The 55,283-nt window shown below is 32.7% G+C and carries 58 protein-coding genes (1 of these 58 only partly in view); 41 read left to right on the top strand and 17 right to left on the bottom strand.

Annotation, left to right across the window (positions count from 1 at the left end; genetic code table 11):
* The 4 genes from IEV77_RS11015 to IEV77_RS11030 all read left to right on the top strand — a co-directional run.
* A protein-coding gene (locus IEV77_RS11015; protein WP_188464680.1) for a M23 family metallopeptidase crosses the window boundary here: on the top strand, nt 1–750 show its 3' portion. The gene continues 939 nt to the left of window position 1, outside the view; only the last 750 of its 1,689 coding nucleotides appear in the window; the start codon falls outside the window, past its left edge; the stop codon is at nt 748–750.
* 54 nt (nt 751–804) lie between these two features.
* Entirely contained in the window at nt 805–3,222 is a 2,418-nt protein-coding gene (locus IEV77_RS11020; RefSeq protein WP_188464682.1) for a TonB-dependent receptor, read from the top strand.
* A 174-nt stretch (nt 3,223–3,396) separates the two neighbouring features.
* Complete coding sequence (locus IEV77_RS11025; protein WP_188464684.1) at nt 3,397–3,771, top strand: hypothetical protein; 375 nt, start codon at nt 3,397–3,399, stop codon at nt 3,769–3,771.
* Between the two features lie 118 nt (nt 3,772–3,889).
* The gene (locus IEV77_RS11030) at nt 3,890–4,393 is read left to right on the top strand and encodes a hypothetical protein (protein ID WP_188464686.1); all 504 of its coding nucleotides are present in this window, start codon (nt 3,890–3,892) and stop codon (nt 4,391–4,393) included.
* Between the two features lie 148 nt (nt 4,394–4,541).
* On the opposite strand, the gene IEV77_RS11035 is transcribed toward IEV77_RS11030, so the two are convergent.
* On the bottom strand, nt 4,542–5,690 hold the full coding sequence (locus IEV77_RS11035; protein ID WP_188464688.1) for a cysteine desulfurase family protein: 1,149 nt from the start codon (nt 5,688–5,690) through the stop codon (nt 4,542–4,544).
* Nucleotides 5,691–5,910: 220 nt separating this feature from the next.
* On the opposite strand from IEV77_RS11035, the gene IEV77_RS11040 reads away from it, so the two are divergent.
* Nucleotides 5,911–6,855 (top strand): hypothetical protein, encoded by a 945-nt coding sequence (locus IEV77_RS11040; RefSeq protein WP_188464690.1) that lies wholly within the window; start codon nt 5,911–5,913, stop codon nt 6,853–6,855.
* Here IEV77_RS11040 and IEV77_RS11045 read toward each other — a convergent pair.
* Nucleotides 6,852–7,412 (bottom strand): DUF8465 domain-containing protein, encoded by a 561-nt coding sequence (locus tag IEV77_RS11045; protein WP_188464692.1) that lies wholly within the window; start codon nt 7,410–7,412, stop codon nt 6,852–6,854. The genes IEV77_RS11040 and IEV77_RS11045 overlap by 4 nt on opposite strands.
* Complete coding sequence (locus IEV77_RS11050; RefSeq protein WP_188464694.1) at nt 7,402–7,614, bottom strand: hypothetical protein; 213 nt, start codon at nt 7,612–7,614, stop codon at nt 7,402–7,404. Before IEV77_RS11050 ends, IEV77_RS11045 begins: the two co-directional genes overlap by 11 nt.
* 358 nt (nt 7,615–7,972) lie before the next feature.
* Between IEV77_RS11050 and IEV77_RS11055 the strand changes: the two genes are divergently transcribed.
* The 3 genes from IEV77_RS11055 (at nt 7,973) to IEV77_RS11065 (ending at nt 10,552) form a co-directional block, all read left to right on the top strand.
* On the top strand, nt 7,973–9,859 hold the full coding sequence (locus tag IEV77_RS11055) for a DUF8693 domain-containing protein (protein WP_188464696.1): 1,887 nt from the start codon (nt 7,973–7,975) through the stop codon (nt 9,857–9,859).
* A 70-nt stretch (nt 9,860–9,929) separates the two neighbouring features.
* Complete coding sequence (locus tag IEV77_RS11060; RefSeq protein WP_188464897.1) at nt 9,930–10,193, top strand: DUF2752 domain-containing protein; 264 nt, start codon at nt 9,930–9,932, stop codon at nt 10,191–10,193.
* A gap of 17 nt (nt 10,194–10,210) precedes the next feature.
* Nucleotides 10,211–10,552, top strand: a complete 342-nt coding sequence (locus IEV77_RS11065; protein ID WP_188464698.1) for a CCC motif membrane protein — start codon at nt 10,211–10,213, stop codon at nt 10,550–10,552.
* A gap of 206 nt (nt 10,553–10,758) precedes the next feature.
* Here IEV77_RS11065 and rocD read toward each other — a convergent pair whose 3' ends face one another.
* A complete protein-coding gene (gene rocD, locus IEV77_RS11070) occupies nt 10,759–12,003 on the bottom strand; it encodes an ornithine--oxo-acid transaminase (RefSeq protein WP_188464699.1) in 1,245 nt (414 codons plus the stop codon).
* Nucleotides 12,004–12,431: 428 nt separating this feature from the next.
* Between rocD and rlmD the strand changes: the two genes are divergently transcribed.
* The 3 genes from rlmD to IEV77_RS11085 are packed head-to-tail and all read left to right on the top strand — an operon-like array spanning nt 12,432 to nt 15,083.
* On the top strand, nt 12,432–13,844 hold the full coding sequence (gene rlmD, locus IEV77_RS11075) for a 23S rRNA (uracil(1939)-C(5))-methyltransferase RlmD (RefSeq protein WP_188464701.1): 1,413 nt from the start codon (nt 12,432–12,434) through the stop codon (nt 13,842–13,844).
* A gap of 5 nt (nt 13,845–13,849) precedes the next feature.
* On the top strand, nt 13,850–14,383 hold the full coding sequence (locus IEV77_RS11080) for a DUF6452 family protein (RefSeq protein ID WP_188464703.1): 534 nt from the start codon (nt 13,850–13,852) through the stop codon (nt 14,381–14,383).
* Nucleotides 14,349–15,083, top strand: coding sequence for a DUF6048 family protein (locus IEV77_RS11085; RefSeq protein WP_188464705.1), 735 nt, complete (start codon nt 14,349–14,351; stop codon nt 15,081–15,083). The genes IEV77_RS11080 and IEV77_RS11085 overlap by 35 nt, the downstream gene beginning before the upstream one ends.
* A gap of 178 nt (nt 15,084–15,261) precedes the next feature.
* On the opposite strand, the gene IEV77_RS11090 is transcribed toward IEV77_RS11085, so the two are convergent.
* On the bottom strand, nt 15,262–16,422 hold the full coding sequence (locus tag IEV77_RS11090; protein WP_188464707.1) for a THUMP domain-containing class I SAM-dependent RNA methyltransferase: 1,161 nt from the start codon (nt 16,420–16,422) through the stop codon (nt 15,262–15,264).
* 213 nt (nt 16,423–16,635) lie between these two features.
* Here IEV77_RS11090 and IEV77_RS11095 point away from each other — a divergent pair, with 213 nt between their 5' ends.
* The 4 genes from IEV77_RS11095 to IEV77_RS11110 all read left to right on the top strand — a co-directional run bounded on the left by IEV77_RS11095 (nt 16,636) and on the right by IEV77_RS11110 (nt 19,217).
* On the top strand, nt 16,636–17,367 hold the full coding sequence (locus IEV77_RS11095) for a class I SAM-dependent methyltransferase (RefSeq protein ID WP_188464709.1): 732 nt from the start codon (nt 16,636–16,638) through the stop codon (nt 17,365–17,367).
* 57 nt (nt 17,368–17,424) lie between these two features.
* Nucleotides 17,425–18,099, top strand: coding sequence for a ZIP family metal transporter (locus IEV77_RS11100; RefSeq protein ID WP_188464711.1), 675 nt, complete (start codon nt 17,425–17,427; stop codon nt 18,097–18,099).
* 79 nt (nt 18,100–18,178) lie between these two features.
* Entirely contained in the window at nt 18,179–18,607 is a 429-nt protein-coding gene (locus IEV77_RS11105; RefSeq protein WP_188464713.1) for a DUF4268 domain-containing protein, read from the top strand.
* Nucleotides 18,608–18,686: 79 nt separating this feature from the next.
* On the top strand, nt 18,687–19,217 hold the full coding sequence (locus IEV77_RS11110) for a DUF4833 domain-containing protein (RefSeq protein WP_188464715.1): 531 nt from the start codon (nt 18,687–18,689) through the stop codon (nt 19,215–19,217).
* 59 nt (nt 19,218–19,276) lie between these two features.
* On the opposite strand, the gene trhA is transcribed toward IEV77_RS11110, so the two are convergent.
* Entirely contained in the window at nt 19,277–19,921 is a 645-nt protein-coding gene (trhA, locus tag IEV77_RS11115; RefSeq protein WP_188464717.1) for a PAQR family membrane homeostasis protein TrhA, read from the bottom strand.
* Nucleotides 19,909–20,571: a DUF4294 domain-containing protein gene (locus IEV77_RS11120; RefSeq protein WP_188464719.1), complete on the bottom strand. Its 663-nt coding sequence runs from the start codon at nt 20,569–20,571 to the stop codon at nt 19,909–19,911. The genes trhA and IEV77_RS11120 overlap by 13 nt, the downstream gene beginning before the upstream one ends.
* A gap of 146 nt (nt 20,572–20,717) precedes the next feature.
* Here IEV77_RS11120 and IEV77_RS11125 point away from each other — a divergent pair, with 146 nt between their 5' ends.
* The 9 genes from IEV77_RS11125 (at nt 20,718) to IEV77_RS11165 (ending at nt 30,421) form a co-directional block, all read left to right on the top strand.
* Nucleotides 20,718–21,806, top strand: coding sequence for a M42 family metallopeptidase (locus IEV77_RS11125; protein WP_188464721.1), 1,089 nt, complete (start codon nt 20,718–20,720; stop codon nt 21,804–21,806).
* A gap of 64 nt (nt 21,807–21,870) precedes the next feature.
* Nucleotides 21,871–22,416, top strand: coding sequence for an NUDIX hydrolase (locus IEV77_RS11130; protein ID WP_188464723.1), 546 nt, complete (start codon nt 21,871–21,873; stop codon nt 22,414–22,416).
* Nucleotides 22,417–22,434: 18 nt separating this feature from the next.
* Nucleotides 22,435–23,109 (top strand): PrsW family intramembrane metalloprotease, encoded by a 675-nt coding sequence (locus IEV77_RS11135; RefSeq protein ID WP_188464725.1) that lies wholly within the window; start codon nt 22,435–22,437, stop codon nt 23,107–23,109.
* A 100-nt stretch (nt 23,110–23,209) separates the two neighbouring features.
* Entirely contained in the window at nt 23,210–23,695 is a 486-nt protein-coding gene (locus IEV77_RS11140; protein WP_188464727.1) for an acyl-CoA carboxylase biotin carboxyl carrier protein subunit, read from the top strand.
* Between the two features lie 138 nt (nt 23,696–23,833).
* A complete protein-coding gene (accC, locus tag IEV77_RS11145) occupies nt 23,834–25,276 on the top strand; it encodes an acetyl-CoA carboxylase biotin carboxylase subunit (protein ID WP_188464729.1) in 1,443 nt (480 codons plus the stop codon).
* An 84-nt stretch (nt 25,277–25,360) separates the two neighbouring features.
* On the top strand, nt 25,361–26,902 hold the full coding sequence (locus IEV77_RS11150) for an acyl-CoA carboxylase subunit beta (RefSeq protein WP_188464731.1): 1,542 nt from the start codon (nt 25,361–25,363) through the stop codon (nt 26,900–26,902).
* A 132-nt stretch (nt 26,903–27,034) separates the two neighbouring features.
* Nucleotides 27,035–28,258 carry a multidrug effflux MFS transporter gene (locus tag IEV77_RS11155; protein ID WP_188464733.1) on the top strand — a complete coding sequence of 408 codons (1,224 nt, stop codon included), beginning with the start codon at nt 27,035–27,037 and terminating at the stop codon, nt 28,256–28,258.
* A gap of 251 nt (nt 28,259–28,509) precedes the next feature.
* A complete protein-coding gene (locus tag IEV77_RS11160) occupies nt 28,510–30,240 on the top strand; it encodes an APC family permease (protein ID WP_188464735.1) in 1,731 nt (576 codons plus the stop codon).
* Between the two features lie 40 nt (nt 30,241–30,280).
* Nucleotides 30,281–30,421: a hypothetical protein gene (locus IEV77_RS11165; protein ID WP_188464737.1), complete on the top strand. Its 141-nt coding sequence runs from the start codon at nt 30,281–30,283 to the stop codon at nt 30,419–30,421.
* A 129-nt stretch (nt 30,422–30,550) separates the two neighbouring features.
* Here IEV77_RS11165 and IEV77_RS11170 read toward each other — a convergent pair whose 3' ends face one another.
* From IEV77_RS11170 to IEV77_RS11200, 7 genes are all read right to left on the bottom strand, one after another.
* Complete coding sequence (locus tag IEV77_RS11170) at nt 30,551–31,180, bottom strand: MarC family protein (protein ID WP_188464898.1); 630 nt, start codon at nt 31,178–31,180, stop codon at nt 30,551–30,553.
* Nucleotides 31,181–31,336: 156 nt separating this feature from the next.
* Nucleotides 31,337–31,714: a hypothetical protein gene (locus tag IEV77_RS11175; RefSeq protein ID WP_188464739.1), complete on the bottom strand. Its 378-nt coding sequence runs from the start codon at nt 31,712–31,714 to the stop codon at nt 31,337–31,339.
* A gap of 5 nt (nt 31,715–31,719) precedes the next feature.
* The gene (locus IEV77_RS11180; protein ID WP_188464741.1) at nt 31,720–32,130 is read right to left on the bottom strand and encodes a GreA/GreB family elongation factor; all 411 of its coding nucleotides are present in this window, start codon (nt 32,128–32,130) and stop codon (nt 31,720–31,722) included.
* An 18-nt stretch (nt 32,131–32,148) separates the two neighbouring features.
* Nucleotides 32,149–33,444, bottom strand: a complete 1,296-nt coding sequence (locus IEV77_RS11185) for a Glu/Leu/Phe/Val family dehydrogenase (RefSeq protein ID WP_188464743.1) — start codon at nt 33,442–33,444, stop codon at nt 32,149–32,151.
* Nucleotides 33,445–33,831: 387 nt separating this feature from the next.
* Entirely contained in the window at nt 33,832–35,160 is a 1,329-nt protein-coding gene (locus IEV77_RS11190) for a sigma-54-dependent transcriptional regulator (protein ID WP_188464745.1), read from the bottom strand.
* Nucleotides 35,161–35,163: 3 nt separating this feature from the next.
* A complete protein-coding gene (locus IEV77_RS11195; protein WP_188464747.1) occupies nt 35,164–36,264 on the bottom strand; it encodes a sensor histidine kinase in 1,101 nt (366 codons plus the stop codon).
* A 65-nt stretch (nt 36,265–36,329) separates the two neighbouring features.
* Entirely contained in the window at nt 36,330–36,944 is a 615-nt protein-coding gene (locus IEV77_RS11200) for a DEAD/DEAH box helicase (RefSeq protein ID WP_188464749.1), read from the bottom strand.
* A 178-nt stretch (nt 36,945–37,122) separates the two neighbouring features.
* Here IEV77_RS11200 and IEV77_RS11205 point away from each other — a divergent pair, with 178 nt between their 5' ends.
* Complete coding sequence (locus IEV77_RS11205) at nt 37,123–39,021, top strand: DUF294 nucleotidyltransferase-like domain-containing protein (RefSeq protein WP_188464751.1); 1,899 nt, start codon at nt 37,123–37,125, stop codon at nt 39,019–39,021.
* 2 nt (nt 39,022–39,023) lie between these two features.
* The gene (locus IEV77_RS11210; RefSeq protein WP_188464753.1) at nt 39,024–39,689 is read left to right on the top strand and encodes a 3'-5' exonuclease; all 666 of its coding nucleotides are present in this window, start codon (nt 39,024–39,026) and stop codon (nt 39,687–39,689) included.
* A gap of 20 nt (nt 39,690–39,709) precedes the next feature.
* Here the strand turns inward: IEV77_RS11210 and IEV77_RS11215 are convergent, their stop codons facing one another.
* Nucleotides 39,710–41,482, bottom strand: coding sequence for an ABC transporter ATP-binding protein (locus tag IEV77_RS11215; RefSeq protein WP_188464756.1), 1,773 nt, complete (start codon nt 41,480–41,482; stop codon nt 39,710–39,712).
* 382 nt (nt 41,483–41,864) lie between these two features.
* On the opposite strand from IEV77_RS11215, the gene IEV77_RS11220 reads away from it, so the two are divergent.
* From IEV77_RS11220 to IEV77_RS11275, 12 genes are all read left to right on the top strand, one after another.
* Nucleotides 41,865–42,182: a phosphoribosylpyrophosphate synthetase gene (locus tag IEV77_RS11220; protein WP_188464758.1), complete on the top strand. Its 318-nt coding sequence runs from the start codon at nt 41,865–41,867 to the stop codon at nt 42,180–42,182.
* 127 nt (nt 42,183–42,309) lie between these two features.
* Entirely contained in the window at nt 42,310–43,419 is a 1,110-nt protein-coding gene (locus tag IEV77_RS11225; RefSeq protein ID WP_188464760.1) for a linear amide C-N hydrolase, read from the top strand.
* A gap of 3 nt (nt 43,420–43,422) precedes the next feature.
* Nucleotides 43,423–43,776, top strand: a complete 354-nt coding sequence (locus tag IEV77_RS11230; protein WP_188464762.1) for a DUF1622 domain-containing protein — start codon at nt 43,423–43,425, stop codon at nt 43,774–43,776.
* Between the two features lie 16 nt (nt 43,777–43,792).
* On the top strand, nt 43,793–44,440 hold the full coding sequence (locus IEV77_RS11235; RefSeq protein ID WP_188464765.1) for an alpha/beta hydrolase: 648 nt from the start codon (nt 43,793–43,795) through the stop codon (nt 44,438–44,440).
* Nucleotides 44,441–44,532: 92 nt separating this feature from the next.
* A complete protein-coding gene (locus tag IEV77_RS11240) occupies nt 44,533–45,252 on the top strand; it encodes a DUF2071 domain-containing protein (protein WP_188464767.1) in 720 nt (239 codons plus the stop codon).
* A gap of 107 nt (nt 45,253–45,359) precedes the next feature.
* The gene (locus tag IEV77_RS11245) at nt 45,360–45,725 is read left to right on the top strand and encodes a DUF2200 domain-containing protein (RefSeq protein WP_188464769.1); all 366 of its coding nucleotides are present in this window, start codon (nt 45,360–45,362) and stop codon (nt 45,723–45,725) included.
* A 169-nt stretch (nt 45,726–45,894) separates the two neighbouring features.
* The gene (locus IEV77_RS11250) at nt 45,895–46,614 is read left to right on the top strand and encodes a 3-ketoacyl-ACP reductase (protein WP_188464771.1); all 720 of its coding nucleotides are present in this window, start codon (nt 45,895–45,897) and stop codon (nt 46,612–46,614) included.
* Nucleotides 46,615–46,752: 138 nt separating this feature from the next.
* A complete protein-coding gene (locus IEV77_RS11255) occupies nt 46,753–47,670 on the top strand; it encodes an ABC transporter permease (protein WP_188464773.1) in 918 nt (305 codons plus the stop codon).
* Nucleotides 47,667–48,347 carry an ABC transporter ATP-binding protein gene (locus IEV77_RS11260; protein WP_188464775.1) on the top strand — a complete coding sequence of 227 codons (681 nt, stop codon included), beginning with the start codon at nt 47,667–47,669 and terminating at the stop codon, nt 48,345–48,347. The genes IEV77_RS11255 and IEV77_RS11260 overlap by 4 nt, the downstream gene beginning before the upstream one ends.
* A 194-nt stretch (nt 48,348–48,541) precedes the next feature.
* Entirely contained in the window at nt 48,542–48,925 is a 384-nt protein-coding gene (locus IEV77_RS11265; protein ID WP_188464777.1) for an FEKKY domain-containing protein, read from the top strand.
* Nucleotides 48,926–49,045: 120 nt separating this feature from the next.
* On the top strand, nt 49,046–49,303 hold the full coding sequence (locus IEV77_RS11270) for a hypothetical protein (protein WP_188464779.1): 258 nt from the start codon (nt 49,046–49,048) through the stop codon (nt 49,301–49,303).
* 174 nt (nt 49,304–49,477) lie between these two features.
* Complete coding sequence (locus IEV77_RS11275) at nt 49,478–49,900, top strand: BLUF domain-containing protein (RefSeq protein WP_188464781.1); 423 nt, start codon at nt 49,478–49,480, stop codon at nt 49,898–49,900.
* A 159-nt stretch (nt 49,901–50,059) separates the two neighbouring features.
* On the opposite strand, the gene IEV77_RS11280 is transcribed toward IEV77_RS11275, so the two are convergent.
* Nucleotides 50,060–51,292 carry a DcaP family trimeric outer membrane transporter gene (locus tag IEV77_RS11280; protein WP_188464783.1) on the bottom strand — a complete coding sequence of 411 codons (1,233 nt, stop codon included), beginning with the start codon at nt 51,290–51,292 and terminating at the stop codon, nt 50,060–50,062.
* A 412-nt stretch (nt 51,293–51,704) separates the two neighbouring features.
* On the opposite strand from IEV77_RS11280, the gene IEV77_RS11285 reads away from it, so the two are divergent.
* Complete coding sequence (locus tag IEV77_RS11285) at nt 51,705–52,628, top strand: alpha/beta fold hydrolase (RefSeq protein WP_229736654.1); 924 nt, start codon at nt 51,705–51,707, stop codon at nt 52,626–52,628.
* Between the two features lie 430 nt (nt 52,629–53,058).
* On the top strand, nt 53,059–53,349 hold the full coding sequence (locus tag IEV77_RS11290) for a helix-turn-helix domain-containing protein (RefSeq protein WP_188464787.1): 291 nt from the start codon (nt 53,059–53,061) through the stop codon (nt 53,347–53,349).
* A gap of 78 nt (nt 53,350–53,427) precedes the next feature.
* Here IEV77_RS11290 and IEV77_RS11295 read toward each other — a convergent pair whose 3' ends face one another.
* Nucleotides 53,428–54,072: a DUF6266 family protein gene (locus IEV77_RS11295; protein ID WP_188464789.1), complete on the bottom strand. Its 645-nt coding sequence runs from the start codon at nt 54,070–54,072 to the stop codon at nt 53,428–53,430.
* A gap of 545 nt (nt 54,073–54,617) precedes the next feature.
* On the opposite strand from IEV77_RS11295, the gene IEV77_RS11300 reads away from it, so the two are divergent.
* On the top strand, nt 54,618–55,163 hold the full coding sequence (locus IEV77_RS11300) for a hypothetical protein (RefSeq protein WP_188464791.1): 546 nt from the start codon (nt 54,618–54,620) through the stop codon (nt 55,161–55,163).
* Nucleotides 55,164–55,283 lie beyond the last annotated feature (120 nt).

The raw sequence follows: 55,283 nt of genomic DNA on the forward strand, positions 1-55,283 counted from the left end.
ATAAAGGTGGAAGACAGCACGGCTTCAGTTTTTAAAGTCGCTGTAAAAGATTTTAAAAACAACACGGCTTGGTTAACCATAAATATTGAAGGTAAAAAAGAGCAAGACATTAAAATTAAAGACTCTTTTGTTTCTTCTTATTATATATATGCAGATAAAACAAACGAACTACTGTACAAAAATATCTCGGTAGAATTCTTTCCAGACACATTTTATGATGATTTTTACATGGATTTTTCTGTTTCTAACGACACTATAAAACTTCATGAAGATACCGTTCCAGTTAAAAAGAACTTTAAAATAACATACGATATCAGTAATTATTCTGAATCTGATGCAAGTAAACTCTATATTGCAAGACTTGTGGGTTATAAAAAATATCCTTGGTATTCCAGAACCACCAGAGAGAATAATTTAATTTACAGCATCACTGACGATTTAGGAACTTATGCACTGGTAGCCGATAAAGTAGCCCCAACCATTAGACCCATTAATTTTAAGGAAGGTCAATGGCTAAGTAAATATCGTTATTTAAAAATAAAAATTGACGATGAAGGTTCTGGTATTTCAAATTATCGAGCAACTATTAATGGAAAATGGATTTTAATGGACTACGATTATAAAACTAAAACGCTTGAGTACGATTTTAACGACGAACTAATAACAGAAACAAAAAATAATTTAAAAGTAATTGTTACTGATAATGTTGGAAATAATTCTACTTTTGAAACTACTTTTTATAGAAAATAAATAATTGACCTTTTGAAAATAAAAATTTATCTTTTTAGTTTTTTTCTTTTTTCGATGTCCTTCTTGGGTTTTTCGCAATCAGGAACACTTAAAGGTGTTATTTTAGACGACACCAAAACTCCAATTCCAAATGTTAATATTAAAGCTGGAGAAAATGGTACAGCCACAAACGAAAATGGTTTTTTCATTATAAAGATTCCTGCAGATCAAGAAGTAGTCGTAAGTTTTACACATCTTGCTTACAAAAGTATTACTGCAACCTTTAATTTAAAAAATGGTGAGGAATACGAGTTTCATCCTATTATGAATGAGTCTGTAGAACAAATTTCGACAGTTGTTATTAATAGCAAGGAAAGAGATGATGTTGAAGGTATTATTTCTTTAAACCCTGAAACAATCAGACTGATACCAGGTGCAAACAATGGAATAGAAAACCTTTTAAAAACCCTTCCTGGGGTGAGTGGAAATAACGAATTGAGCACACAATACTCAGTTAGAGGAGGTAATTACGATGAAAACCTAGTATATGTCAATGGCATAGAAATTTATAGACCTTTTTTAATTCGTTCTGGACAACAGGAAGGATTAAGTTTTGTAAATCCAGATTTAGTTCAAAATGTTGATTTTTCAGCTGGTGGATTTCAAGCGAAATATGGCGATAAGTTAGCTTCCGTTTTAGATATAACTTACAGAAAACCTTACCAGTTTGGAGCAAGCTTGGAATTAAGTCTTCTTGGTGGAAGTCTTGCTGTGGAAGCTATAAGTAAAGATTCTAAACTTTCAGGAATTTTAGGTATTCGTTACAGAGACAACAGTTTGTTTGTAAATGCTAAGGAAACTGAAAGTAATTACGAACCGTCCTATGCTGATGTTCAAACACAAATTAATTATAGTTTTTCCGATAAATTAATAGTCAGCTTTTTAGGAAACGCGTCCATTAATAAATACAATTACGAACCGCAAACCAGACAAACTAATTTTGGAACTTTAGAAAATCCTTTAGCCTTATTAGTTTTTTATGAAGGTCAAGAAAAAGACAAATACGAAACCCTATTTGGTGCCATAAAAGCAAGTTATTTATTAAATGATGACTTAACACTTAACTTTGTTGTTTCTACATATCACACAACTGAAGAGGAGTATTTCGATATTTTAGCACAATACAGATTAGGTGAGGTCAATTCTAATATTGGAAGTGAAGAATTGGGCGAAGTAGAATTCAGCGAAGGCATTGGAGGTCAATTAAATCATGGTAGAAACGATTTAGACGCCCTAATTACAAACGTTGAACAAAGTGGAAAATATACGGTTGAAAACAACGATTTTGAGTGGTCTATAAAATATACAAACGAGAACATTAGAGATCGATTGATCGAATGGGAAATGATAGATTCGGCAGGATTTACAGTAAATCCACCTTATAGTGATAACTTTAACAACCAGCCTTACTCACCATACGAAGGGCCTTTAGTGGCCTTCGAAAATGTGAGTGCTAAAAACGAAACTACTATTCAACGCTATCAGGCTTATTTACAGTGGAGTAAAAGAACTACCATTGGCGATAATGAGGTTTGGTTTAATGTGGGAGCTAGATCTCACACCTGGACGGTAAGTGGAGAAGGTATCGAAACAACAACACAAACTGTTGTTAGCCCGAGAGCACAATTTGCTATCAAACCAAACTGGAAAAAAGACATGTTGTTTAGAATTGGTGGAGGTATGTATTATCAACCACCATTTTATAGAGAATTACGAGATTCTTCAGGAACAATAAATCCAGATGTTAAAGCACAAAAATCTTTTCAGGTGGTTATTGGAAACGATTACAGTTTTAAAATGTGGGATAGGCCTTTTAAATTAACCACAGAGGCTTATTACAAAAATATGACAGACGTCAATCCATATACCTTAGAGAATGTACGTATTCGATATGCTGCAGACAATAATGCAACAGCTTATGCCTATGGTTTGGATCTAAGATTAAATGGTGAATTTGTTCCTGGAACAGAATCTTGGTTTAGTTTTGGTTATCTAAAAACAGAAGAAAACATTGACAATAAGGGTTATATTGCTAGACCAACAGACCAACGTTTAAAATTTGCCGCTCTTTTTCAGGATTATGTTCCTAGTTTACCAAAAATGAAAATGTATTTAAACTTGGTTTATAATACAGGGCTTCCAGGTGGTTCTCCTAGTTATGCAGATCCTTATGTTTACCAAAACCGTTTGCCAGATTACAAGCGTGCAGATGTAGGTTTACAATATGTTATTGTAGATTATAATGAAACCCACAACGGTTGGAGAAAACCTTTTAAATATTTAACTGTTGGCTTTGAAATTTTTAACGTTTTTGATACTCAAAACTCCATAACAAATACATGGGTTAGAGATGTATATAGTAAACGACAGTACGCTATTCCTAACTATTTGTCACCAAGAGTCTTTAATATTAAAACCTCTATGAAGTTTTAATATTTTAACAGTCTTTTTTTAAATTATGTTAAATAACATTTATACATTTGTACCCTAGTTGTATCAATATTCAATCTTTAAAAAGAAATAATTTACAGAATAAACAGATAATTGCTGTTATACTTTTTAATAATCAAAGTAGAAGTATAAAAACTAATAACAATAGAAACAAAGGTGAAACAAGGTTTTAGAAATATAATAGCTTTATGCTTACTAGTTGCTTATTCTTTAAGCATTAGTCTTTCTATTCAAAATCTCATAGTAGATACTGTTTTTGATAACGGTTCTCATCATGATGTTTCTATTAATCTATCCGATTCAAAGACGCCAGAATTATCGCTATTTCCAGATTTAGAACCTCTTGGAAATGTTTTAAATGAAACTGTTTTAACTTTTCAAAATGGCGAAGTAAAGGTTGCTTTCCAGTTTTTAAAACAAGCAGACCAACTTTTAGTCGTAAAAGACAATCAATATCTTTACAAAAGTAAAAACATCCATCCTGGATTAGATATTGAAACCTTACTCTATCCATTCCACACCTTTTCATAATATTTTATTTTTTATTTATAGGACTCATTTTCTAGATACATCTAGAGAACTTAATAGTACTTATTCATTTATGATTGGCTTGTTGCCATTCATATTAACTTATAAAAAATAAAAAATCATGGAAATACATAGCACATACATTGGAATTATCATTGCACTAATTATATTATTACCTCTTATTTTGATACAATCAACTCAAAAAAGACAAAAGAGAAGAGTAAAAAAAGATTTTATAGATGAAGCTTTAAAAAATAATTTAAAAGTTACAGAACCAGATTTTTGGGGAACTTACTATACCATTGCCATGGACGAAGCTGCAAACAAATTAATTTATTCTAAAATTATTGATGCAGAACATAACGTAACGGTTATAGATCTTAATCAAATTGATTCTTGCGAAATAGTAAAAACGCAAAGAAACTTCAAAAATAAAACAACTAATAAAATTGAAACGGACAGAATAGACTTGGTTGTAGGTTACAAAACTTCAGGAAAATCCAAAGATATCTTAGAGTTTTATAATGTCGATGTTAATTTTGAAATGAGTAATGAAATGGCATTATTAGAAAAATGGCAAACTAAAATTAAAAGTCGCATATTCAAAAAAGCATTAGCTGCATAAGTGTTAGTTGGCTAATAATAAAAAACCTTCAGATAAGTTATTTCTGAAGGTTTTTTTAATTTAAAATATGACAATTTCTTTACTCTATTTTCTCTACTCTTTTCTCTATGTTCTCTACTCTTTTCTCTATGTTCTATGTTCTAATTTTTTACTTTTCAACAAACTCTTTCAAGACAGAAATGGCGTAATCTATTTCCTCTTTGGTGTTGTATTTACAAAATGAGAACCGAACAGAAGGTTTTTGTTTATCTTCTTCACATAAAATTTGTTCTAAAACATGAGACCCTTTCCCACTACCACTTTGGCAAGCACTTCCTTTAGAACAAGCAATGCCTTTTAAGTCTAGTTGAAATTGAAGCGTCAAAGCCTTTTCAGCAGACATTGGCAAACAGATATTTAATAAAGTATAGGTGCTTTTTGAGTTGTCTGAGCAATTTCCATTAAATTTTATTTCTGGAATGGCTTTTTTAATTTCAGTTTTAAAGTAATCCTTTATTTCTTCAACATAGCTACGTTCTTCCTCTAGATTTTGATAAGCTAAAACAAAAGCTGTTTCCAAACCTTTAATATTATGAACAGATTCGGTTCCTGCTCTAAAACCTCGTTCTTGAGAACCTCCAGATATAAATGGTTTTAAAGAGTTGTTTTTTCTAATAAAAGCAAATCCAATACCTTTAGGTCCATGAAATTTATGTGCTGCCGCCGTCATAAAATCAATGGGGGTTTCTTGAACATCCCATTTAAAATGACCGATAGATTGAACAGTATCACTATGGAATAACGCATTATTAGTTTTACAAAGTAAGGACACCTTAGCAATATCTAGGATATTCCCAACTTCGTTATTAACATGCATCAAACTCACCAGTTTTCTTTCGTTATTTGCCTTTAACAAGCGCTCTAAATCTTGATAATCTGGCGTACCACATTCTTGTAGCTTCACATATTCTATAACAACATCATATTCATTACGCAATTCTTCAACAGTATGTAAAACGGCATGGTGCTCTATTGGAGACGTTATAATAGTCGTTACATTAGCATCTCTAACTGCACAACGTAAAATCATATTATCGGCTTCAGTACCTCCAGAAGTAAAAATAATTTCCTGTGGTGATGCATTAAGCTCTTTTGCTATGGCCTTTCTTGTTGTTTCAATTATCGATTTTGAAGCTCTTCCAAAAGCATGTGTCGAAGATGGATTTCCATATTGATTTTCTAAAACATCTTGCATGACGCTTATTACTTCACTTCGTACTCTTGTAGTTGCGGCACTATCAAAATAAACAGATTTCATATGTTTGTGTTTATTGTTATTATTTGATTTTCAGTATCATTTAAAGAATCATTTCTTTTGGAAATTAAACCGTTCATTAAAAAATGTTTCATGAACGCTTTATTACATGAATAAAAAATCAGGATTAATAGAGCAAAAATAGGGCATTTATAATTATTTGCAAGAAGGCACGTTGTATATTTACCAAATCTTTTATTTTTGTTCAAAATCTATGAATGTCATGCGAAAATTAGTAACCTTATTATCAATTTTATTTTTTGTTTCTTCTTGCGACGATGGAGATGTTTTTATAGTTCAACTAGATTTTGACGATACTTTTGAAGCTTGTGGTGAACTGGTTTTTTATAATATTAAAGAATCCCCGTTCGAATCTATCTCATTGCAAATTAGTTCACCAGTTACTACGTTAGATGATATTTTTGAAGTAGTATATATTAATACAGATTCTTTATTGGTAAAACTTGCAAACGATACGCATGAAGGAACCATTAATGGGACAACCAATTTACTGAATTATAGAAGTTATAATTCTAGTAGTACAGATTTGTTTTGTAATGATGTACCACCTTCTAGTTTAGACATTACTGAAGATTTATCTAGTTGTTGCGGAACCTATACAATTTCTACAGACTATTATGAAGATGATAATGATGGAATTCCGGCTGAAATGGAAGATATAAATGGTAATGGAAATTTGTATGACGATGATACAGATGGTGATGGTATTCCAAACTTTTTAGATGCAGATGATGATGGAGACAATGTGCTTACGTCAACAGAACTTGCTGAGGATGACAATGCAGATGGAGATGATGATCCACTAACAAATCCGCAAGATACAGACGGTGATGGTATTCCTAATTATTTAGATCCAGACGATGATGGCGATGGGGTTCTTACAATCGATGAAGAAAATAACAGCCAGGATCTGAATCCTTCTAACGATTATACAAATCCTAATATTATAGCCGATTATTTAAATCCCTTGGTTGATACAATCGTAACTGCTACGGCTTATAGACCAAGTAGTATTCAACAATTTTACGAAGTATCTCTTATAGTGAACGACATATCGTTTCCAACACTAAATCAAGAAGACTTCGATTTTGGATATTTAGTAAATTCAAGAACTACGAGCACAAGAATTGTAACTCCAGAGTTTTAGTCTGCAGAAACATTTTGAAAAATATAGACTTCCGTAGCTCCTAACCCATATTTTTGGTAATTGGCTTCATAAAATTTAAGATTGCCATATCTACCAAACAGATATTCCAGTTCTATTTTTAAAACGCCTTCTCCTACTCCATGGATAAAAACTACTTTTTGAATCCGGTTTCTAATGGCGAATTCCAATTTTTTTCTGGCTGTATCTAACTGTAAAGTCAGCATGTCGTGATTACTCATTCGGCTAGATTTATCTGTTAATTGATGAATGTGTAAATCTACTTCCATGGTAGGTTCGAAACGCTCCTTAGGCTTTTTTGTAATGGTTTTTCTTTTAACCGTTTCTTTCTCGTTAATCACATCGCTTAAAGACACATCTAAAAATGAATTTCTCTTTAATTGAGATTCGTTTTTAATAAGAACCAGTTCTTTTTTGCTAAAATCCATTTCAAAACCATTCTCATCCTCCATGGTAATGGTATCTCCAAGAATTTTTACCACTAATCCGGTTAGATCTTCATCCAGAACAGACACTTTATCTCCTATCTTAAACATCATGCTCATTTTCCTTAATTTCATTATCTTTTTCTGGATATTTCTTACTTGGAATCGTGCTTGAGATTCTATATAATCCAACCATTAAAATAATGATCCCCAGAATCAAGATAACCACATTTTGTTTTTCTTCTGCTTGCGCATAAATGGCAACTATAGAGCCAATGATTATTAGTAAATAATTTAAGTATTTTGAAAGATTCATATTTATTATATTGACCTATAGATGATTAACAAATTTTATGTAATTTTGATTTAAATTTACAGAAATTTAATTAGATTAATATTTCCTTCTCTAATTAAAATAAAAAAAAGAAAACTTAAACCAAAAGTATTTACAAAAAACCTACAAGTAAATCTAAGAAGTTTTGTTTTTTTAGATTGTTTTTCATCACACACCGTTTGCATTGACATTCTAGGTATCACAATAAATCTTTTAGTTATAAAATTCCAATTGATAATTCATTAAACAAAAAAACTACATCATTTAAATATCAATCAAAGAAAAAATAATTGATTACCTTTATTATACTACTTTTTTAAAAAGCTAATACATTACAATCATGAAATATTTATATACATTAATCTTATTGGCAACTTGTACAATCAATTTTGCCCAATCTGATTTGTTTGTTAGTAATGGCAGTTATGTTTACGTAGATGGCTCCGCTTTTACAAGTGGCCCAACAGTGGCTCCTTTATTTGTCACGAATGACGTAAATTTAGATTCAGACGGTTTTATTTATTTACGTAATGATGCGCAATTAATACAAAGTAATGGAACAATAGCAAGCACCAATACTGGGGTTGGACAACTTAGTGTGTACCAAACAGGAACTTCAAACACCTATATGTATAACTACTGGGGTTCACCAGTTGGTATTAATAGTGGTGTTGCAGGAAATACGGTATTTACACCAAATGTAAATTTATATGATCCTATTGGTAATGCCAATGCACATTTAAATAAAATAACAAGTCTACTAGCAAATTATACTAATGGTTATGATGGTACTGCTACAATACCAAACACAACCCAGCAAACCATATCAGAGTATTGGTTATATCAGTATATTGGTGTAACCGCTGCACCAGACGAATATTATGACTGGATAGGCATAGGTGGTGGTAGCTTACCTACTGGTGGTGTTCAATCAGGTCAATTAGCTAGTGGCTATGGATTTACAATGAAAGGAAACCCTAGTAGTTTACAAAAATATGATTTTAGAGGAAGACCAAATAATGGTACAATTAGCAACATTACTATTAATGCTGGTTTAGAAACTTTAGTAGGTAACCCGTATCCTTCTGCCATAGATGCAAGAGAATTTCTTCATGGAGCAACTGCAAATAATCAAGCAGTATTAGACCCAACAGGCACACTTTCTTTTTGGGAACAAGATCCATTACAATCAACCTCTCATGTATTAAGAAACTACGTTGGTGGTTATGCCACATACACTATTAGTTCTGGTGGAACAGTTGGAACATATACACCTACAACCTTTCATACCTATAACAATAATGGAAATATAGTCACTTCACCTTCTATAACATCTGATAAAAATGTATATAGATACATACCAATAGGTCAAGGTTTCATGGTAAGAGGTGGGACCGGAGGAGTTGTTGAGTTTACAAATGATATGCGCATTTTCCAAAAACAAGTGGATCCAGAAAGTCAATTCTTTAAAACTACAAACAACGAGTCAAGAACTGGTGAAGGCCCTTTTTATAATGAAGATAGTTTATGTATTATGCCAGAAGGCTATAAACGTTTTAGACTTAATTTAGATTTTAATGAAACCTATACAAGGCAGTTAACACAAACATTTCATAGCTCTGCAACCATTGGTCTAGATTATGGTTTAGAAACAAGAAGCCCAGAAGCTTTAAATTCTGATGCCTATTGGCCAGTAAACGACGTGAAATTAAATGCGCAAGCATTGGCTTTTAATGAAGGATTAAACATTCCTTTAGTTATTAATATAAGCCAGAATCAACCGTTCCGGTTTAGAATTTTCGATGTCCAAAACTTTGACGAAAGCCAACCCATTTTCATACATGACATAGAAAATAACATCTATGTGAATTTAAAAGAAAACAATTACGAGATAAATTTACCACAAGGCACCTATACCGATCGTTTTGAAATAACCTTCACTGCAGAAACTTTAAATATGGAACAGGTAATTACTGCTGACGATTTAAACATTTATCAAAACAACCAATTGTCACAATTAAGCATTTCTAACCCAAAACTTTTAGAGGTAAAGCAAGTAAAACTTTATGATATTTCCGGGAAACAAATCCTTGATGAAAGAAACTTAAAGACAGAAGCAAAATACATTTTTTCTACCAAAAATTTAAGTGAAGGTGTTTATATTGCGAATGTTACTTTTGCCGATAATCAAATAGTGAGTAAAAAGATTATAGTTTCAAATAAATAAATCTGTAGATTTTTATATCTTTAAAACTTGAATTAAAAAAGATATAAATATGTCTTCCCTAGAAGATTTTATGTTACCCTGTCTAAACAAACAGCTTTTTGGAGTTGACTGTTTAGGCTGTGGTTTACAAAGATCTTTCCTATTTCTAATTACAGGCGATTTTATAGCTGCTTTTAAAATGTATCCTGCTATATATTCACTTCTCCTTCTCGGCATTTTTATTATCTTTAATTTTTATTTTAAATTTAAATACGATTACCAACTCAAGATGGGTCTCATTGCTCTAAATGTTTCAATAATTGTTGGGAGCTATATTTTAAAAATAACACATTAACATATTTTATAACTTACATGGAAAAACAACCCTTACAAAACGCCACACTAATTTTAGTATTAGGAATTATATCTATCTTAACTTGCTGCTGTTATGGTATCTTAGGTTTACCTATTGGTATTGTTGCATTAGTTCTGGCTAGTAAGTCTACATCTATTTACGCAGAAAATCCAGAACTCTATTCTGGTTATAACAACGTTAAAACCGGTAAAATTCTTGCTATTATTGGAATTGTTTTAAATGTTATTTTCTTAGCTTATGTTTTTTGGATGATTAGCTTAATTGGATGGGAAGCTTTGCAAGATCCTGATATGATACAAGAAAAATTAAGAGAGTTTCAAGATATGCAACAAGTTTAAAGTTAAACGATGGATCTAAAACCATCAAAACTCAACAGCTAATTAGTTCTATCAATTATCAGTAATATATAATGTTGCGAAACATCAACTTTTAATTTTTTACTTTATTAGCTTCATAAACAAAAAAGAGCAATCCACTTAAATGGATTGCTCTTTCTAAAAAATGAAACCTGAAAGATTTTAAAAATCTTTCAGGTTTTCTAAAATTATTTTTCAAATTGCTTTAAAGTTTTCACAATAATTGAAACACAGTCTAATAACTGTTCTTCGTTCATTACTAAAGGTGGAGCAAAACGAATAATGTTTCCATGAGTTGGTTTTGCTAATAAGCCATTATCGCGTAATGCCATACAAATGTTCCAAGCAGTTTCGCTTTCTTCATCGTCGTTAATTACAATGGCATTTAATAATCCTTTTCCTCTTACTAAATGTACCAAATCTGTTGTTTCGATATATTTGTTAAGCTCACTTCTAAAAAGTTGCCCTAGAGTTTCAGCATTTTCAGCAAGATTTTCGTCTCTTACAACTTCTAAAGCGGCAATAGCTACTGCTGCCGCAACTGGATTTCCACCAAAAGTAGAACCATGATTTCCTGGTTGGATTACATTCATAACATTATCATTTGCTAACACAGCAGATACTGGGTATGCTCCACCACTTAATGCTTTTCCAAGAATTAAAATATCTGGTTTTACATTTTCATGATCTACAGCTAATATTTTTCCAGTTCTAGCAATTCCTGTTTGAACTTCATCTGCAATAAATAACACATTGTATTTTTCGCATAAAGCTCTTGCTTTTGTTAAATAACCTTCTTGTGGCACAAAAACTCCAGCTTCACCTTGAATTGGCTCAACTAAAAATCCAGCAATATTTGAATTATTTTTTAATTCTGTTTCTAAAGCCTCTAAATTATCATAATCGATTTTTATAAATCCTTTAGTATATGGTCCAAAATGTTTTCTAGCAACAGGATCATTAGAAAAAGAAATAATAGTTGTTGTTCTTCCGTGGAAGTTATTTTTACAAACAATAATTTCTGCTTCATTTTCTTCAATTCCTTTTACTTCATAAGCCCATTTTCTACATAGTTTTAAAGCGGTTTCCACTGCTTCAGCTCCTGTATTCATTGGTAATAATTTATCGAAGCCAAAAAATTCGCAAGCAAATTTCTCGTATTTCCCAAGGACATCGTTATAAAATGCTCTGGAGGTAAGGGTTAATGTTTGAGCTTGGTTTACCATAGCTCCAACAATTTTTGGATGACAATGTCCTTGGTTTACTGCTGAGTAAGCTGAAAGAAAATCGTAATATCTATTTCCTTCAACATCCCATACATAAACACCTTCTCCTTTTGCTAATACAACAGGAAGTGGATGATAATTGTGTGCTCCGTACTTGTTTTCTAAATCTATCGCTTGTTGCGATGTTAATTGGTCTAAAACAGCCATTTTTAAATAATTTAAGGTTTAATGTCTAAATAAAAGACATCGTTTGACACCATGTTTTTAAGGTGCAAAAAATTAATATTTAAATCTCGCTAAGCGAGTAAAATAACCATTCCTACTGTACCTTTATCCTTTCGAAGTTATACTCACCATAACTTTAGAGCAGGTGATAGTCGAAAATTCAGCGTGGGAGAGAAATCATCCCTTAGGGCTCGCAAATTACAAAAAATTATACGGCTAAATAAAATATTAACAATTAGATTTTGAAGGACTTTTATTGAAAATCCCCCTTCAAATTAAGTCACTTCTGTTTCAGGAAAAATTAAATCGTTTTAAAGAATTTATACCTCATGAGACTTTCTTGTTATAAATCTCTAAAAAATCATAAATCTTAACTCGTAAATCGTAAATCCTTTCATTACTTTTGCCAGATGTCTAGAAGAAAAACCAAAAAACAGATTTTTACAAACGTAGAAGTTATTGATGCTGGAGCAAAAGGAAAAACTATTGCTAAAGCTGAAGATGGTAAAGTTATATTTTTACCTAATGCCGTTCCAGGAGATGTTGTTGATGTGCAAACCTTTAAAAAGAGAAAATCTTATTACGAAGGAAAAGCCATTGCATTCCATAAACTTTCAGATAAGCGTGTTACACCAGAATGTGAGCATTTTGGCACTTGTGGTGGCTGTAAATGGCAAGACATGGGTTATGAACACCAATTGTTTTATAAACAAAAGGAAATAGTTAATAATTTAACCCGACTTGGACATTTAGATTTACCAGAAGTCACTCCTATTTTAGGGGCTGAAAACGAATATTTCTATAGAAATAAAATGGAATTTTCTTTTAGCGATAGTCGTTGGTTAACACTCGAAGAGGTTCAATCTGATGAAGACTTAGGAGATAGAAATGCTTTAGGATTTCATATTCCTGGTATGTGGGACAAAATTTTAGACATTAAAAAATGTCATTTACAGGCAGATCCTTCCAATGCCATAAGAAATGCTGTGAAAGATTTCGCTGTTAAAAATGATTTAGAATTCTTTAATACTAGAAATCAAACGGGACTTTTAAGAACGTTAATGCTTCGTACCTCTTCTACAGGAGATATTATGGTTATGATTCAGTTTTTCAAGGAAGACAAAATAAAAAGAGAATTGTTACTGGATTTCTTAGCGGAAACATTCCCTGAGATAACCTCTTTACAATATGTTGTTAACGAAAAAGCAAACGACACCATTTACGATCAGGAAGTTATTTGCTATAAAGGTCAAGATCATATTTTTGAAGAAATGGAAGGCTTAAAGTTTAAAATTAATGCCAAGTCCTTCTATCAAACAAATTCAGAGCAAGCTTATCAGCTTTACAAAATAACAAGAGATTACGCTGGATTAACAGGAAATGAGCTGGTTTACGATTTATATACCGGAACTGGAACCATTGCTCAATTTGTTGCCAAACAAGCAAAAAAAGTAATTGGTGTAGAAGCCGTTCCAGACGCTATTACTGCAGCAAAAGAAAATGCACAATTAAATGGTATTGAAAACGTTGAATTCTATGTTGGGGATATGAAAAATGTTTTTAATGATGATTTTATCAAAACTCATGGTCATCCAGACGTTATTATTACAGATCCACCAAGAGATGGTATGCATAAAGATGTGGTACAACAAATTTTAAATATCGCTCCAGAAAAAGTGGTTTATGTTAGTTGTAATAGTGCTACACAGGCAAGAGATCTAGAACTAATGAAAGATATGTATAAAATTACAAGAGTAAGACCTGTGGATATGTTCCCACAAACCCACCATGTGGAAAATGTTGTACTTTTGGAAAAACATTAAATAAGTTGAAAAAAATAATTGCTTTACTTCTACTCTGTTTTGCTGTAACTAACTGCGAAAAAGACGATATATGTTCTGAAAGTACTGAAACAACACCAAATATGCATGTTGCATTTTATAGCATCACGATTCCTAGTGATGATATTCCAAAAAGTGTTACCAAACTTAGGATTACTGGGGTAGGAAATTCTGAAGTTTTATCTATTAATGATGGCGCTACCATTTACAATGGCGCCTCTGACGTCACTGAAGCTTATTTACCTTTAAAAACTACAGAAAATAATACACAATACGTCCTTCATAAAAACTATTCAGTGGATGAAGACGACGTTGTTTTAGGCAACCCTGATACCATATCCATAGATTATATAAGGAAAGAAGTTTTCGTGTCTCGTGCTTGTGGCTATAAAATTATTTATGAAAATGTTGTTTTAACTGTTTTAGACGATGGCGATAATTGGATACAATTGGCTCTAGCCGCAAACGACAATCAAACTGTAGAAAATGAAGAAGAGATACAATATAAAATATATCATTAATACCTTAATTGTTATGTTGCTTCTTTTTTGTGCTTCTTCCCAAGCTCAAAATGATAGTATTATTGGTACAAAAACTGATTCCATTAAGCAAAAGGAGAATTATGGATTGCGCTTAGGGGTTGATTTGAGTAAATTAATTCAGACTTTTACGAACGACGACTATACTGGTTTTGAAGTTGATGCCGATTTTAGACTAACCAAAAAATTATATCTGGCAGGAGAAATTGGAGCTGAAGAAGATACAAACATTACCGATTACATTAATGCCACAACCAAGGGTACTTATTTTAAAGTTGGTGTAGATTATAATGTTTACGACAACTGGTATGGAATGGAAAACATGATTTATGGTGGATTTCGTATTGGAGCAAGTGCCTTCACCCAAACCTTGAATAGTTATAGCATTTATTCACAAAACCAATATTGGGCACCGCAACTTTCTTCAAATGAAAGTGTTGAATTTAGTGGTCTTACAGCTATTTGGGGTGAATTTATTCTTGGTATTAAAGTAGAAGTTTTAAATAATCTTTATTTGGGGCTTAATGCGCAATTTAAATACATGGTTAGTGAAGACGAGCCTGAAAATTTTGAAAACATATACATTCCAGGGTTTCAAAAAACGTATGATAGTGGTAACTTTGGTTTTGGATATGGCTATACTGTTTCTTACATGATTCCTCTTTATAAGAAGAATAAATAATTCTTGAAATAGCATCTCAAGTTACATGATTTAAGGAATTTCGATGATAGGAACTAAAAACTATTAGAGATTCTTTTCTAAAATAGAAAACTTAACCCAGATCAAATTTCACAAAATTACATTTCAACTAAAAACTGAGACTGAGACTGAAAACTGAGACTGAGACTGAGACTGAAAACTAATAATCATTAAACTTAGCCTTCTTACTTCCCTCATACATAACATACTTTACCAAACGCGCTTCTAATTTCGCATTTACTAAATGTATTTTTCTTGATGGACGTAAACCCACATGTTTTAATGCATCCAGATTAGAGGTTATAAACCATGCATCTGTTCCTGGATAACTTTGTTTTAGGGTATCGCCAATATCTTTATAGAATTCTTCCATATCAATATCTAAACGCTCTCCATAAGGCGGATTAAATACCATGTGCAGTTTGTTATCACCTGCTTTTTGAGTTTTAAAGAAATCTTCGTGTTTGATTGTTATAAATTCATCTAAATGAGCATTTTTAACATTATCAATCGCTTTAGTTACAGCCGAAGGGGATTTATCATAACCCATTATTTTATAATGAAAATCTCTAGTCTTACTTAAAAGCGAACCTTCAATTTTTTCAAATAATTCCACATCCCAATCAGACCAACGTTCGAAAGCAAATTCTTTTCGCATTAAGTTTGGTGGAATATTACAAGCAATCATAGCAGCCTCGGCCAAAATAGTGCCACTTCCACACATAGGATCCATAAAATCACTTTGTCCGTCCCACCCAGAAAGCATAACCAAACCAGCGGCAAGCACTTCGTTAATTGGTGCAATATTGGTTGCAGTTTTATAACCACGTTTGTGTAAAGAATCTCCTGAAGAATCTAAAGAAATATGACAGATCTCTCTATCTATATGTACGTTAATTTTTAAATCTGGAAACTTTAAATCCACATTAGGTCTTTCTCCTGTAGTGTCTCTAAATTTATCAACAACAGCATCTTTTGTTTTCTGTGCAATATATAATGAATGGGTAAATACCGTAGAATTAATGGTTGCATCTACTGCTAAAGTCCCAGATGGTTTTAAATATTTGTCCCAAGACATTTTATAGATTTTATCGTACAAATCTTTTTCATCCTTAACTTTAAACGTTTCAATGGGTTTCAAAATTTTTATAGCTGTACGCAAGGCTAGATTGGCTTTGTACATAAAGCCTTTATCTCCTGTAAAACTAACATTTCGGATGCCAATTTTTACATCTTGAGCTCCAAGTTGCGTCAATTCTTTAGCTAGTAGTTCTTCAAAGCCAAATAAGGTTTTGGCAACCATTTTAAAATTATTCTCCATTGTATACATTAAATAGATTGCAAAAATACAGTATTTTTGTGGCAACTTTAATGAATTGGGTTAAGGATTGAGCAATTGTTGGAGCTCTTTTTATTTTATCTTTTATAAAATAAAAAAGCGACTTGCGAAAGCCTGACTCTACGAAGTGGAAACGTAGTGGAGTAACCTCCAAAAGAAATAAAAAAGAAATTCCAGATTTCATGGAAAATTGATATGATAGAAAACAACACACAATGGTATGCTTCATGGTTTGACACGCCTTACTACCATATTTTATATAAAGACAGAAACCACGATGAGGCTCAACTGTTTATGGACAACCTTACCCAGTATTTAAATTTACCAGAAGATGGAAAGATACTAGATCTTGCATGTGGCAAAGGGCGACATTCTGTTTATTTAAATTCTTTAGGGTATGATGTAACTGGAGTGGATTTATCTGATAATAGCATAGCTCACGCTAAGCAATTTGAAAATGACACCTTACATTTTGAAGTACATGATATGTGTAAACCGTTTAATAAGCAATTCGATGCGGTTTTTAACCTCTTTACAAGTTTTGGTTATTTTGAAGACGAAGCTGATAATTTAAAAACCATTAAATCAATTCAAGAAGATTTAAACGATTATGGTTTTGGTGTTATCGATTTCATGAACATTGATTTCGTGATAAGCAATTTGGTGCCTGAAGACTCGAAAACAGTTGAAGGTATAGAATTTCATCTTAAACGTTATGTGAAAGATGGGTTTCTATTTAAAGACATTTCTTTTGAAGATAAAGGCGAAAAATTTGAGTTTCAGGAAAAAGTAAAGGTTTTAACTTTAGCCGATTTTGAAGTGCTTTTTGAAAAAGCTGGGGTTCATTTATTGGACGTTTTTGGCGATTATAAATTGCGTAAATTTGATAAAAAATCATCTGACCGATTGGTCATGATCTTTAAATAGGCTGCGTCTTTTATTTGATTAATAATAAATAAAATTCCTACTTCAAGGAAAATAAATATGATTAAATACTTATTACCTGTATTTGCAGTCCTTATTGGTGCTCTAATTGTTTTAGTTTTAAAACAAAAGCGAAGCTTATTTACAAAGCTCTTACTCTCTTTTAGTGGTGCTTTTTTATTGGCTCTAACCTTATTTGATTTATTACCGGAAGTTTATGCGCACCTAGAAGCCAAACAAACTGGGTTGTTTATTATGTTTGGGATTTTATTGCAAATTGTTTTAGAATTTTTCTCTAAAGGTGCCGAGCATGGCCATATTCACATTCATAAAAATAGCACACAGTTTCCATGGTTGTTGTTTATTAGTTTATGTATTCATAGTTTTTTAGAAGGTTTTCCTATCCATCAACATAATGATATGGTTTATGGGGTTTTAATACATAAAATACCTATTGCTACGCTAATTACTAGTTTTCTGGTTCAATCTCATTACAGCAAATTACAAATAGCCGGGTTTTTAATTTTCTTTGCGGCCATGACACCTCTTGGAACATTTATATCAAATAACACCAATTTAGCTGAAAATTATATCAATCTAATTAATGCCGTAGTTATTGGAATCTTTTTCCATATTTCTACCGTTATTTTATTTGAAAGTAGCGAAGGTCATAAGTTTAATCTGTCTAAATTACTCGCTATATTTTTTGGTGTAGCCATTGCTTATATTATATAGCTGTTGGCTGTTGGCTGTTGGGTGTTGGGTGTTGGCAAAAATCTAAAATCGTAAATCACTAATCGTTAATAATTTTACCATGTTCAGTAAAGAAGAATCCAGACTGTTAAAACAAGAATTTTGGACTAGTTACGGAAAATCGTTTCCTAGGAAATGGATTTTATACGACACTAAAATTAAAGGTTTAAGTTTTAAATTTCATTTCGATACCAAGGAAGCCTCAGTCGTTTTAGACTTGGAGGACGATTTGGAAGAACGTATCAACCACTGGGGGAAATTATTAGCTTTAAAATCCATTCTTATAGATGAGTTTTTGCCTGAAGCTATATTTGAAGAAGAGTACTTTTTAGAAAATGGAAAGGAAATCTCAAGAGTTTATGTCCTTTTAGAAACTCCTGTTTCAATTCATAATAAAAAAACTTGGCGCGTTGTAATGGAATTCTTCAACAAGAACATGGGCCAATTTGAAGCATTTTTTGAAGAGTATAAGGACATTATAAATCCATAAACGACTATTTCAAATTTAATATTAAGATTATAGTTAGTTTAAATAAAATTGTTACATTTATGGAATTAAGAAAGACACCATGAAAATATATTATATTATTTTTACTTTATTACTTACTAGTTCTCATGTAATTGCACAAGCAAACTATCCGGTTCCAAAAGAAACTCCTACAAGACTCTTTTATATTCAACACAGTAATAATCACAATACCTTTGTATATGATGCCAATGTTATTAAGGATTCCATTAATAATGACAACCCTGTACATGATTACCGTATAGAATATGCTGATAATGGTCAAGTAAAACCCTTATCGGAAATTCAAAAACTAATGGCATATGGTTTAACCATAACTTATATATCTCCTAATTTATATGAAATGTATCTTGCAGCAAATAAAGACAAACTTCTCTATTTAACTTTAGATAAAAACTTAAAACCTGTTGTTTATACGACTATCAATAAAAGAAAAATGTATTTGGACAAACTATTTGTACAGATTAAAGCGGACTCTTCTGAATTTGATCCAGATGTTGAATATCTTTTATTTATAGGAACGGATTTTAATACAAAGAAAGCTGTTACTGAAAAATATCTGATCCCTGAATAATAGAAATATAAACTTTAAGTGCTTGACTTTAACTTAAATCCGACTTAGGTTTCAATACCTTAAATCACATAGAAAAACACCAATAAAAAATGGCAAATGGCTCCTCCAAGGACGAATAAATGCCAGATAACATGATTGAATGGGATTCTATGCACGGCATAAAAAATGATTCCTAAAGTATAAAATAACCCTCCTGCAAATAGCAATAAAGTTCCATTGCTTCCAATATATTCTGAAAGATTAGAAAAATCCATTACTATCAACCATCCCATTATTAGGTATAGCATAACAGAAAATACTTCAAATCTTCCTGTGAAAAATATCTTGAGCACTAGTCCTAATAATGCAATTCCCCAAACCACCCAAAAAATAGGCCAACCTTTACTCTGTTCTAAGGCAATTAAAGCAACAGGAGTATATGTTCCAGCAATTAAAAGGTAAATACTAATATGGTCTATAATTCTAAAGTAATGCTTCTGTTTTTCAGATTGAACTGCATGATATAAAGTGGATGAACTAAAAAGAATAATGATAGAAAGTCCATAAACAACTACACTAAACAAGCTCCAATCCGTTTTATTACTATTAAAAATTACAAGTAATATTAAGGCTGCAATTCCCATTAAGGCTCCAATGCCATGTGTTAATGAGTTTAAGCGCTCTTCAAATAAGGTTTGCGTGGATTTGTTTTTTATTTCAGCCATTTTTCTGATAATTCTAAGAAATCAAATTTAATTGCTGCATCTTGTCTTTTCAATGTACCACTCTGGAAATTCCGTTGTAGTATATCCTCAATAAGATAATCCTCTTTAACATTCTCCGGGTCGTAGGTTTCCTTTAAAGAAATACTGAACAAGTTTGCCGTGCCATTAAACCAAAAAGCAGACCAACCATTTCGCAATCTTTTTATTAATTCGTAAGTAGTTTCGCCTGTTTGTCTGTAAATAAGTTTTACAAGAATCTGACCTTCGGTTCTAGTAAGTTTTTTTAATTCTTCGGTAAATTCATCTTCAATATAACTTTGAATGATTTTAGCATATTTTTTTTGATCACTTTTCTTTTTAATAGACGCCATGCGTTCGTTTAAGGATTCTAAACGTTCCGCCGCCATTTTAGCATAAGGATATACTTTTATGGTTTTCCTTCTTAAAATTAAATATCGTTTTCGATCTTCGTTGCTACTAAATTTAAGTTTGTGCAAGAGTAAAACTTCATCTAAATCAATAGCTGTATGTGGTATGGAATCACCTTCAAAAAAAATGTATTCCACATCATAATCGTCGGTATCAAGAGAATCAACCTGACTATGAGCAAAAAGGGGTAATAATAAAAAGATATATATTAATTTTCTCATGTTCATTATTCACAAAAGTGAAAATCTATTTTATAAATTAAATGAATCTAAAATCATTCCAAATACGTCGGTAAAATTAATAATTTACCAAAGCATTAACCTTAAAATAGTATTAATATTATTAATTTAGTGCAAAATATTTAAACATGGCAAAAAAGAGCATCTTAAACAAAAAATCACTCGATTTTTTAGAAACATATTTAAACAATGCCGCACCAACAGGTTATGAGTGGGAAGGTCAGAAAATCTGGATGAAATATCTAGAACCTTATGTGGACGAATTTATTACAGACACTTATGGGACTGCCGTTGGCGTTATAAACCCAAAAGCAAAATACAAAGTAGTTATTGAAGGTCATGCCGATGAGATTTCGTGGTACGTGAATTATATTTCAGACAACGGGTTGATTTATGTTATTAGAAATGGTGGAAGTGATCATCAAATTGCTCCTAGTAAACTTGTGAATATCCATACCAAGAATGGCATTGTAAAAGGTGTTTTTGGTTGGCCAGCTATTCATACTAGAGATAAAGCTAAAGAAGAAACACCAAAACCTGACAATATTACCATAGATGTTGGTGCAAAAAATAAAGCTGAAGTAGAAAAAATGGACATCCATGTTGGTTGTGTCATTACCTATCCAGACGAATTTCATGTGCTTAATGGCGATAAATTTGTTTGTCGTGCTTTAGATAACAGAATGGGAGGTTTTATGATTGCTGAAGTAGCTCGTTTACTTAAAGAAAATAAAAAGACCTTACCTTTTGGATTATATATTACCAATTCTGTTCAAGAAGAAATTGGCTTACGTGGTGCTGAAATGATAACACAAACTATCAAGCCAAATGTCGCTATTGTTACAGATGTGACTCACGATACTACCACTCCTATGATCGACATGAAAAAAGAAGGTCATTTGGAACTTGGTTTAGGTCCTGTTATAGCTTATGCTCCTGCAGTACAACAAAAACTAAGAGATTTAATTACAGATACAGCCGAAAAGAATAAAATTCCTTTTCAACGTTCAGCACTTTCTAGAGCAACAGGAACAGATACGGATGCTTTTGCTTATAGCAATGGTGGTGTGGCTTCAGCATTGATTTCTTTACCACTTCGTTATATGCATACCACAGTAGAAATGGTACATAGAGACGATGTAGAAAATGTGATCAAGCTTATTTATGAAACACTTTTAAAAATTGAAGACGGAGAAACGTTTTCGTATTTTAAATAAACAGCTAAGCTGCATTTATCTAAAAACAACTTTAAAGCCTCTTAATTGAGGCTTTTATTTTAATATGGACGAATTAATAGACATAGTAACTAAAGATGGCAGACCAACTGATAAAACAGTCTTAAAATCTGAAATCCATTCGCAAGGCTTTTACCACAACACGGCTCATATTTGGTTTTATACCAAGGATGGACAGATTTTATTAGCACAACGGGCAGCTACAAAAACCATTTGCCCCTTACTTTGGGATGTGTCGGTTGCTGGACATGTAGATGCTGGCGAGACTATTGAAGAAGCAGCCATTAGAGAAACACAAGAAGAAATTGGTCTCACAATTTCTAAATCCGATTTACAAAAAATTGGCGTTTTTCCCTGTTTTCAAAGCTATGAAAATGGGATTGTAGATAATGAGTTTCATCATACATTTATTGTTGAATTAAAAGTGCCTTTAGTACAATTAAAACCCCAATTAGAGGAAGTTGAGGCTTTGAAATTAGTTAGCTTTTCTGAATTTAAAAACCTTTTAGAATTTAATCAAAAGAATCATTTTGTTGCTTCAAATAAATCTTATTATAAAATTGTTTTAAATCATATATTACAACATAAATAAATTTCCTATTTTCATTTCATGAACCTACTCATTGCTGCTATTGCTCCTATTTTTGCCATAATCCTTTACATTTATTGTAAAGACCAATACGAAAAAGAGCCACGAAGACTCCTGTTATACAATTTCTTATTAGGAGCTATTGTAAGTATTTTAATTACAACCATTCTATATCTTGGTACGGATATATACTTTCCGTTAAATGATGAATTTAGCATCACGCAACAATTTTTTAAAGCCTTTTTGGTAGTTGCCGTTATTGAAGAATTTAGTAAATACATTATTGTACGCTACTTTGCACAACCCAATAAAGAATTTAACGAACCTTTTGATGGTATCATGTATGCTGTTATGGTTTCCATGGGTTTCGCAGCTACAGAAAACATTATGTACGTTTTAGAAGGTGGTTATCAAGTAGCATTTTTGAGAGCTTTCACTGCTATTCCAGCACATGCAACTTTTGCTATACTTATGGGTTTTTTTATGGGAAAAGCCAAGTTTGCAAAAAACAGATCTAAATATAATTTATTAGGCCTATTTCTAGCCGTACTTTTTCATGGTGCTTACGACTTTTTTCTGTTCATCGACTTTATTCCAGGTATCTGGATTGGTGCCTTTGCATCTTTAATTCTGGGCATATTTCTATCGTCTAGAGCTATAAAATACCATCAAAAAAATTCACATTTTAAAATATAGGAATATCATTGTTTTTATGATTTTCCTCATGTATTATCAAATTATAATTATTTAGTTTAGCCATATAAATTCTTATATTTACATCTTAAACTAACAATTTATGAGTCATTTCTACAAAGTGAATGTCAATAAAACATTCGATTTTGATATTTCGTCAAAACAAATTTCTAATCTGGATGCTATAAAAGGGTCTCATTCTAATTTTCATGTGTTACAAGATAATAAATCTTATAAATGTGATATTATTGAAGCGGATTTCAACTCTAAATCTTATAAAGTGAAAGTCAATAATAACACCTATAACATCCATATTTCTAATAATTTAGATACGCTCATCAAAGACATGGGTTTTGAAGTTGGTGCTACTAAACAAGTCAACGACATCAAAGCACCTATGCCTGGATTGATTTTAGATATTAATATCAAGGTTGGGCAAGAAGTGAAGGAAGATGATGCTCTTTTAGTTCTAGAAGCCATGAAAATGGAAAACGTATTATCCTCTCCAAGAGATGGTATTATAAAATCTATTTCCATCAATAAAGGAGATGCGGTTGAAAAAAACCAATTATTAATAGAATTCGAATAAGCATATATTGCTAATTCTCTCCTACAAGGTTTTAAAAGCCTTGTAGGAGAGAATTAAAAAGTATTCATGTTCCTAACTGGCCTCAGATGGGTTCGTGGCGAAAAAATTAAATAGATACCTGCTTTCGCAGGCATGATTATGAAAAAACTTTTAATTGCAAACAGAGGAGAAATTGCTATTCGTGTTATGCGAACGGCTAAAAAAATGGGAATAAAAACGGTCGCTGTTTATTCTACTGCAGACAGACATGCGCCTCATGTAAAATATGCGGACGAAGCAGTTTTAATTGGTGAAGCCCCTTCAAATCAATCCTATTTATTAGGTGATAAAATTATTGAAGTCGCAAAAAGCTTAAATGTAGATGCCATTCATCCTGGATATGGTTTTCTAAGTGAAAATGCCCATTTTGCCGAATTATGCGAAAAGAACAACATTACTTTTATAGGCCCAAAATCTAAAGCCATTAAAATTATGGGGTCTAAATTAGCCGCTAAAGAAGCTGTTAAAGCCTATAATATTCCTATGGTTCCTGGAACAGATCAAGCTATTACAGATATTCCTGAAGCTAAAAAAATTGCTAAGACTATAGGTTTTCCTATTCTTATAAAAGCTTCTGCTGGAGGTGGCGGAAAAGGAATGCGTGTAGTTGAGAATGAAAAAGAATTCGAATCCCAAATGGAACGTGCCATTAGTGAAGCAGTGAATGCTTTTGGTGATGGTTCCGTTTTTATTGAAAAATATGTGAGTTCTCCTAGACATATCGAGATTCAGATTATGGCAGATGCTCATGGTAACATCATTCATTTGTTTGAACGTGAATGTAGCATTCAACGTCGTCATCAAAAAGTAATAGAAGAAGCTCCTTCCGCAGTTTTAACGTCTGAATTAAGAGAAGAAATGGGAAAAGCGGCTATACAAGTGGCTAAATCTTGCGATTATCTTGGAGCCGGAACTGTGGAGTTTTTATTAGATGAAAATAAGAACTTCTACTTTTTAGAAATGAACACGCGTTTGCAAGTAGAACACCCAGTTACCGAATTAATTACTGGAACCGATTTAGTAGAATTACAAATTCGTGTGGCCCGTGGTGAAACACTTCCCATAAAACAAGAGGATCTAAAAATTAAAGGGCATGCCTTAGAGTTGCGTGTTTATGCTGAAGACCCTTTAAACGATTTCCTTCCAAGTGTTGGCACATTAGATGTTTATAAATTACCTGTTGGTGAGAATATTCGAGTTGATAATGGTTTTGAAGAAGGTATGGAAATCCCAATTTATTACGATCCAATGCTTTCTAAGTTAATCACATATGGCGATACAAGAGAGGAAGCCATTCAACTCATGATTCAAGCTATCGAAAACTATCATGTTGAAGGTATTCAAACCACCTTGCCTTTTGGAACTTTTGTTTGCGAACATGAAGCTTTTAGATCTGGAGATTTTGACACCCATTTTGTGAAAAAATACTATTCGCCAGAAGCTCTTTTAGAACAACAAAAAGAAGAAGCAAAAATAGCTGCCACATTGGCTTTAAAACAATATTTAGAAGATCAGAAATTATTACGTTTACCCTTTAAATAGTTTGCAGTGTTCAGTCTCAGTATTCAGTAAATCTTACTGTCTTATTACAACTTAACAACAAACACCCTTACAACAAACAACAAAATGGATTCAAAAATAAAAAACCTCAACGAAAAACTAGCCCTAGCCCATTTAGGTGGCGGACAAACACGTATTGATAAACAGCACAAGAATAAAAAACTTACGGCGAGAGAACGTGTTACTTATTTGTTGGACGACGGGTCTTTTGAAGAAATTGGCGCCTTAGTAACACATAGAACCAAGGATTTTGGTATGGAAAACCAACAGTTTTATGGAGATGGTGTGGTTACTGGTTATGGAACCGTCAACGGTAGATTGATATACATTTTTGCACAAGATTTCACCGTTTTCGGAGGTTCTTTATCCGAAACTCATGCTGAAAAAATCTGTAAAGTTATGGATCTAGCTTTAAAAGTTGGTGCACCTATTATTGGATTAAACGATTCTGGTGGTGCACGAATTCAAGAAGGTGTGCGTTCTCTTGGAGGTTATGCCGACATCTTTTATAGAAATGTTCAAGCTTCCGGAGTGATTCCGCAAATATCGGCCATTATGGGACCTTGTGCTGGAGGAGCAGTTTATTCCCCAGCAATGACAGATTTCACAATGATGGTTGAAGACACAAGCTACATGTTTGTAACTGGACCAAATGTTGTAAAAACGGTTACTAATGAAGAAGTAACTTCCGAAGAACTTGGAGGCGCAAGTACGCATTCTACCAAATCTGGAGTGGCACATATTACCTCTTCAAATGATGTAGAATGTCTTGAAGACTTAAAAAAATTATTGAGCTATTTGCCTCAAAACAATACCGAAACCCCTACCCTTTTGCCATTTGAACTTCATGAGGAGGTTAGAGATAATCTTACAGATATTGTTCCAGAAAATGCAAACAAACCGTACGACATGCATCAGGTAATTTCTGGAATTATTGATGAAGATTCGTTTTATGAAATTCATAAAAATTATGCTGAAAACATTCTTGTAGGTTTTGCTCGTTTAGGAGGCAGAAGTATTGGAATTGTTGCTAATCAACCCATGTTTTTGGCAGGGGTTCTTGATGTAAACAGTTCAAAAAAAGCGGCACGTTTTGTTCGTTTCTGTGATGCTTTTAATATTCCTCTTTTGGTCTTAGAAGATGTCCCAGGATTTTTACCAGGAACAGATCAAGAATGGCGAGGTATTATTGTGCATGGCGCTAAATTGTTATATGCTTTTAGTGAAGCAACGGTTCCTAGAGTGACCGTAATTACTAGAAAAGCTTATGGTGGCGCTTATGATGTAATGAACTCCAAACACATTGGTGCTGACATGAATTTTGCTTGGCCTAGTGCCGAAATAGCCGTTATGGGAGCTAAAGGAGCTGCTGAAATTATCTTCAAGAAAGATATTAGCGATGCTAATGACAAGGAAGCAAAATTAAAAGAAAAAGAAGCTGAATACGCCAGGTTATTTGCCAATCCGTATAGTGCGGCGGAACGTGGCTTTATAGACGAAGTAATTTTACCAAAAGATACCAGACGAAAACTTATCAAAGCCTTTTCTATGCTAGAAAACAAAGAAGTTGTTGCTCCTAAACGTAAGCACGGAAATATACCCTTGTAATCCACATGCAGACATACCATCCGATCTATTAAATACAGATTAGAATTAAGACTAAAGTTTACTTACAATTATTTAACTTTAATTAAGAAAACTGAATAAGCCTTTTCATTTACAATAGTCTACTTTTGCGGCATGCAAGAAAACCAACCTGTAAAATTTGAATTTATAGCATTAATGGCATCTTTAATGTCTATTGTTGCCTTAACTATAGATGCTATATTACCGGCAATTTCTTCTATAGGAATATCCATTAACAGTCTGGACAGTAATAACAATCAGTTGTTAATTACTATGATATTTCTGGGTTTAGGAATTGGACAATTGCTTTTCGGACCTTTATCTGACAGTCTTGGAAGAAAGCCCATTGTATATATGGGTTTTATTGTTTTTGCCATTGCAAGTATTATATGTGTCCTGTCTCCTACTCTAGAATGGATGATCTTTGGAAGGATTTTACAAGGCATAGGTTTGGCTGCTCCAAGAACTATTTCTATTGCTATTATTAGAGATTTGTATAAAGGTGATTATATGGCCAAAATCATGTCGTTTGTCACTACATTTTTTATTTTAGTTCCTGTTATAGCTCCAGTTATGGGGAAATTTATTTTAAACCATTACGAGTGGCAAGGCATTTTTTATGTTCAATTAGTAATGGCTTTCTTAGTTTGTATTTGGTTCTGGAAAAGACAACCCGAAACGCTCAAACCTGAATATAAAATAAAATTTAACAAGCATTTATTTATAGATGGTTTTAAAGAGTTAATAAAATATAAAGTAACTCTAGGGTTTACAATTATTTCCGGATTTATTACGGGCTCTTTTATTGTGTATTTAAGTGCTTCTCAAAATATTTTTGAAAACCAATATGGTCTAATTAACGAGTTTCCTTACATTTTCGCAGGCTTGGCCGCTGGAGTAGGTTTATCTACATTTTTAAACGGATCTTTAGTTATGCAACTAGGAATGTGGCGTTTATCATTTATTGCTATTATTATATTTAGCGGAAATGCCTTGTTATATGTTTTATTATTTTGGAATTCTGAGAATCCTAATTTAATTATACTTTTAGCATTTATGGCCATTCAATTTTTTACTATTGGATTTATTTTTGGAAACCTGAGAGCCATTGCAATGGAACCTATTGGACATATTGCCGGTGTTGGCGCATCCATAACAGGGTTTATCTCTACTATGATGGCAGTCCCTATTGCAAATTATATAGGTAGTTTTATTAACACCACTGCTCTGCCTCTATTTATTGGCTTCTCCATATTTGGAGTCTTCTCTGTATTAATTTTTCTTAGAATGCAGGTTATTCAAACAAAGGAATTGCAGGTTATTCAAATTAATGAGTAATTAATAAATGTCTTTATTTCAATAAGCTTTTCAACAGAAATTTCTGAAGATATAATATGTGCCACTTCTTTAGTGAAAGGAAGGAAAGAAAGCGTACATTTCTTCATACCTTTTTTATTATTAAAAACAAAGAAGTTGAAAACATTCAAGATCTTTTATGGAAATTTTCCTTCTAAAAATTTAACTATTCCTTTAAGATAAATCGATTTTATATTATTTACCTTTAAGTATCTTTTCAAACAAACTTTAAGATGAAAAAACGTTTAAATCAATTAGCGGCAACCGCTATTTGTGGTAACGATATTAGTTCTTCCTGTTTATATGTTTCAGGTTTAGCAATTGTTTATGCTGGACAATACGCATGGATTTCGTTATTAATGGTGGCTGTTATTCTCTTTTTATTCCGTAAAATTTATGGCGAAGTTGTTGGAGCTCTCCCGTTAAATGGTGGTGCCTATAATGCGTTGTTAAATACCACCAAAAAATCTACTGCTTCATTTGCTGCTACATTAACCGTATTATCCTATATGGCAACTGCAGTTATTTCTGCCAGTGAATCTGTAAAATATGCTCAAAGTTTATGGCATAGTATTCCTATTATATACACTACTGTTGGCCTGCTAGCCCTTTTCATGTTTATCGTTATTCTAGGAATAGGAGAATCTTCAAAAGTTGCTATTGGAATCTTTATTTTTCATCTGGCTTCCCTAACACTTTTATGTTTGTTTTGTGGTGTCTATTTGTTTGAGAATGGGTTTGAAACCTTAATTGAAAATTTCAGAAATCCAATAGAAGGTAGTATTACTACGGCACTATTTTTTGGATTTGCAGCCGCGATGTTGGGCATAAGTGGCTTTGAAAGTTCGGCTAATTATGTGGAGGAACAACAGGATGGTGTATTTCCAAAAACACTTAGGAATATGTGGATAATTGTTACCATTTTTAATCCGTTAATCGCCTTTTTAGCTCTGGCTATTTTACCCATGGCAAGCATTCATAACAATGATGAAACCCTTCTTTCATTTATGGGACAAATATCTGGTGGGAATTGGTTGTTTTATATTATTTCTATTGATGCCGTTTTAGTTTTAAGTGGTGCCGTTTTAACTTCCTTTGTAGGCGTTGGAGGTTTGGTAGAGCGTATGACTTTAGATAGAATCCTTCCTAAGTTCTTATTAAAAAAGAACAAAAAAGGAAGTTCTTACATTATTTTTATCTGCTTTTTTATTCTCTGCGTGACCATTTTAATATTCACGCATGGTAATCTAAAAGCATTAGCGGGTGTTTATACTATTGCTTTTTTAAGCGTTATGATATTGTTTGCTGTTGGTAATATTCTATTAAAAATAAATAGGAAAAATTTACCTCGACCTGAGCGAGCTAGTAATCTGGCTTTATTTGTTGCGATTTTAGGGGTTGGCTTAGCTTTAATTGGAAATATTATTTTAAATCCGCCTTATTTAAGCATCTTTATCGAGTATTTAATACCGACCTCCATGGTTGTTATTTTTATGCTTTTTAGAATTCGAATCCTGCGGGCTTCTTTAAATCTTCTAAAATATTTTATTCCTTCAAATAGCCCTATTTTTAGAAATCTAAATAAGGTGGTTCAAAATCATATAAGACGTATTAATAATCAAGAATTTGTGTTTTTTACAAACCACGACAATGTTTCTGCTATAAACAAAGCCATCTTATATATTATCAGAAATGAACATACCAGACGCCTAAAAATAATTACTGTTTTGCAACCTGGTTTTTTTGTGCCTCCAAATTTAAAATCAGATATTGATGTTTTAGATCGTGCGTATCCAACAGTTCATATAGAATTTATAGAAGAGCAAGGTCAATTTGATCCAGAAAAAATAAAGGAGCTTTCTAAAAAATATCATATTCCTGTAAACTTTATGTTTATAGGCTCTCCAGGTGATAATTTCCCTTATAAAATTCAGGAACTAGGTGATGTTAGGTTAATAATTTAAATTATTTCTTAAGATAGCAATTAATAAATTTATATTATTAATGGTGAAATTATTCCAAAACATATTTACTACCATTAGAGATCAATATCATAACCCTGTAACTGTGAAGAACCCAATCGTTCCGGAAGTTTCTAAAAAGACCTCTGAATACAAGCATCATTTTATTATGTACCTGATTTAAGATTAAAAAACTAAAAAACACGGAAATAATGTACATCAATAAATAATAAATATATGTCACCAATAGAAAAACCTTCTCTAGTCTATAACTAAAGAAGGTTTTTTATTTGTGTATGTAAATTGTTGCCTTTTATAACAAGCTTTCCACAACCGCTATTACAGAAGATAAAATATATTCAACCCCAATTGCAATTACGATAAAACCAATAATCCTGGACAAACCGTTAATCCCAGAAGCTCCTAAGAATTTAACAATTAGGTGAGCCCCTTTTAAAATAAAATAGATAGCTAAAGTAACGATGATAATAGCTCCTACAATTATTAAAATATCTTGGGTGGTTTTATATTCTTGATTGTATGTTATTAATAAAGAAATTGTTCCTGGTCCAGCTAACATTGGGATAGCTAAGGGTGTTAAGGAAATGGATTCCCTATTATGGATATCTTCTTGAATACGATCGCGTTTCATCCCTTTATGTTCCCTAAACTTACCTGTTAACAAAGCAAAACCTGAAGAAGCAATAATTAGTCCACCTGCAATTTTTAAAGCATTCAAACTAATCCCAAAAAAGGATAAAATAAATGTGCCCGCAAAAAAAGATAGCAGTAAAATAGCTAATACGTCTATGGCTGTCCAAAAAGCAATTACAGCGCGTTCTTTTTGAGTATTTTCTTCGGTTAATCCCACAAAAACTGGTACAGTTCCCAGCGGGTTCATTATAGAAAAAAGTGCTCCAAAACTTATTAAAAATAACTCCATCTTTTTTTTTTGCAAAAGTCGATACTTTTTATCGAATTTCAAGTTAAATAATCCTTATTTAAATGTCACTAAATGACAAAATTAAAAAAACCACAAGAACCGAAATTCTTGTGGCTAAAGTTAAATACAAACTAACAAACTAACAAACCATTGTATTTAATCTAAAATTTTTAAGTACACCTTATTTTTTACCAATCTATATTCATGTATATGTTTTAGATATTTAGCATAAAAATCATCATGCTGGTTAATATAAAACATATCACACTCCAAATCATCGCATTCGTGAAAACTTTGAATTGAACTTTTATAATTATAGAACTCGCTTAATAAAGCCGAATTGCTATCTAATTTCTCTAAAAGCTCATCTCTTAAAACCTTATCATTGATTTTGTTAAAAGCAATCTTCGCCAACCAATCGCATTCATTCGTTACATAACTTAGATGACCTATCCAAGTTTCTAAATTCTGCAATCTTTTGGTTTGGATAATTTCTTCATCCGTATCATGTGAGAAAAAAGTTTTTGAATTCATTTTAATTAAATTAAATTACTTTCCGTTTTTTTACGCTTTACTTCTTTTACCGTTAAAGATTTTACGCCTCCTGGAAATTCCCAATCAATGGTGTCTCCTTGTGCATAACCCATAACCGCTAAACCCATTGGGGTTAATACAGATAATTTTTTATTAGAAAAATTACTTTCTGTCGGAGAAACCAATTGAAATGAATTCTCCCAACCATCGTTCGAAACTATGGTCACTTCAGAATTAAACCTAATAACATCTTCAGGCATTTCTTCTTCGTTAGTAACAATTGCAGTTTCTAACTCATTTTGCAATCTTAGAACTGAATTCTTTCTAAGTGCATCTTTATAATTTCCTGATAAATTTAGAAGGCGTTTTAATGTTACAAACTCTTTCTTTTCTAATATGATACTACCGTATTTCATGATTGATAAATTATTTAATTAAGGAAAAATCCCTCTTTGTATATAAGCCTTTTCAATTCGCTCTATAGCTATGACATAAGCTGCCGAACGCATATCAATTCCTTTTTCTTCTGAAGCTTTTAAAACTTTTTTAAATACTTCAGACATCTTTTTATTTAATCTCACTAGAATCTCTTCCAATTCCCATAATTCTCCATTTCTGTTTTGTAACCATTCAAAATAGCTACCAATAACACCACCAGAATTACAAAGGATGTCTGGAATAACTTCGATTCCACGACTTAATAAAATTTGTTCTGCTTCCACAGTAGTTGGTCCATTAGCACCCTCAGCAACTAAAAACGCTTTGATAAAAGGCGCATTTTCTGCAGTAATTTGGTTTCCCAGTGCTGCAGGAATACAGATATCGCAATCTAAACTAAAGAAGTCTTCTTTAGCAATTGAAGATGAGTTTGGAAAGCCTATAAAGTTTCCACTATTGTTTTTTGAAAAATCGAATAACCCTTCTACTGAAATTCCTTCAGGATTCACAATTGTTCCAAATGCATCTTGAACACCTACCATTTTAGCTCCTTCCAATTCTAAAAAATGAGCAGCCCAATAGCCAACATTTCCAAAACCTTGAACGATAAAAGTCTTTCCGCTTAAATCTATTTTTTTATTTTCTGCCCAAAATTTAATGGTTAAAAACACACCAAATCCTGTAGCTCTATCTCTACCTTCAAGACCTCCAGAACCTACTGGTTTCCCTGTTACTACGTGTTGATTTTTAGAACGTTCAGATGGTGCTTTTGTAGACATATACGTGTCTGCAATCCAAGCCATTGTTTGTGCATTGGTATTAACATCTGGAGCAGGAATATCATGTTCTGGTCCAATGTTTTCTCCTAAAGCATAAGTAAAACGTCTTGTAATACGCTCTAATTCTGAATTAGAATATTTTTTAGGATCTATTTGGATTCCTCCTTTAGCACCTCCATAAGGTAAACCTGCTAACGACGTTTTCCAGGTCATCCACATAGCCAATGCTTTTACAGAATCAATATCAATGGTTGGATGATATCTCAATCCACCTTTGTATGGTCCAAGTGCATTATTATGCTGCACGCGATACCCTTTAAAAATTTCCACTTCCCCATTATCCATTCTTACTGGAAAATGAATGATTAATTCATTGTTAGTAACCTCAAGTATTTTTTTAATATTTGGGTTAAGATCAACCAATTCTGCAGCAGCATTAAACTGCTTCATAACATTTTCTAACATGCCTTGTTTTGGTTGTTCTTTCTGTTTCAATTCTTTTGTCAATGTCATTGTATTTAGATTAAATAAGTTCGACAGCTCTTTCTTTTACTGCTGCACGAAACCCTTTTGTTAGTGTTTGGGGATATTTTTTTGTATCTATGTCCTCTGCTAATTCGTATTCGCTACAAGACCAAATAAAGCTTTTGTTTGAAGTTAAGCTACATGAATCTACATGCCTGCATGTCCTACATAAACTTCTTTCCATAGTATCCATAAATAAGTTTTTTTAATCATACCATTTAAGGCAACTCTTATGCCAACTTTGTAAGTATAATTAAAAATAAAACTTAAAATACTCATTATCATTATATTAATTAATATAAAAGCGATTTTAAGCATGAACAAATCTGGGTAATTTTTACCCACTTGGGGAATTTATACGCATCAAAATAAAGCCTATTTTATTTTTTCGCTTAGCGTTTTTCTATCAATTTGAAGAATTTTTGCGGCTTGCGATTTATTATTGTCCGTGGCAGCCAACACTTTTAGTATATGGTTTTTCTCAACTTCTTTTAAAGTTAGGAGTCCGTCTTGCTTCGGGAAATCTATTTGATATTTTAAATGCTCAGGAAGATCTTTTATCTCCACTTGTTTATCGCACATAATAACAGCACGTTGAATTACGTTTTCCAATTCTCGAATATTTCCTGGCCAAGAATAACGTTCTAAAACTTGAAGCGCGTCTGCAGATATTTTCATCAATCGGTCCTTATATTCGACACCGTATTTAAATAAAAATTTATCGGTTAATAAAGTCACATCTTCTAGACGTTCTCGGAGAGGTGGCACATCTAATTGTACTACTGTTAACCTGTAATATAAGTCTTCTCTAAATTTACCTTTATCTATAAGGTCTTTTAAATCGATGTTTGTGGCTGCAATAACCCTTACATCTACTTTTTCTACTTTTTGAGACCCTACTCTAGTTACTTCTTTCTCTTGTAGCACTCGAAGTAACCTTAATTGGGTTGCCATGGAGGCATTACCAATTTCATCTAAAAATAAAGTCCCATTATTAGCGGCTTGAAAAAAACCATTCCTATTTTCGTTTGCTCCAGTAAAAGCACCTTTTGTATATCCAAATAATTCCGCTTCTAAAAGATTTTCTGGAATAGCGCCACAGTTTACCGCAATAAACGGTGCTCTAGCAAATTGTCCCATGTAATGAATGGAACGTGCTACAAGTTCTTTACCAGTACCACTTTCACCTGTAATAAAAACAGTGGCTTTATTGTTTTTTACCCGCTCAATTACTTCAGTCACTTTTTTTATGGCTTCAGAATTCCCAATTAATTCTCCATAAGAAATACTTGTAGGTTGCGTTTTTTGTTCCTTTATTTTCTGCTTTTTCGAATTAAATTGAAGTGATTTTGAAACAGCTATCTTAAGCTCCTCTTTAGTAAAAGGTTTGGTCAAGTAATCCATAACCCCAGACTTCATAGCTTCTAAAGCGCCATCAATAGAAGGGTAACCCGTTACTACCAATTTTGGGATGTCTGGAAAATGATCTGAGACATATTTTACTAGTTCCAAGCCATCTACTCCAGGCATTTTTAGATCTGTTATTAATAGGTCTATCGATTTATCTTTTAAAATTTCGATAGCTTCTTTAACAGATATGGCTTTATAAGTATGATAATTTAAAGATTTTAAATGGCGTTGTAAAAGTTCCAAAATATGAACATCGTCATCTACCAATAAAATATTTTCTTTATTTAAGCTCATAAGCTAGTTTTTAGGAAGTAGAATTGTGAAAATAGTGCCTTTTGGAGAGTTGTCCTCAAATTTTATGCTGCCTTTGTGGCTCTTAACAATACCATGCACAACACTTAACCCCAAACCAGAACCGTCTCCTACAGGTTTTGTTGTAAAAAACGGATTAAAAATATTTTCTGAATTAGCTTTTTTAATGCCTGGACCTTCGTCTGAAATTCTTAATAGCACATTTTTACCCGTATCTGAAACCAGTATTTTAATAAACCCATTTTGTGGTGAAAAATAAATGGCGTTGATTACCAAGTTAAAAATTACCTGCGTTAATTGAATGGCATCAACTCGAAGTAGGATTTCCTCTTTGTCTATTTGAAGCTGACAGCTTAAGTTTTTTTTATTGAAATTAGGATTAAGAAGTCCAATAGCATCTTGAATTATAGGCACTATGTTTCTTAATTCCATTTGATGCGGCATGTCGCAAGAAAAGAACATGAGCTTTTTAACCACTTCCCTAGAAAAAATAGCACTATTAATAATTTTATCTAAATCGCTATTAACAGGTTTATTGTCTTTAAATTGCTCTTTTAAAAGTTCTGTATAACCTAGAATATTAGCTAAAGGCGTATTCAGTTCATGGGCAATTCCAGCAGTAATTTCACCTAAAATACCTAGTCTGTCGGCGCGTTCCATTTGGCGTTTAGAAAAAGCTTCATTTTCAATAATATGCTTACGCTCAATCAAATTACCAATTTCTTGAGCAATTTTATTGATTAGCTGAATTTCTTCATTTAAAAAACTATCCTCATTATATTTTAATTTAGGATAACCAGCCTTAACAGAGCCAATAGGTTTATTAAAAACCTTAATCGCAGAAACTATGTATACATGATTATTAGAATGTTCGCCAACAGAAATAAGCTGGTCTTCTATTTTGATTTCTACAGAAGCTTCATCTGGATATCTAATGGCCTCTTGCAAACTATAAGCAATAGCTTGCCAAGTAGGGTCTAAATTATCAAGATCTGAATTTGCTACAAAAGAACTCACATTGTACAAACAAGTAAGCTCCTTGATACGTTCTTTTAACTTTTCTTCTGCAGTTATTAATAGCGACATACTTTAAACTTATAAAAATTTAAGGTTATCATTTTTTACAATTTTAAAACAATATTAAAATCATCTTATTTCACAACAACCATCTGGGAATTAAACATAAACTTTTCCTGCCATCTATCAAAACGTTCATCGTATTTAGTTGAAAAAACTAGGTACTGACAACGTTCTAAACTTTCAGGAAGTCTAGAAACATCACTTAAAAAAGAACCGCGAAACAGAAACTCGGCATCATCAACTACAAACAGTTGCAACTTTCTAACATTGATATTATTCATAAAGAATAACTTGTTAAAACGAAGTGGCGTGGTAATTAAAATATCAATGCCATCATAAATATCGTCTCGTTGTGCATCAATATTATGTTCTTCATATACACAATAAACTCGTAAATCTGTTCTATTGGTGAATTTTCTAAACTCGCGATACATTTCCAGAACGGCATCTTTGTCTTTTGCAAAAACAATAGCTCTAGGCGCTTCTTCAACTGCTTTACCTTGCAGTTTTTGAACCACACTTAAAACCATGGTAGTGGTTCTTCCAGAGCCTTTTGGACCAATACCAAACAGGTTAGCTCCTCCTTTGATTTTTGAAAGTGCTTTTTTCTGAAAAGGTAAAGGGGCTTCAAAACCTTGGGCTTCTAAAGCATCTTTAAGTGGTTCTATTAATTTTTTAAAAGACATGTATCTGGTATTTATTACAAGCCACAAAGATAAGCATATTTAAACCTTAGCATAGAGGTTCGTTAAAAAGTGTGTTTATTTAGTTTGAAATGATCTGATAATAGGATTTTATTTCAAATGAAACCGAAACCTAACAAATCTCATGTTTTTAAATCCTTTTTTTATATAACTTGCTTGTATGAATACCATAGCTTTACGTATCTCCGATTTTCTTAAAAATCATCCGCCATTTAGCATGTTGCAAACGGAACAGTTATTAGCCATATCTCAAGCGGTTGAAGTTCATTATATAGAAAAAGGGCAAATAGTTTTTGAAACTGAAACACCTGTTAAAGATCAGTTTTACATTGTTAAAGATGGAGCCATAGGTTTATATAGAAACAACCATTCTAACTTGGTTGATGAATGCGACGAAGGAGACATCTTTGGTTTAAGAGCCCTAATGCGTCAAGGCACCTATCAACTAAGTGCCATGGCTATGGAGGAAAGTATTCTTTATAGTATTTCTGCAAATCTATTAACCGAGTATATTACGGTTAATCAAAAAGCAAGTACATTTTTATTACAAACGTTTGTATCTAATTCAAATTTTAATACCACAGATAGTTTTATTGATGGGGCAATAAAAAACGCAGCGGATATGCCGGATTTTAACGAAGAACTTTCAGCTAGCTATTCTAAAAATCCCATTCATTGTTCTCCCGAAACAAGCATTCAAGAAGCGGCAAAAACAATGACCTTAAAACGGGTTGGTTCTATAATTATCACCCAGAACAAAAAACCTATTGGCATTATAACCGATAAAGATTTGCGTGTTAAGATTGCCACGGGAACTGTTTCTATAGATAAACCGGTTACAGAAATTATGTCGGCTCCAGTTATTACCTACCCCAAAAACATTAGCGTTGCCGAGGCACAAATAGCCATGCTTCAACATAAAATAACGCATTTATGTATTACAGAAGATGGTAGTAACCAATCAGAATTAAAAGGGGTGCTTTCAGAGCATGACATTATAGTTGTTAGAGAAAATAATGCTTCGGTCTTAGTAAAAGAAATTAAACGCGCAAACACGACCAAAGAACTTCAACTTATCATTCAAAAAACACAACAGCTCTTAAATCGTTATATAGCTCAAGAATTACCAATTCGCTATATTACTAGCATCAATTCTGCCATTATTAATAGCCTTACCAATAAAATTATAGAGTTTGCCATTAGTAAAATGGTCACAGCTCCCCCTGTCCCTTTTGCTTGGTTGGCCATTGGAAGTCAAGGTCGCCAAGAACAATTATTACTAACGGACCAAGATAACTGTTTGGTATTTGAAGATGTTAGCCCAGAATTACACCAACAAACCCAAGACTATTTTCTATTATTGGCAAAAGAGATTACCATACAATTAAACCAAGTAGGTTTTGAATTTTGCCCTGCAAATATGATGGGTAGCAATCCAAAATGGTGCTTATCGGTTTCACAATGGCAAGCCCAATTTAAACGTTGGATTACCAAACCAGATCAAGATAACCTGATGCTTTGTACCATCTTTTTCGATTTTGAAAGGGTTTACGGAGATTCAGATATGGTAGACCAGCTATCTGATAGTATTTTTAAATCCATAGATTCTTATGAGATTTTCTTAAATTATCTCGGATTAAATGCCTTACAAAACCCACCTCCTTTAAGTTTTTTCCGAAACTTTCTTGTTGAAGATTCTGGAGAACATAAAGACCAGTTTGATATTAAAGCCAGAGCCATCATGCCCTTGGTAGATGCGGCCAGACTTTTAATTCTTTCTAAAGAAATTAAAGCACATAACAGCACCATTGCTCGTTATACAAAACTAGCAGAATTAGAACCTCAAAACAGCGATTTGTATTTTGCATGTATTGAAGCTTTTAAAAACCTTCTTTATTTTAGAACCCAACAAGGACTTTTACATGAAGATTCTGGCAGGTATATTAATTTACAAACCCTAAGTAAAGCGAACAAACTGGAATTAAAAAGTGCTTTTAAAGCCGTAAAGGCCATTCAAGAGCTTATTCAAGTACGTTTTAAATTATCTCAATTAATGTAATTATGAGCTGGTTTAAAAAACGCATATATCCTGAATATTGGCAAGCTTATGAAGCCCATTTTAAACAGGCTACTAACAATCATATAAATAGTGTGAGGTTTGTGGTTTTCGACACTGAAACTACAGGGCTCGACATAAAAGAAGATCGGATTTTATCTATTGGAAATGTAGCTATTTTAAATAATAGCATTCATGTTATCGATCAACTAGAATGTTACTTAAAGCAAGACTTATTTAAAGCTGAAACGGTTAAAATCCATGGGTTATTAAAGGAAGGATCTTTAAAAAAAATAAGTGAAGAGGAAGCCATCATCCTATTTTTAGCACATATTAAAGATGCCGTCTTGGTTGCTCATCACGCCGCTTTTGATGTGGCCATAATAAACAAAGCCCTACGACGTTTGGGCTTACCAAAACTCAAAAATAAAGTACTAGACACAGGGGTTCTATTTCAAAAAACGAAACTTGACACTTCTAAGATGCACTTTAGTTTAGACAGCCTTTCAGAGCGTTTTAACATACCGCAACACGATAGACATACAGCTTCTGGAGACGCCTATATTACAGCATTATTATTTCTTAAAATAATTCCAATATTAAAACAATCCAATAAAAATCTCGACTTAAAAGACCTCCTACGTTCCAATCAGCGAATTGGTTTACTATAATTTACAATAGTTAAGTCAAATTATATCTTAGCCTGGTAGGTGTAAAGATCATAATAACGCCCTTCTTTAGCGATTAGTTCATCATGCGTTCCACGTTCAGCAATCTGGCCAGCTTCAACTACTAAAATCTGATCTGCTTTTTTAATGGTACTTAAACGGTGAGCAATAACAATAGTGGTTCTGTTTTTTGTTAATTCGGCCAAACTTTTTTGAATTAAACCTTCACTTTCTGTATCTAGATTGGAAGTTGCCTCGTCCAGAATGATTATTTTAGGATCTGCTAAAATAGCTCTTGCAATGGCTAAACGCTGACGTTGACCTCCTGAAAGTTTCACACCGCGTTCTCCAATAAGGGTATCTAATCCATCGTCAAACCTATCCGTAAATTCATTTACATAAGCGGCATTTACGGCATGCAGCAATTGTGCTTCGCTAGCATCTGGTTTAGGGAATAAAATGTTTTCTCTAATGGTGCCTTCAAAAAGAAATTCGTCTTGTAAAACCACTCCCAAGTGTTTTCTGTAACTACTTAAATTTACCTGACTTAAATCTTGATTATCTATGGTAATGGTTCCAGATTTCGGATTTAAAAAAGTAGCCGCTAATCCCGCAATGGTAGATTTTCCTGAACCCGAGCTACCAACCAAAGCAGTAACCGAACCGGAAGGCGCTTCAAAATGAATGTTGTGTAACACTGGTTTTCCTTCTTCATATTGAAACGAAACATCATTAAAAACCAAATCGCCTTTAATGGTTTCTAGTTTTACGGTTCTATTTTCATTATCTTCTTCGGTTGTCATGTTCATTAACTCTTCGGTTCTATCAAGACCTGCCAAGGCTTCTGTAAGCTGACTTCCAATATTACTCATTTGCACAATGGGTGCAATCATAAATCCTAGAAGTAAGGTGAAAGATAAAAAGTCTCCCACGGTTAAATCGCCTGTCATTATTTTATAACCTCCAATTCCCATAATTCCAGTAGAAGCTAATCCTAATAAAAAGGTTGAAGAACTCGTCATTATTGCGGTTGCAGTCAAACTCTTTTTTACATTTTGGAATAATTTTTCTACACCATCTTCAAAGGTTTTATTTTCTTGTTCTTCAGCATTAAAAGCTTTTATAACTCTAACTCCAGCTAAAGTTTCAATTAGCCTACCAGTTACTTGCGCATTGATAACGCCACGAGTTCTAAAAATAGGTCGGATATATCCAAAAGCCTTTAAGGCAATAACACCAAATATAGCCACGGGAACCAGCACAAATAGTGTCATGGACAAACTAATTTTTATAAGAAGAATTAGTGAAATTACAGCGGTTATAGTCCCTCCTACCATCTGCACCAATCCGGTACCAATCAAGTTTCTAACACCTTCTACATCTGTCATGATTCTGGATACAAGCACTCCAGATTTGGTATTATCGAAAAAACTAATGGGTAAAGACAAGACTTTTTTCTGTACTTGCGCTCTTAATTCACTTATTAAATATTGCGCCTGAATACTAAGAATTTTAGTCAATAAATACGAGGTAACGGCTTGCACTAAAATCGCAATCCCTACGATTAATAATAAGGTATACAGCTGGTCGTAATCTTTATTAGGAATGACATCGTCTAACAACGCTTTACTTTTCCATGGTAACACCAAACTAGAAAGCCTACTTAAAACAATAAGAATTAAACCGAAAAACACCAATTTACGCCTAGGCCAAATAATGGTTTTAAAGGCTTTAGCCATGGTTACTTTATCTTTCTTATTTTTATATTCTTCGGTCTTACTTTTAAGATGCTGCATGTGTTAGCTTGTAGATGGTTTAAAAAACCTTTAAGTTGAAGCAAGGAATGATTCAATTAACATGCCATATTGTAGTGGCTGACAAATTAGCAATTTTCATGGAACCTTTAATAGTATGATAACAACAAAACATCTTTGACAGCTGTTTAACTACGTAAAATTGATTACTTTTATAGAACTAAAATATCATTTTTGACCTTGCTTTTTTCTTAAATGAAATAGGCCTGTTTTTTTACAGCAATTCTAAGGATTTAAAATAAAGGTATGTTCGTATCAATCTGTTTAAGAGCTTTGAGCTTGCACTTCGACAAGCTCCGTGTGGCAAATAGATAAAACATATCACATGGAACAAATAAAATAAAGTGAGTAAAATAAACATATCATGGAACAAAAAAATTATGACACCGTAAGTGAAGCCACTAACGATTTATTGAAAAGAGGCTATACCACCAATTTTTCTTTAATGAGCGAGGAAGAGTGTTTAATATGTCACAAAACCTCTGTGCAACTGTCTCCAGACGATTTTGAAATAGATGAAATCTATAGGTTTGATGGCATGACAGATCCGGGAGACGACATGATAGTTTACGCTATTTCTTCCACCAAATACAATATGAAAGGCGTGGTTGTAAATGCTTATGGCATGTATGCAGACAATGCCACTTCTGCCATAGTTAAAAAGTTAGAAATGCATCATTAATATGAAAATTTAACGCTTTAAGTTCCTCACACATTTAGCTGTAGGAAATAAAAAATACTTAAGTTTTAATCCAATACAATATGCTATTCAATTAATATCTTTTAAATAAATAAACCAACCCTATATTATGATAACAAATCGTATAAGAACACTATTTGTAGCAACATTCATCATGCTATTTGCTCAAAGTGCCGCAGATGCCTGTACAGGAATCATGTTAAGAACCACAGATGGCAAAGCTGTTAGTGGTAGAACCTTAGAATTTGGAATTGAAATATCTTCATCATTGGTAGCCATTCCAAGAAACTATTCTTTTGTAGGAAAAACAGATAATGGCGATGGGTTAAAATATAAAACCAAATATGCTGTTACTGGAATGATCACCTTTCAAGACATGGTTATTGCAGACGGCATGAACAGCGCAGGCTTGTCTAGTGGGATTTTCTTTTTTCCTACATTGGCAGAATACACACCATTAACCAAAGAAAACCAAAGTAAAGCGTTATCGCCTTTAGATTTTAATCATTGGGTACTCTCTCAGTTTGCAACAGTAGAAGAAGTGCGTGCCGCTGTTGAAAATAACGAAGTTGTTATCGTTCCAACGGTACTTGATAATTGGGGACCAACGGCACCACCTTTTCATTATGCCGTTTACGATAAAAATGGGAACAGCATTGTGATTGAGCCTATGAATGGTAAATTAGTTGTTTCTAATAATCCGATAGGTGTTTTAACCAACTCTCCAAGTTTCGATTGGCATATGACTAATTTAAGAAACTACACCAGCCTAAAACCTGAAAACGCAGATTCTATGACTATAGAAGGTCTTGTTTTTCCACAATTAGGACAAGGTTCTGGTATGTATGGCATTCCTGGCGATTTTACACCACCTTCACGTTTTGTTAGAGCTACCGCATTTTGCGCTACAGCTGACCCAGTAGAAACTACTTTTGAAACGGTGAAAGAAGTCTTTCATATTTTAAATAATTTCGATATTCCTAAAGGCTTTTCAAGAGAAGTATCTAATGGCGTAGTTCATGCAGATTATACCATGGTTACTTGCGCTAGAGACCCGCATGCGCTTAAATATTATTATAAGACCTATAATAATCAAGATATAAAGGTTATTGATTTAAACGAATTTGACGCCGACTCCAAAGACATTTTAATTCTGAACTCAGAAGCGGAAAAAGATGTGTTTAATAACGTGAGCAAAAAATTAAAACCTTTAAAATAACGCATGGAAAACATTAATATTTATATCGATTATGTCGCAAAAATAATGGAATCTATAGGTGTTCTAACTATTTTATTTGGTTCCTTATACGCTATTGGCAAATTTCTATTTTCAATTAAAAGCAAAAACCCACTAACATATATTGAGTTGCGACAAGCAGTTGGAAAGTCCATCCTTTTAGGTCTTGAAATATTAATTGCGGCGGATATTATGGCTACCGTCGTAACAGAACCAACGCTAAGATCTGTTTCTATTTTAGGTTTAATCGTTATTATAAGAACCTTTTTAAGCCTGTCTCTTCAAGTGGAATTAGAAGGGAAATTTCCTTGGCAGAAAAACGAAAAGCAAGAAAGCTAAAATTTAATACCAAAACTTGAAAATCTTAAGTCTGTTTATAGGAATTCTTATTTGCTCAACTGTGTTTGCCTTTGAAAGCAAAAATGATGACCGATTTATTTTCTTTCTTCATAACCGATTTATAGAAGAACACGAATTGGACGAAATCCATCCTGAATTTGGACGGACAGAATACAACGAAATTATTTCTAAATTTAAAAAAAACGGTTTTAAAGTATTTAGTGAAAAAAGAAACGGAAATGTGAATGCTAGAGAATACGCCGTTGGAATTGTAAACCAAATTGACAGCTTAATAAAAAGTGGAATAAAAGCAAGCAGTATTACTGTAGTAGGAACTTCAAAAGGTGGCTACATTGCTCAATATGTTTCAACTTTAGCAAATAATCCCGATTTAAATTTTGTGTTTATTGCTAGTTATCGAAATACCGATATTCAAAACTTCCCTGAAATCAATTATTGTGGCAATATTCTAACCATTTATGAGGCCTCAGACCCATTTGGTGTTTCATCTTTAGAACGAAAGAAGACCTCCACTTGTAGCATAAAACATTTTAAAGAAATAGAACTGAATACCGGATTGGGACATGGATTTTTATTTAAACCCTTAAAAGAATGGATGGAACCAACCATAAATTGGGCAAACGGAAAATACAATGTAGAATAAAACCCATGGCTTCTATGGTGTTTGAGAAAGAGCTATTACTTAATAAAAAGTAAAACTTGCCTTAGCAATGGGAGAAAATGAAATAGAGCGCGATGAGAATACCAAAAATAAAAGGAATTATTGACAGACGCATTTTAATCAACTACCAAATTGATAAAGAGGTTCTAGAAAATTATTTACCAAAACCCTTCAAACCCAAATTAGTAAATGGAAAAGGAATTGCAGGGATTTGCCTTATTAGATTAAAAGAAATTAGACCGAAAGGGTTTCCTAAACAAATGGGTATTTCATCTGAAAACGGAGCACATAGAATAGCCGTAGAATGGATAGAAAATGGCAACCTAAAAGAAGGTGTTTATATTCCAAGAAGAGACACATCTTCTAAACTAAATTCTCTTGCAGGAGGAACTATTTTTCCTGGAATTCATCATTTAGCTAAGTTCACAGTAAATGAAAAAGATGGAGTTTATGAAGTGAGTTTTATTAGTGACGATAATACGTCTTTATCTATCAAAGCGAAAAAAACTAATAAATGGAATAAAGAAAGTGTCTTTGAAAATTTACAATGTGTCTCAGATTTTTTTGAGAATGGCTCTGTTGGATATTCGCCTGACAATACAGACTTTGAAGGCCTTGAGTTGAAAGCCTATAATTGGGAAGTCTCTCTGCTGGAAGTTGAAAATGTAAAATCAAGTTTTTTTGAAAATGAAAGGATCTTTCCAAAGGGTTCTGTAATGTTCGATAACGCTTTATTAATGACCGGTATTGAGCACGAATGGATTGGATTAAAAAAAATAAAAAGTGTCACCTAAAATTATAATTTTTAATACCTAATCTCATAGAAATAGCTGATTACAAGCATCCTTTTTTTAGGGAAACTTTCTAAAATATAATTGGATTTGAAATAAAACCATCAATAATGAAAACAACACCAGAACATCATGAGCGGATTGCAAACATGACCTTCTCCTCTGTTTTTCCGCACTATATAACTAAAATAGAAAAGAAAGGCAGAACCCAAGACGAGTTATATGAGGTTATAGAATGGCTTACTGGATTTGATAAAACCAAAGTACAAGCACTTATTGACAAAAAAGCAACCTTTAAAACCTTCTTCGAAAAAGCCACATTACATCCCAATGCTCAACTTATAAAAGGTGTTATCTGTGGCTATCGGATAGAAGAAATAGAAAACCCACTAACCCAACAAACTAGATATTTAGATAAGCTTGTTGATGAATTAGCGAAAGGTAAAAAGATGTCTAAAATATTACGTGAGGCATAAAAAACAGATATTTATTTCCTTTAAAAAAAACTTAAGGAAATGCCAAAGCACAGCTCTAGTTAAATATATTTAAGTAATTTTATCCCTAATTTAAGCTCCTAAAAGCGTTTAAAGAAGAAATATAATAGACATAATTTTTCAATATATACATTGATATTAAAAACAAAACATGACAGATTTAAAAAACAGAAAAGCCATTATTACTGGCGGTAGTCGCGGATTAGGAAAAGCAACAGCCCTTGCATTTGCAAAAGAAGGCATAGACATTGCAATTACAGGAAGAAATGAAGCGGCTTTAAAAGAAACAGTTATAGAATTGGAGGCTTACGGTGTAAATGCTATTTATGCGGTATTTGATGTAAGTAATTATGAGGAAGTTAAAACAGGAATCTCAAGTCTTTTAACAAAATTAGGTTCCGTAGATATTTTGGTAAACAATGCAGGAATAGCCGCTTTTGGAACTTTTAATGAGATGGAAGTAAGTCAATGGACCCAAATAATACAAACCAACGTCATGGGTATGTATTATGTGACTAAAGAAGTATTGCCACATTTAATAAGTAAGAATGAAGGTGATATTATTAACATCTCTTCTACGGCAGGTTTAAGTGGAAATGCCAGTACATCTGCCTATTCTGCTTCCAAATTTGCCGTGATTGGCATGTCTGAATCTTTAATGAAAGAAGTTAGGAAAAACAATATTAGAGTGTGTACTTTAACACCAAGTACCATAGCATCTGATATGTCCATCGATCTAGGAATTGCAAATAAAGACTCCGAAGACAGCGTGTTACAGCCTGAAGATTTTGCGCAATTAATTGTAGCTGGATTAAAACTGCCAAGAAGAGCCATGCTTAAAAGCGCCGCTTTATGGTCTACAAATCCGTAAATTATAATAAAGATTTATTACAATTTTTAAAACCTGCCTCAGGGCAGGTTTATTTACAACTCCTACCCTAGTACTAAAATAAGTACATTAGTAACTTAATCACGCTATAAAACCGCAAATACACCCATTAAACTTTAAATGAAAACATACTTCGAACTTCAATTTAAAATGTTTAATAGAAATATTATTGCTTTCGGACTCCCTCTTTTAATTGCTTATACACTAATACCAAGTGTTTTTATAATTATTTCTAATTATCTATTCTCAAAAACCGAATTTGCTAGCTATTTATATATTTTTGTTGCACTGGGTTTTATTTCGAAATCAAGTGAACCTAAAAGAAATGATTTCCTCAAGTCCATCTATAATAAAATGGATTATTTCAAATTAAGAGCCGTAGAGAATCTTATTTACAGCCTACCTTTCCTGATTTTTTTAGCATATAAAGGGTTATATCTATATATAATTGCCCTTAGTATCTTGGCTATTTCTATGACGGTTTTTAATTTCAACACCAATTTAAACATCACCATTCCAACCCCCTTTGGCAAAAAACCTTTTGAATTTACAGTTGGTTTTAGAAAAACATTTTTCATTTTCCCAATGGCTTACTTTTTAACCTATATTTCTATTGAAGTTGGAAATTTTAATCTTGGTGTATTTTCAATGGTTATGATTGGCATTACTTGTATGTCTTATTATTCCAAAATAGAAAATGAATATTTTGTTTGGAGTTACAATGTATCATCAAAAGAATTCTTATCAGAAAAAGTAAAAACAGGTTTATTAAATTTCTCGCTTTTATCTTTACCATCACTTATGGCCTTAGGTATTTTCTTTTTTAATGAGATTGGCATTTTATTGATAGTACTTTTTACCTGCTACCTCTATTTAGTTACTATCATTTTTGCAAAATACGCCTCGTTTCCAAAAGAAATGAATATATCTCAAGGCATCTTAATTGCAGGTAGCTTATTATTTCCGCCAATTCTATTGTTTATTGCACCCTTCTTTTATTCGCAATCTATAAAACGTTTAAACTCTCTTTTAGAATGATTAAAATAACAAACCTATCAAAATTTTATGGCAAAAATCAGGTCCTAAACGCCATTGATCTAGAATTCGAAAAAGGAAAAGTCTACGGCATTGTTGGCGAAAACGGAGCAGGAAAAACAACCTTATTTAGGTGTATTTCTGGCTTAGAAACTTATAAAGGAGACATACAATCTGACTTTAAAAAACTAAAAGACCACCTCGGACTTTTGTTAACAGAACCTTTCTTTTTTTCTAAAATTACAGGAAAAGAATACATACAACTCCTTGCTAATGCTAGAAGCATAGAAATAACAGATATGGAAAAGGGAAACATATTCGATTTACCTTTAGAGCAATATGCTTCAACCTACTCTACAGGAATGAAAAAGAAACTGGCATTAACGGCCATCTTATTACAGGAAAATAAGGTGTTTATTCTGGATGAGCCCTTTAATGGAGTGGATATACAAAGCAATCTCATTATTTCTAGAATTATATCAAAACTGAAAGACCTAGATAAAACAGTGATTATTTCTTCGCACATATTTTCAACATTAGCGGAAACTTGCGATGAGATTTTTTTAATGAAAGACGGTGAGATTATTAGAAAAGTAAAACAAGCCGATTTCAACAAACTAGAAACAGAAATGAAGGCCTTTACCATTGGAAACCGAATTGACATGCTTGATTTAAAATAACAAAGTTTGGTTTTTAATTGTTTTATATTTAGTGTTTATATAGCATATCTGTTTGTAATTAAAAAAACGTCAAATCGGAATTCGAAGTTGGAGCATTATAATATTTCAAAGAAAAAAAGACTGAGTTCCGTGCACAACCAAAGCAAAAAAACACAGGCTTTCTTCCAGTTTTCGTATCTAATACAATTTGAGTCATGAATAAAAAAACAATACTATTTAGTGGAGTTACCATGATTCTCCTTGTTATTGGTTTATGGTATTTTGGTTTTTTTAATCGCTTTAATTATCTAACAGCAAAAAACGATATTGCTAAGAACACACCTCAAAAAATATGGATTGGCGAATTAATTATTTCACCAAGGGACATGAATAAAATAAGTGCCAAGTACGGATTTGAAAATATCGGATTTGGATGCGTAGTTAGTACAACAGAATTAAACGGAATTGAAATTTACAATGCTCAAATAGAAAAATATCTAACAAAAATAAATGGAACTGCCTGGAAATCAAATTACATAAAAGAACTGGACTCACTCACCAAATTAAAACAACAGGAGTGGAAAGATAAATTTAATTAGAAACTTCATTCCACAACCTATAAAAAATACTACCTTTAAAATCGTGAATAATTATTTTTAAGCTCACACCTATTTTTCAGATTCAATAAATTAAAGAAACCCCTTAAAACAATATTACAAATGAGAAAAACCTACGCCTTATTAATTTCTCTTGCCTTTTTAACCTCTTGTTCAAGTGATGACGATAGCATTGATGTTTGCTCAGAGCAAGTATGGGTAGTGATTGAAGCTTGTGGAGAAACATGTTTTTATTCTGTAGAATATGGCCCTGATGAGAACAACACTACAACAATCGACACCAATGAAGCCACTTTCGATTACTATTTGGCAATTATGAATGATGACAACGAATTAAACTGTTGGGAAGGAGAAAAATAAAAGGTTTTATTAACGTTACAGAAAAGGTATCAACATTTAAAATGTAACTCGAGATAAGAATCATGTTTGTTGGCTACAAAATCAATAAAAGCGGCTAACTTACTAATTTTACATGGTTTTGTTGATGCTTCAAAAACCTCTTTTTAGTGTCATCCCAATCAAATAAACTAATACATGTATCAACTAAATTATCATTCTATATCAAGGCCTGGCCTAAACCTTAAAGATTTAGACGATATTCTTGAAACTGCTAATATTGAGAATTCAAAGAGAAACATTTCCGGTTGTCTTATCTACCACAACAACAGGTTTGTCCAAATTCTTGAAGGCAAGAAAAAGGATGTGCTCGAAGTTTTTGAAAAGATTAAAACGGATAAACGACATCATACAGTTACGCTCCTTTGGGAAAATCAGGTGGACAAAAGGTTCTTTTCAGAATGGCATATGGCATATTACCGCCCAGACGATGAAAACCTCAAACTATTCTTGAACAACTTGTTATTACTTTCGGAACTTTCTGATAGATCCTCGAGTTCTTTAATGAGCTTTTGGTCAACTGTCCGTGAAATATTAGGAGGAGGAGTCAAAATAAGCTAATCCAAATAAAAATTCAATTAATTATCAAACGTTTTTTTTTTGGACATTCATAAAGAAACCAACCATTACATGAAAGCCAGCTAGAAGCAAAACACGGAAAAGTTAGTGTAAGTAGTTATTGTGTTAAGTTTAAAACCTTCATCTCATTAGTTTCCAATTTTAGAAATAAAACATAAAGCCAAAACTAATTCGCATGGCATCACGTTTTTGGTTTAAAGCTACAAATTGATTATTAACTTCTCCATTCGCTTCTAATTGCTTTACCCCATAATCTAACTCCAGTCCAAAAGTCATACGCTCAAAAGCTTCATACATTACATTTACAATTCCATAATAATGGGTATGAACAACATCTCCTGCCGAATATATTTCAGGGTTATCCAAACCATCAACTAGAATATAGCGTTTTACATTATCCAAATTAAAATCTGTGTATCCAAAAACAACATTACTATGCCATTTTTTTGAGAAAAAATATTCGTAAGACATCCAGCCACCAATGGCAGGAGTTGCATTAAAATTATCATTAACTGTTGGATAGCCATCATAACCAAAACCAGCAATTGTTGTCAAATAAGCCGTAATTCCTTTCCCTCCGGTAAACTGAAATTGAAAATTATTGAGATTTTTCTTATAAATTCCACTTAAAGCAACACCATAACCTGCAAAGCTACTATTCTCATCATCCAACTTGTAATTAATTTTTCGCAATAAAGACACAAACCTAATATGTCCCCAATCTTTTTTATAAGATAAAGCCGCAGTAACATCTGGCGTATTTTGATACGTTTCTTCTACTAATGGTTCTAATTCACCATAGCGAACATAGTCGGTAATTGGCGCTTCCAAACTAAAGGAATACTCCCATTTATTATTTTTAAATTGGTTGGTATATTTTATATGAGGCGACCTTACCCAAACTCCAGAAGGCGGTCCCTCCCATTCCATAATATTTGGCCATATATCTTCATCTCCAAAATTATTCCAGTTCTGACCAATTTGCCAATGGTTTGTTTCTACATAAGCCTTACGCAACCTTAAATGACCATTTCCTCCCCAAAAATCCACTTCCACAATAGCCAAAACAGATGTGCCATTGTCGCGAATATAGACCGTGTTCCATTGTATTTGAGACTGATACATATCCACATTTAAACTACTAGTATCATCGGTTCCAAACACATTAATAGCACCAACATTAAAGGTTTCGCTTTCTTGTAAACCTCCAAACACATTGTAGTATCCATTTAGTTTTAAATTGGCTCCCAAACTGGTTATAAATTGCGGTTTATTATCTATGGAGTCTTTAGAGCTAAGTGTTAGAAAGCGCTCCTGCCCAAAGGATAAAAAGGATGTAGTAAAGATGAAACAAACAATAAATAAAATTTTCATTCGGCTGGTTTATATGTTAAATGTAAATCTTATATATAAAAAAACAACTACTAGGCATTTAATAATATTTTAAAATCTGTTTTTTACTTGTATCCTAGTTTAGTTACCTAATCAAAATTATTACCCAACTTACTAACTAACAACTACTTGTTAACAAAAAAAAAAGTATATAGCACAAGCTACAAATTCTTAAAAATTTCATCTTAGAGTATTACACAAAAATATGTTATTTTCAAAAAAGGAAGTCTGTTCTTTAAAACCCTCAAAAACCTAACACAGCACATCTCCCCTTTTATTTATGAACCATGTGGACAAAGTATGGCCAAATATTTAGGATACCATGACTCATTTTAACTACTTTAGTGGCTATATAATATGGAAATTGACTTGCACTATTATGAGTAATACCAAAATGAAAAAGAAATATATAATTATAGGAATCCTTATAATTGGCATAGCAGTACTATACCTAATCCCGATAACAAAGGGTGATTTTTTTGAGAAATATAATAAAAACGATGACGTTTCTCAATTATTAAAAGAATTCTATAAAAAGCCTACAAAAACTATTAGCGTGAATGGTTTAGATTGGACTTATTATACTAGTGGCAAAGGCTCTAATACGATTCTATTTATACATGGAATGGGAGGAGCATATGATTTATGGTGGCAACAGCTAGCTTTATTTGAAAAAGATTATAAGGTAATTAGCTTTTCTCTTCCTGATGCCATTACTAATTTAGAAGATACACGAAAAGGGATAGAAGGCATTTTAGCTAATGAGGATGTGAACCGTTTTAATGTTGTAGGAACTTCAATGGGTGGATATATTGCGCAATATCTTGTTAAAACCATGCCTAACAGAGTTAAAAAAGCCGTTTTTGGAAACACATTTCCGCCTAATGATGAAATAGCCAAAGAAAATCAAACAAAAAATAACATTATTCCATTGTTACCTGAAATTCTAATTGGGTATTTTAGAGATAAATCATTAAAAGAAAAATTACTTCCTGCAGCAAATAACAACCCTGTATTAACTGCATTTTTGCCTTCTTTACCCTTTACTAAAAAACAATTCATCAATCGGTATTATGTGGTTATAGACCCTTTCACCATAAACCCTAATAGCAGTCTTATTAAACAAATTCCAAAACTAATAATAGAGTCGGATAATGACCCGTTAATAAGTTTAAACCTGCAAAAGGAATTAAAAGAATTATATCCTAACGCAGAGGTATTTACATTTCACAATGAAGGACATTTTCCATATATAAATGCTGCTGATGCCTATAACCAAACCCTAAAACAATTTTTTGATAACACAAATATGCCTTAAATAAGTCAATTTTATTTTAAAAGCCACAATAGATATAAATCATGGGTATAAAAATCATGTACCATAGATCTTAGCTACGGTATTATAAAATAAGAAAGGAGAAATGGATATGCAAAAAAAAAGCCTCTTTAGCTATTATAACTTGGGCATTTAAAACAGAGATAGTAAAAGAAATTACCACACAATGTACCCTAATGCATATGGGTTCTATCTACCTACTTAAAGAATTGAATTTTACTCTAATAAAAACAGATCAAGACATGATATTTTGGTCTTAAAAAAACTAAAGCTTGATAACCATTTTCATTTTTAATAATTGAGACTTCAGTTTTCCTTTTCAAGAACAACCTATTAAAAAAAAACTTATCTTAGCTTAGCTACATTTTAAGATAGTTTCTCCCTAAGTATCTATCAAAAAAAATCAGGTGATATGAAAGCAGATAACTCCGTAGTTTTAAAGCGTCAAAAACTCAATAAAGACCAGTATCCTTTTCTTATAAACAGCGCAGACGAAGAATGGCTTAACGTTCAAGAACTCATGGTTTATTTTAAAATGAGCCGTAGAAGTATTAATCGGTTAGTAAAAACAAACAAAATTCCTTGTACTAAATTGGGAGGAACATTATTGTTTCCGAAGAAATTAATGAACAAAATCATGCTTCAAAGAGCCCTAATGCAAATGAACACATCCAGTCTGGATTTTGATGATTCAGAATTGTAATTTATTGGTGGTTGGTTTAAGATATTTAAAGGCAATAAAAAACCCTTCTCTGCAAAAAGAGAAGGGTTTTAAAAGATACTACAACACAGTAACGGCGCCTAAGTAACTACTTATGGCAGCATCTTTCTTGTTTGCGGTAACAAAACTACCCCAAGATTCCACTTCAAGCCCAGCCAAATAACCAGGCAAGGTAATTTGTGCTACGCCTAGATCTCTGGTAGCAATAGCGTCATAAACCTGAAATAAATTTAAATCGGCTGAAAACACAACCACCAACAAGGTATCTGTAGCAGTGGCGTTACCCTGTCCGCTATTATCCACCCAACTAATGTTTAGCACTTGGTTGGCAGCCGTGGCTAAAATAGGATTATCCAAACCACGCAAATCGCCTTTGCTAATTAAAACCTTGAAATAGTTAATAACAAACTCCCCTAATGGAAGCGCAGTTAATGCTTCGGTAAGGTGGTAAGACGTAGCTAGGTTGTACCTAGACTTGTCGCCTTGTTTCTTTCCAAAATAAGCGCTTAACACACTTTTAATTGGATTTAAAAATGCAACAACCGTTTTAAAACGTTCGCGTTGTAGCAATTGTTCTTCCGTAGCTGTGTAATTCCCTCTTTGAGGTAAACTACGCATCACGTTTTTGCCTCTCCATCGGGAACCGACAATGTTCCCTACTTTTCCTGAGAAGCCACCTAAAATGCCTTTTTCAAAAGTCGCCATAATAATTAAATTTAGATATTAATATGCCACTAAAGTATTATCTAATTATCTACAAAACAAACACATAGCCACTATTGGCGCAGAATGATTGCTATTGGCACACATTGGCTAAAAGAGGTTGTATTTAACGCAAATTAGCACCTAATAAAAGAATTGGCACAACTTGTCCACATGAGTCTAACATTGGCACTACTTGCCATAAAAACCTTGTTTTTGGGTGGTTTTGTTCGAGACTTGTTCGAGACTTGTTCGAGAATAGATTTTAAAAATTCGATTTTTTAGGAAGATTCTCGAAGGAATCTCGATGGGTATAAAAAAACACTTTGCAAGGCTGTAAAAATAGATTACTTTAGTGCTGAACTTAAAAACTGGATATAGACAATTGTCTATATCCTATTGTTGGAAGAGAATTCCTCCGTCATTCTCTTCCAACGTCCAGGGCTAAGCTCCGAAGAGACTGCCAAAGGCACTCTCTCCAACAATGGCTAAACGCCATTGAAACGGAGCTTAGCCCTGGACGTTGGCAATAATTAAAAACCGAACTTATGAAACTACTTATTTACATCTATTTTATTAGCTTGTTTCAAATAAATTGTAAAACTGACAATAAGAAAATTAATGAATCGGAAACTTTAGATAAGAATGGAATAGAATGTACAGAAAAAGGTTGCAATGGGAAATATATAGGTTCTGAATTTATAAACGGAAAAGATATTGCACATCAATTCTCGAATAAAATGAGTAATTCTGTTGGAAAAAAGCTAAAAGAACTCTATCACAAAAAGAATTATAAAAAAGTAGACTTTACTGAAATTGAAATGAGAACTCAAGGAATGGGAAGTGGAAAAGTTATTTATACCCTTTTTATTCCTTTTAAATCCGTTGACTCAAAATGTGAAGCTTATACTTCCTTTGACCACGTTGGAGGCTGGAATCATAAACCATCATTGGAAAGAAGAAAAAAAGAACTTCAAAATGTTACATTGAAAGGACACGAATTAAATATTAGTAATCTAAAAAAAACACCTGAAGGATTACAAGAATATTGGATTCAATGGAAAAATAAAGAAATACAATCAGATTGTGAATAAAAAACTATTGCCAACAAAGTACTGTGCTAAAAAACAAGTAAAATTCTATTATTTTTTTACTAAAGTACTTCTGTAAGTTTCGTCAAATATTAGTCCTGATTTAGCAATGGCAAAAGCCTG

The organism is Xanthomarina arctica, assembly GCF_014638915.1.
Taxonomy (GTDB): domain Bacteria; phylum Bacteroidota; class Bacteroidia; order Flavobacteriales; family Flavobacteriaceae; genus Xanthomarina; species Xanthomarina arctica.

Excerpts from the sequence above, each read along its gene's own strand:
- IEV77_RS11020 (WP_188464682.1), top strand. The coding sequence starts at position 805 with ATGTCCTTCTTGGGTTTTTCGCAATCAGGAACACTTAAAGGTGTTATT.
- IEV77_RS11030 (WP_188464686.1), top strand. The coding sequence starts at position 3,890 with ATGGAAATACATAGCACATACATTGGAATTATCATTGCACTAATTATA.
- IEV77_RS11035 (WP_188464688.1), bottom strand. The coding sequence starts at position 5,690 with ATGAAATCTGTTTATTTTGATAGTGCCGCAACTACAAGAGTACGAAGT.
- IEV77_RS11040 (WP_188464690.1), top strand. The coding sequence starts at position 5,911 with ATGCGAAAATTAGTAACCTTATTATCAATTTTATTTTTTGTTTCTTCT.
- IEV77_RS11045 (WP_188464692.1), bottom strand. The coding sequence starts at position 7,412 with ATGATGTTTAAGATAGGAGATAAAGTGTCTGTTCTGGATGAAGATCTA.
- IEV77_RS11050 (WP_188464694.1), bottom strand. The coding sequence starts at position 7,614 with ATGAATCTTTCAAAATACTTAAATTATTTACTAATAATCATTGGCTCT.
- IEV77_RS11055 (WP_188464696.1), top strand. The coding sequence starts at position 7,973 with ATGAAATATTTATATACATTAATCTTATTGGCAACTTGTACAATCAAT.
- IEV77_RS11060 (WP_188464897.1), top strand. The coding sequence starts at position 9,930 with ATGTTACCCTGTCTAAACAAACAGCTTTTTGGAGTTGACTGTTTAGGC.
- IEV77_RS11065 (WP_188464698.1), top strand. The coding sequence starts at position 10,211 with ATGGAAAAACAACCCTTACAAAACGCCACACTAATTTTAGTATTAGGA.
- rocD (WP_188464699.1), bottom strand. The coding sequence starts at position 12,003 with ATGGCTGTTTTAGACCAATTAACATCGCAACAAGCGATAGATTTAGAA.
- rlmD (WP_188464701.1), top strand. The coding sequence starts at position 12,432 with ATGTCTAGAAGAAAAACCAAAAAACAGATTTTTACAAACGTAGAAGTT.
- IEV77_RS11085 (WP_188464705.1), top strand. The coding sequence starts at position 14,349 with ATGAAGAAGAGATACAATATAAAATATATCATTAATACCTTAATTGTT.
- IEV77_RS11090 (WP_188464707.1), bottom strand. The coding sequence starts at position 16,422 with ATGGAGAATAATTTTAAAATGGTTGCCAAAACCTTATTTGGCTTTGAA.
- IEV77_RS11095 (WP_188464709.1), top strand. The coding sequence starts at position 16,636 with ATGATAGAAAACAACACACAATGGTATGCTTCATGGTTTGACACGCCT.
- IEV77_RS11100 (WP_188464711.1), top strand. The coding sequence starts at position 17,425 with ATGATTAAATACTTATTACCTGTATTTGCAGTCCTTATTGGTGCTCTA.
- IEV77_RS11105 (WP_188464713.1), top strand. The coding sequence starts at position 18,179 with ATGTTCAGTAAAGAAGAATCCAGACTGTTAAAACAAGAATTTTGGACT.
- IEV77_RS11110 (WP_188464715.1), top strand. The coding sequence starts at position 18,687 with ATGAAAATATATTATATTATTTTTACTTTATTACTTACTAGTTCTCAT.
- trhA (WP_188464717.1), bottom strand. The coding sequence starts at position 19,921 with ATGGCTGAAATAAAAAACAAATCCACGCAAACCTTATTTGAAGAGCGC.
- IEV77_RS11120 (WP_188464719.1), bottom strand. The coding sequence starts at position 20,571 with ATGAGAAAATTAATATATATCTTTTTATTATTACCCCTTTTTGCTCAT.
- IEV77_RS11125 (WP_188464721.1), top strand. The coding sequence starts at position 20,718 with ATGGCAAAAAAGAGCATCTTAAACAAAAAATCACTCGATTTTTTAGAA.
- IEV77_RS11130 (WP_188464723.1), top strand. The coding sequence starts at position 21,871 with ATGGACGAATTAATAGACATAGTAACTAAAGATGGCAGACCAACTGAT.
- IEV77_RS11135 (WP_188464725.1), top strand. The coding sequence starts at position 22,435 with ATGAACCTACTCATTGCTGCTATTGCTCCTATTTTTGCCATAATCCTT.
- IEV77_RS11140 (WP_188464727.1), top strand. The coding sequence starts at position 23,210 with ATGAGTCATTTCTACAAAGTGAATGTCAATAAAACATTCGATTTTGAT.
- accC (WP_188464729.1), top strand. The coding sequence starts at position 23,834 with ATGAAAAAACTTTTAATTGCAAACAGAGGAGAAATTGCTATTCGTGTT.
- IEV77_RS11150 (WP_188464731.1), top strand. The coding sequence starts at position 25,361 with ATGGATTCAAAAATAAAAAACCTCAACGAAAAACTAGCCCTAGCCCAT.
- IEV77_RS11155 (WP_188464733.1), top strand. The coding sequence starts at position 27,035 with ATGCAAGAAAACCAACCTGTAAAATTTGAATTTATAGCATTAATGGCA.
- IEV77_RS11160 (WP_188464735.1), top strand. The coding sequence starts at position 28,510 with ATGAAAAAACGTTTAAATCAATTAGCGGCAACCGCTATTTGTGGTAAC.
- IEV77_RS11165 (WP_188464737.1), top strand. The coding sequence starts at position 30,281 with ATGGTGAAATTATTCCAAAACATATTTACTACCATTAGAGATCAATAT.
- IEV77_RS11170 (WP_188464898.1), bottom strand. The coding sequence starts at position 31,180 with ATGGAGTTATTTTTAATAAGTTTTGGAGCACTTTTTTCTATAATGAAC.
- IEV77_RS11175 (WP_188464739.1), bottom strand. The coding sequence starts at position 31,714 with ATGAATTCAAAAACTTTTTTCTCACATGATACGGATGAAGAAATTATC.
- IEV77_RS11180 (WP_188464741.1), bottom strand. The coding sequence starts at position 32,130 with ATGAAATACGGTAGTATCATATTAGAAAAGAAAGAGTTTGTAACATTA.
- IEV77_RS11185 (WP_188464743.1), bottom strand. The coding sequence starts at position 33,444 with ATGACATTGACAAAAGAATTGAAACAGAAAGAACAACCAAAACAAGGC.
- IEV77_RS11190 (WP_188464745.1), bottom strand. The coding sequence starts at position 35,160 with ATGAGCTTAAATAAAGAAAATATTTTATTGGTAGATGACGATGTTCAT.
- IEV77_RS11195 (WP_188464747.1), bottom strand. The coding sequence starts at position 36,264 with ATGTCGCTATTAATAACTGCAGAAGAAAAGTTAAAAGAACGTATCAAG.
- IEV77_RS11200 (WP_188464749.1), bottom strand. The coding sequence starts at position 36,944 with ATGTCTTTTAAAAAATTAATAGAACCACTTAAAGATGCTTTAGAAGCC.
- IEV77_RS11205 (WP_188464751.1), top strand. The coding sequence starts at position 37,123 with ATGAATACCATAGCTTTACGTATCTCCGATTTTCTTAAAAATCATCCG.
- IEV77_RS11210 (WP_188464753.1), top strand. The coding sequence starts at position 39,024 with ATGAGCTGGTTTAAAAAACGCATATATCCTGAATATTGGCAAGCTTAT.
- IEV77_RS11215 (WP_188464756.1), bottom strand. The coding sequence starts at position 41,482 with ATGCAGCATCTTAAAAGTAAGACCGAAGAATATAAAAATAAGAAAGAT.
- IEV77_RS11220 (WP_188464758.1), top strand. The coding sequence starts at position 41,865 with ATGGAACAAAAAAATTATGACACCGTAAGTGAAGCCACTAACGATTTA.
- IEV77_RS11225 (WP_188464760.1), top strand. The coding sequence starts at position 42,310 with ATGATAACAAATCGTATAAGAACACTATTTGTAGCAACATTCATCATG.
- IEV77_RS11230 (WP_188464762.1), top strand. The coding sequence starts at position 43,423 with ATGGAAAACATTAATATTTATATCGATTATGTCGCAAAAATAATGGAA.
- IEV77_RS11240 (WP_188464767.1), top strand. The coding sequence starts at position 44,533 with ATGAGAATACCAAAAATAAAAGGAATTATTGACAGACGCATTTTAATC.
- IEV77_RS11245 (WP_188464769.1), top strand. The coding sequence starts at position 45,360 with ATGAAAACAACACCAGAACATCATGAGCGGATTGCAAACATGACCTTC.
- IEV77_RS11250 (WP_188464771.1), top strand. The coding sequence starts at position 45,895 with ATGACAGATTTAAAAAACAGAAAAGCCATTATTACTGGCGGTAGTCGC.
- IEV77_RS11255 (WP_188464773.1), top strand. The coding sequence starts at position 46,753 with ATGAAAACATACTTCGAACTTCAATTTAAAATGTTTAATAGAAATATT.
- IEV77_RS11260 (WP_188464775.1), top strand. The coding sequence starts at position 47,667 with ATGATTAAAATAACAAACCTATCAAAATTTTATGGCAAAAATCAGGTC.
- IEV77_RS11265 (WP_188464777.1), top strand. The coding sequence starts at position 48,542 with ATGAATAAAAAAACAATACTATTTAGTGGAGTTACCATGATTCTCCTT.
- IEV77_RS11270 (WP_188464779.1), top strand. The coding sequence starts at position 49,046 with ATGAGAAAAACCTACGCCTTATTAATTTCTCTTGCCTTTTTAACCTCT.
- IEV77_RS11275 (WP_188464781.1), top strand. The coding sequence starts at position 49,478 with ATGTATCAACTAAATTATCATTCTATATCAAGGCCTGGCCTAAACCTT.
- IEV77_RS11280 (WP_188464783.1), bottom strand. The coding sequence starts at position 51,292 with ATGAAAATTTTATTTATTGTTTGTTTCATCTTTACTACATCCTTTTTA.
- IEV77_RS11285 (WP_229736654.1), top strand. The coding sequence starts at position 51,705 with ATGAAAAAGAAATATATAATTATAGGAATCCTTATAATTGGCATAGCA.
- IEV77_RS11290 (WP_188464787.1), top strand. The coding sequence starts at position 53,059 with ATGAAAGCAGATAACTCCGTAGTTTTAAAGCGTCAAAAACTCAATAAA.
- IEV77_RS11295 (WP_188464789.1), bottom strand. The coding sequence starts at position 54,072 with ATGGCGACTTTTGAAAAAGGCATTTTAGGTGGCTTCTCAGGAAAAGTA.
- IEV77_RS11300 (WP_188464791.1), top strand. The coding sequence starts at position 54,618 with ATGAAACTACTTATTTACATCTATTTTATTAGCTTGTTTCAAATAAAT.